The sequence below is a fragment of the Salinibacillus aidingensis genome (assembly GCF_055393355.1).
On record NZ_AP043759.1, the window covers coordinates 1257636 to 1313340 of the forward strand.

At 42.1% G+C, this 55705-nt stretch carries 68 protein-coding genes and 1 riboswitch (2 of these 69 only partly in view); of the genes, 52 read left to right on the top strand and 16 right to left on the bottom strand.

The window, feature by feature from the left end; genetic code table 11:
* From ACZ5OK_RS06830 to ACZ5OK_RS06875, 10 genes are all read left to right on the top strand, one after another.
* Nucleotides 1-598: the end of an acyclic terpene utilization AtuA family protein gene (locus ACZ5OK_RS06830; protein WP_343840383.1), read on the top strand. The gene continues 812 nt to the left of window position 1, outside the view; the window shows 598 of its 1410 coding nt (coding positions 813-1410); the start codon falls outside the window, past its left edge; its stop codon occupies nucleotides 596-598.
* 1 nt (nucleotide 599) lies between these two features.
* Nucleotides 600-935 (top strand): AtuA-related protein, encoded by a 336-nt coding sequence (locus tag ACZ5OK_RS06835; RefSeq protein ID WP_343841486.1) that lies wholly within the window; start codon nucleotides 600-602, stop codon nucleotides 933-935.
* A gap of 5 nt (nucleotides 936-940) precedes the next feature.
* On the top strand, nucleotides 941-2089 hold the full coding sequence (locus tag ACZ5OK_RS06840) for an acyl-CoA dehydrogenase family protein (protein ID WP_343840385.1): 1149 nt from the start codon (nucleotides 941-943) through the stop codon (nucleotides 2087-2089).
* A 20-nt stretch (nucleotides 2090-2109) separates the two neighbouring features.
* The gene (locus ACZ5OK_RS06845) at nucleotides 2110-3261 is read left to right on the top strand and encodes an acyl-CoA dehydrogenase family protein (RefSeq protein WP_343840387.1); all 1152 of its coding nucleotides are present in this window, start codon (nucleotides 2110-2112) and stop codon (nucleotides 3259-3261) included.
* 13 nt (nucleotides 3262-3274) lie between these two features.
* Nucleotides 3275-4813: an acyl-CoA carboxylase subunit beta gene (locus ACZ5OK_RS06850; protein ID WP_343840390.1), complete on the top strand. Its 1539-nt coding sequence runs from the start codon at nucleotides 3275-3277 to the stop codon at nucleotides 4811-4813.
* 38 nt (nucleotides 4814-4851) lie between these two features.
* Nucleotides 4852-6375: an acyl-CoA synthetase gene (locus tag ACZ5OK_RS06855; RefSeq protein WP_343840393.1), complete on the top strand. Its 1524-nt coding sequence runs from the start codon at nucleotides 4852-4854 to the stop codon at nucleotides 6373-6375.
* 22 nt (nucleotides 6376-6397) lie between these two features.
* Nucleotides 6398-6838, top strand: a complete 441-nt coding sequence (locus tag ACZ5OK_RS06860) for a MaoC/PaaZ C-terminal domain-containing protein (protein ID WP_343840394.1) — start codon at nucleotides 6398-6400, stop codon at nucleotides 6836-6838.
* A gap of 13 nt (nucleotides 6839-6851) precedes the next feature.
* A complete protein-coding gene (locus ACZ5OK_RS06865) occupies nucleotides 6852-8411 on the top strand; it encodes a class I adenylate-forming enzyme family protein (RefSeq protein WP_343840396.1) in 1560 nt (519 codons plus the stop codon).
* Between the two features lie 73 nt (nucleotides 8412-8484).
* Nucleotides 8485-9840, top strand: a complete 1356-nt coding sequence (locus ACZ5OK_RS06870; protein WP_343840399.1) for an acetyl-CoA carboxylase biotin carboxylase subunit — start codon at nucleotides 8485-8487, stop codon at nucleotides 9838-9840.
* A gap of 87 nt (nucleotides 9841-9927) precedes the next feature.
* Nucleotides 9928-10455: a hypothetical protein gene (locus ACZ5OK_RS06875; RefSeq protein WP_343840401.1), complete on the top strand. Its 528-nt coding sequence runs from the start codon at nucleotides 9928-9930 to the stop codon at nucleotides 10453-10455.
* A gap of 6 nt (nucleotides 10456-10461) precedes the next feature.
* Here the strand turns inward: ACZ5OK_RS06875 and ACZ5OK_RS06880 are convergent, their stop codons facing one another.
* Nucleotides 10462-10974 (bottom strand): MogA/MoaB family molybdenum cofactor biosynthesis protein, encoded by a 513-nt coding sequence (locus ACZ5OK_RS06880; protein ID WP_343840403.1) that lies wholly within the window; start codon nucleotides 10972-10974, stop codon nucleotides 10462-10464.
* A 212-nt stretch (nucleotides 10975-11186) separates the two neighbouring features.
* Here ACZ5OK_RS06880 and ACZ5OK_RS06885 point away from each other — a divergent pair, with 212 nt between their 5' ends.
* The 10 genes from ACZ5OK_RS06885 (at nucleotide 11187) to ACZ5OK_RS06930 (ending at nucleotide 23009) form a co-directional block, all read left to right on the top strand.
* Complete coding sequence (locus ACZ5OK_RS06885) at nucleotides 11187-12446, top strand: molybdopterin molybdotransferase MoeA (protein ID WP_343840406.1); 1260 nt, start codon at nucleotides 11187-11189, stop codon at nucleotides 12444-12446.
* A gap of 879 nt (nucleotides 12447-13325) precedes the next feature.
* Nucleotides 13326-14018: a DUF1538 domain-containing protein gene (locus tag ACZ5OK_RS06890; protein WP_343840409.1), complete on the top strand. Its 693-nt coding sequence runs from the start codon at nucleotides 13326-13328 to the stop codon at nucleotides 14016-14018.
* Nucleotides 14015-14755, top strand: coding sequence for a DUF1538 domain-containing protein (locus ACZ5OK_RS06895; protein WP_343840411.1), 741 nt, complete (start codon nucleotides 14015-14017; stop codon nucleotides 14753-14755). The genes ACZ5OK_RS06890 and ACZ5OK_RS06895 overlap by 4 nt, the downstream gene beginning before the upstream one ends.
* Nucleotides 14739-15479: a P-II family nitrogen regulator gene (locus tag ACZ5OK_RS06900; RefSeq protein ID WP_343840414.1), complete on the top strand. Its 741-nt coding sequence runs from the start codon at nucleotides 14739-14741 to the stop codon at nucleotides 15477-15479. The genes ACZ5OK_RS06895 and ACZ5OK_RS06900 overlap by 17 nt, the downstream gene beginning before the upstream one ends.
* Nucleotides 15480-15723: 244 nt before the next feature.
* Complete coding sequence (locus ACZ5OK_RS06905; protein ID WP_343840417.1) at nucleotides 15724-17211, top strand: MDR family MFS transporter; 1488 nt, start codon at nucleotides 15724-15726, stop codon at nucleotides 17209-17211.
* A 153-nt stretch (nucleotides 17212-17364) separates the two neighbouring features.
* Nucleotides 17365-17544: riboswitch (Lysine riboswitch) on the top strand.
* A gap of 107 nt (nucleotides 17545-17651) precedes the next feature.
* The gene (dapA, locus tag ACZ5OK_RS06910; RefSeq protein ID WP_343840420.1) at nucleotides 17652-18548 is read left to right on the top strand and encodes a 4-hydroxy-tetrahydrodipicolinate synthase; all 897 of its coding nucleotides are present in this window, start codon (nucleotides 17652-17654) and stop codon (nucleotides 18546-18548) included.
* A 442-nt stretch (nucleotides 18549-18990) separates the two neighbouring features.
* Nucleotides 18991-20475 (top strand): catalase, encoded by a 1485-nt coding sequence (locus ACZ5OK_RS06915; protein ID WP_343840422.1) that lies wholly within the window; start codon nucleotides 18991-18993, stop codon nucleotides 20473-20475.
* Between the two features lie 521 nt (nucleotides 20476-20996).
* Entirely contained in the window at nucleotides 20997-21296 is a 300-nt protein-coding gene (locus tag ACZ5OK_RS06920; RefSeq protein ID WP_343841488.1) for an HIT domain-containing protein, read from the top strand.
* Nucleotides 21297-21433: 137 nt separating this feature from the next.
* A complete protein-coding gene (locus tag ACZ5OK_RS06925; RefSeq protein WP_343840424.1) occupies nucleotides 21434-21982 on the top strand; it encodes a cysteine hydrolase family protein in 549 nt (182 codons plus the stop codon).
* 175 nt (nucleotides 21983-22157) lie between these two features.
* The gene (locus ACZ5OK_RS06930; protein WP_343840426.1) at nucleotides 22158-23009 is read left to right on the top strand and encodes an alpha/beta hydrolase; all 852 of its coding nucleotides are present in this window, start codon (nucleotides 22158-22160) and stop codon (nucleotides 23007-23009) included.
* A gap of 313 nt (nucleotides 23010-23322) precedes the next feature.
* Here ACZ5OK_RS06930 and ACZ5OK_RS06935 read toward each other — a convergent pair whose 3' ends face one another.
* Both ACZ5OK_RS06935 and ACZ5OK_RS06940 read right to left on the bottom strand, forming a co-directional pair.
* Nucleotides 23323-24522, bottom strand: coding sequence for a DUF819 family protein (locus ACZ5OK_RS06935; protein WP_343840428.1), 1200 nt, complete (start codon nucleotides 24520-24522; stop codon nucleotides 23323-23325).
* A 208-nt stretch (nucleotides 24523-24730) separates the two neighbouring features.
* Nucleotides 24731-25111 (bottom strand): hypothetical protein, encoded by a 381-nt coding sequence (locus tag ACZ5OK_RS06940; RefSeq protein WP_343840431.1) that lies wholly within the window; start codon nucleotides 25109-25111, stop codon nucleotides 24731-24733.
* 364 nt (nucleotides 25112-25475) lie between these two features.
* On the opposite strand from ACZ5OK_RS06940, the gene ACZ5OK_RS06945 reads away from it, so the two are divergent.
* From ACZ5OK_RS06945 to ACZ5OK_RS06965, 5 genes are all read left to right on the top strand, one after another.
* A complete protein-coding gene (locus ACZ5OK_RS06945; protein ID WP_343840434.1) occupies nucleotides 25476-26303 on the top strand; it encodes a patatin-like phospholipase family protein in 828 nt (275 codons plus the stop codon).
* Nucleotides 26304-26625: 322 nt separating this feature from the next.
* On the top strand, nucleotides 26626-27636 hold the full coding sequence (locus ACZ5OK_RS06950; protein WP_343840437.1) for an ABC transporter substrate-binding protein: 1011 nt from the start codon (nucleotides 26626-26628) through the stop codon (nucleotides 27634-27636).
* A 5-nt stretch (nucleotides 27637-27641) separates the two neighbouring features.
* Complete coding sequence (locus ACZ5OK_RS06955) at nucleotides 27642-29675, top strand: iron ABC transporter permease (RefSeq protein WP_343840440.1); 2034 nt, start codon at nucleotides 27642-27644, stop codon at nucleotides 29673-29675.
* A gap of 149 nt (nucleotides 29676-29824) precedes the next feature.
* Entirely contained in the window at nucleotides 29825-30364 is a 540-nt protein-coding gene (locus tag ACZ5OK_RS06960; RefSeq protein WP_464758619.1) for a sigma-70 family RNA polymerase sigma factor, read from the top strand.
* Nucleotides 30351-31607: a DUF4179 domain-containing protein gene (locus ACZ5OK_RS06965; RefSeq protein WP_343840446.1), complete on the top strand. Its 1257-nt coding sequence runs from the start codon at nucleotides 30351-30353 to the stop codon at nucleotides 31605-31607. Before ACZ5OK_RS06960 ends, ACZ5OK_RS06965 begins: the two co-directional genes overlap by 14 nt.
* Before the next feature lie 155 nt (nucleotides 31608-31762).
* On the opposite strand, the gene ACZ5OK_RS06970 is transcribed toward ACZ5OK_RS06965, so the two are convergent.
* Nucleotides 31763-32002, bottom strand: a complete 240-nt coding sequence (locus ACZ5OK_RS06970; protein WP_343840449.1) for a YetF domain-containing protein — start codon at nucleotides 32000-32002, stop codon at nucleotides 31763-31765.
* 165 nt (nucleotides 32003-32167) lie between these two features.
* Between ACZ5OK_RS06970 and ACZ5OK_RS06975 the strand changes: the two genes are divergently transcribed.
* Genes ACZ5OK_RS06975 through ACZ5OK_RS07000 form a run of 6 tightly spaced genes read left to right on the top strand, consistent with a single transcriptional unit; the run spans nucleotide 32168 to nucleotide 34739 of the window.
* Nucleotides 32168-32482, top strand: a complete 315-nt coding sequence (locus tag ACZ5OK_RS06975) for a hypothetical protein (RefSeq protein WP_343840453.1) — start codon at nucleotides 32168-32170, stop codon at nucleotides 32480-32482.
* Nucleotides 32483-32539: 57 nt separating this feature from the next.
* Nucleotides 32540-32815, top strand: coding sequence for a hypothetical protein (locus ACZ5OK_RS06980; protein WP_343840456.1), 276 nt, complete (start codon nucleotides 32540-32542; stop codon nucleotides 32813-32815).
* A 46-nt stretch (nucleotides 32816-32861) separates the two neighbouring features.
* A complete protein-coding gene (locus ACZ5OK_RS06985; RefSeq protein ID WP_343840459.1) occupies nucleotides 32862-33350 on the top strand; it encodes a GNAT family N-acetyltransferase in 489 nt (162 codons plus the stop codon).
* 28 nt (nucleotides 33351-33378) lie between these two features.
* Nucleotides 33379-34245, top strand: coding sequence for an aminoglycoside 6-adenylyltransferase (locus tag ACZ5OK_RS06990; protein ID WP_343840462.1), 867 nt, complete (start codon nucleotides 33379-33381; stop codon nucleotides 34243-34245).
* A gap of 43 nt (nucleotides 34246-34288) precedes the next feature.
* Nucleotides 34289-34546 carry a hypothetical protein gene (locus ACZ5OK_RS06995; protein WP_343840465.1) on the top strand — a complete coding sequence of 86 codons (258 nt, stop codon included), beginning with the start codon at nucleotides 34289-34291 and terminating at the stop codon, nucleotides 34544-34546.
* On the top strand, nucleotides 34524-34739 hold the full coding sequence (locus tag ACZ5OK_RS07000) for a hypothetical protein (RefSeq protein ID WP_343840468.1): 216 nt from the start codon (nucleotides 34524-34526) through the stop codon (nucleotides 34737-34739). The genes ACZ5OK_RS06995 and ACZ5OK_RS07000 overlap by 23 nt, the downstream gene beginning before the upstream one ends.
* 224 nt (nucleotides 34740-34963) lie before the next feature.
* Here the strand turns inward: ACZ5OK_RS07000 and ACZ5OK_RS07005 are convergent, their stop codons facing one another.
* Complete coding sequence (locus ACZ5OK_RS07005) at nucleotides 34964-35737, bottom strand: ArsR/SmtB family transcription factor (protein ID WP_343840471.1); 774 nt, start codon at nucleotides 35735-35737, stop codon at nucleotides 34964-34966.
* Nucleotides 35738-36182: 445 nt separating this feature from the next.
* On the opposite strand from ACZ5OK_RS07005, the gene ACZ5OK_RS07010 reads away from it, so the two are divergent.
* A complete protein-coding gene (locus ACZ5OK_RS07010; RefSeq protein WP_343840474.1) occupies nucleotides 36183-36581 on the top strand; it encodes a VOC family protein in 399 nt (132 codons plus the stop codon).
* Between the two features lie 63 nt (nucleotides 36582-36644).
* Here the strand turns inward: ACZ5OK_RS07010 and ACZ5OK_RS07015 are convergent, their stop codons facing one another.
* Nucleotides 36645-36917: a hypothetical protein gene (locus ACZ5OK_RS07015; RefSeq protein ID WP_343840477.1), complete on the bottom strand. Its 273-nt coding sequence runs from the start codon at nucleotides 36915-36917 to the stop codon at nucleotides 36645-36647.
* Nucleotides 36918-37115: 198 nt separating this feature from the next.
* Between ACZ5OK_RS07015 and ACZ5OK_RS07020 the strand changes: the two genes are divergently transcribed.
* Nucleotides 37116-37484 carry a VOC family protein gene (locus ACZ5OK_RS07020; protein ID WP_464758625.1) on the top strand — a complete coding sequence of 123 codons (369 nt, stop codon included), beginning with the start codon at nucleotides 37116-37118 and terminating at the stop codon, nucleotides 37482-37484.
* Between the two features lie 49 nt (nucleotides 37485-37533).
* On the opposite strand, the gene ACZ5OK_RS07025 is transcribed toward ACZ5OK_RS07020, so the two are convergent.
* Nucleotides 37534-37698: a hypothetical protein gene (locus ACZ5OK_RS07025; RefSeq protein ID WP_343840483.1), complete on the bottom strand. Its 165-nt coding sequence runs from the start codon at nucleotides 37696-37698 to the stop codon at nucleotides 37534-37536.
* Nucleotides 37699-38356: 658 nt separating this feature from the next.
* Here ACZ5OK_RS07025 and ACZ5OK_RS07030 point away from each other — a divergent pair.
* Together ACZ5OK_RS07030 and ACZ5OK_RS07035 are read left to right on the top strand one after the other, a co-directional pair.
* Nucleotides 38357-38794: a GNAT family N-acetyltransferase gene (locus ACZ5OK_RS07030; RefSeq protein WP_343840486.1), complete on the top strand. Its 438-nt coding sequence runs from the start codon at nucleotides 38357-38359 to the stop codon at nucleotides 38792-38794.
* Nucleotides 38795-39004: 210 nt separating this feature from the next.
* A complete protein-coding gene (locus ACZ5OK_RS07035) occupies nucleotides 39005-39286 on the top strand; it encodes a hypothetical protein (protein ID WP_343840488.1) in 282 nt (93 codons plus the stop codon).
* A 74-nt stretch (nucleotides 39287-39360) separates the two neighbouring features.
* Here the strand turns inward: ACZ5OK_RS07035 and msrA are convergent, their stop codons facing one another.
* Entirely contained in the window at nucleotides 39361-39888 is a 528-nt protein-coding gene (gene msrA, locus ACZ5OK_RS07040; RefSeq protein WP_343840490.1) for a peptide-methionine (S)-S-oxide reductase MsrA, read from the bottom strand.
* 158 nt (nucleotides 39889-40046) lie between these two features.
* Between msrA and ACZ5OK_RS07045 the strand changes: the two genes are divergently transcribed.
* The 7 genes from ACZ5OK_RS07045 to ACZ5OK_RS07075 all read left to right on the top strand — a co-directional run bounded on the left by ACZ5OK_RS07045 (nucleotide 40047) and on the right by ACZ5OK_RS07075 (nucleotide 44437).
* Entirely contained in the window at nucleotides 40047-40769 is a 723-nt protein-coding gene (locus tag ACZ5OK_RS07045; protein ID WP_343840493.1) for a ZIP family metal transporter, read from the top strand.
* 219 nt (nucleotides 40770-40988) lie between these two features.
* Nucleotides 40989-41171 carry a PspC domain-containing protein gene (locus ACZ5OK_RS07050; protein WP_343840495.1) on the top strand — a complete coding sequence of 61 codons (183 nt, stop codon included), beginning with the start codon at nucleotides 40989-40991 and terminating at the stop codon, nucleotides 41169-41171.
* Nucleotides 41172-41198: 27 nt separating this feature from the next.
* Nucleotides 41199-41954, top strand: coding sequence for a DUF4181 domain-containing protein (locus ACZ5OK_RS07055; protein ID WP_343840497.1), 756 nt, complete (start codon nucleotides 41199-41201; stop codon nucleotides 41952-41954).
* 170 nt (nucleotides 41955-42124) lie between these two features.
* On the top strand, nucleotides 42125-42850 hold the full coding sequence (locus ACZ5OK_RS07060; protein ID WP_343841492.1) for an MOSC domain-containing protein: 726 nt from the start codon (nucleotides 42125-42127) through the stop codon (nucleotides 42848-42850).
* A gap of 126 nt (nucleotides 42851-42976) precedes the next feature.
* Nucleotides 42977-43192, top strand: a complete 216-nt coding sequence (locus ACZ5OK_RS07065) for a hypothetical protein (RefSeq protein ID WP_343840499.1) — start codon at nucleotides 42977-42979, stop codon at nucleotides 43190-43192.
* A gap of 128 nt (nucleotides 43193-43320) precedes the next feature.
* Entirely contained in the window at nucleotides 43321-44238 is a 918-nt protein-coding gene (locus tag ACZ5OK_RS07070; protein WP_343840500.1) for an aldo/keto reductase, read from the top strand.
* A 25-nt stretch (nucleotides 44239-44263) separates the two neighbouring features.
* Nucleotides 44264-44437 (top strand): hypothetical protein, encoded by a 174-nt coding sequence (locus ACZ5OK_RS07075; RefSeq protein WP_343840503.1) that lies wholly within the window; start codon nucleotides 44264-44266, stop codon nucleotides 44435-44437.
* A 56-nt stretch (nucleotides 44438-44493) separates the two neighbouring features.
* Here ACZ5OK_RS07075 and ACZ5OK_RS07080 read toward each other — a convergent pair whose 3' ends face one another.
* The 6 genes from ACZ5OK_RS07080 to ACZ5OK_RS07105 form a co-directional block, all read right to left on the bottom strand.
* Nucleotides 44494-45363, bottom strand: a complete 870-nt coding sequence (locus ACZ5OK_RS07080; protein WP_343840506.1) for a coiled-coil domain-containing protein — start codon at nucleotides 45361-45363, stop codon at nucleotides 44494-44496.
* Between the two features lie 211 nt (nucleotides 45364-45574).
* The gene (locus ACZ5OK_RS07085) at nucleotides 45575-45787 is read right to left on the bottom strand and encodes a hypothetical protein (RefSeq protein WP_343840507.1); all 213 of its coding nucleotides are present in this window, start codon (nucleotides 45785-45787) and stop codon (nucleotides 45575-45577) included.
* A complete protein-coding gene (locus tag ACZ5OK_RS07090; protein ID WP_343840510.1) occupies nucleotides 45784-47073 on the bottom strand; it encodes a replicative DNA helicase in 1290 nt (429 codons plus the stop codon). The genes ACZ5OK_RS07085 and ACZ5OK_RS07090 overlap by 4 nt, the downstream gene beginning before the upstream one ends.
* 5 nt (nucleotides 47074-47078) lie before the next feature.
* The gene (locus ACZ5OK_RS07095) at nucleotides 47079-47969 is read right to left on the bottom strand and encodes a DUF4373 domain-containing protein (RefSeq protein ID WP_343840513.1); all 891 of its coding nucleotides are present in this window, start codon (nucleotides 47967-47969) and stop codon (nucleotides 47079-47081) included.
* Complete coding sequence (locus tag ACZ5OK_RS07100) at nucleotides 47941-48165, bottom strand: hypothetical protein (RefSeq protein WP_343840516.1); 225 nt, start codon at nucleotides 48163-48165, stop codon at nucleotides 47941-47943. Before ACZ5OK_RS07100 ends, ACZ5OK_RS07095 begins: the two co-directional genes overlap by 29 nt.
* A gap of 203 nt (nucleotides 48166-48368) precedes the next feature.
* A complete protein-coding gene (locus tag ACZ5OK_RS07105; RefSeq protein WP_162038774.1) occupies nucleotides 48369-48485 on the bottom strand; it encodes a YjcZ family sporulation protein in 117 nt (38 codons plus the stop codon).
* Nucleotides 48486-48656: 171 nt separating this feature from the next.
* On the opposite strand from ACZ5OK_RS07105, the gene ACZ5OK_RS07110 reads away from it, so the two are divergent.
* The 9 genes from ACZ5OK_RS07110 (at nucleotide 48657) to ACZ5OK_RS07150 (ending at nucleotide 53716) form a co-directional block, all read left to right on the top strand.
* Nucleotides 48657-49184 (top strand): D-glycero-alpha-D-manno-heptose-1,7-bisphosphate 7-phosphatase, encoded by a 528-nt coding sequence (locus ACZ5OK_RS07110; RefSeq protein ID WP_343840521.1) that lies wholly within the window; start codon nucleotides 48657-48659, stop codon nucleotides 49182-49184.
* An 85-nt stretch (nucleotides 49185-49269) separates the two neighbouring features.
* Nucleotides 49270-49473: a CDGSH iron-sulfur domain-containing protein gene (locus ACZ5OK_RS07115; RefSeq protein WP_343840525.1), complete on the top strand. Its 204-nt coding sequence runs from the start codon at nucleotides 49270-49272 to the stop codon at nucleotides 49471-49473.
* A 316-nt stretch (nucleotides 49474-49789) separates the two neighbouring features.
* Nucleotides 49790-50287 (top strand): GNAT family N-acetyltransferase, encoded by a 498-nt coding sequence (locus ACZ5OK_RS07120; RefSeq protein ID WP_343840528.1) that lies wholly within the window; start codon nucleotides 49790-49792, stop codon nucleotides 50285-50287.
* A gap of 376 nt (nucleotides 50288-50663) precedes the next feature.
* Nucleotides 50664-51422 (top strand): sporulation protein, encoded by a 759-nt coding sequence (locus ACZ5OK_RS07125; protein WP_343840531.1) that lies wholly within the window; start codon nucleotides 50664-50666, stop codon nucleotides 51420-51422.
* 51 nt (nucleotides 51423-51473) lie between these two features.
* Complete coding sequence (locus tag ACZ5OK_RS07130; RefSeq protein ID WP_343840533.1) at nucleotides 51474-51959, top strand: glutathione peroxidase; 486 nt, start codon at nucleotides 51474-51476, stop codon at nucleotides 51957-51959.
* Nucleotides 51960-51984: 25 nt separating this feature from the next.
* Complete coding sequence (locus ACZ5OK_RS07135) at nucleotides 51985-52371, top strand: hypothetical protein (RefSeq protein WP_343840536.1); 387 nt, start codon at nucleotides 51985-51987, stop codon at nucleotides 52369-52371.
* Nucleotides 52372-52739: 368 nt separating this feature from the next.
* Nucleotides 52740-52928, top strand: a complete 189-nt coding sequence (locus ACZ5OK_RS07140) for a hypothetical protein (RefSeq protein WP_343840539.1) — start codon at nucleotides 52740-52742, stop codon at nucleotides 52926-52928.
* Nucleotides 52929-52972: 44 nt separating this feature from the next.
* Nucleotides 52973-53491 carry a hypothetical protein gene (locus ACZ5OK_RS07145; RefSeq protein ID WP_343840542.1) on the top strand — a complete coding sequence of 173 codons (519 nt, stop codon included), beginning with the start codon at nucleotides 52973-52975 and terminating at the stop codon, nucleotides 53489-53491.
* A 24-nt stretch (nucleotides 53492-53515) separates the two neighbouring features.
* Nucleotides 53516-53716 carry a zinc ribbon domain-containing protein gene (locus tag ACZ5OK_RS07150; protein ID WP_343840545.1) on the top strand — a complete coding sequence of 67 codons (201 nt, stop codon included), beginning with the start codon at nucleotides 53516-53518 and terminating at the stop codon, nucleotides 53714-53716.
* An 87-nt stretch (nucleotides 53717-53803) separates the two neighbouring features.
* Here the strand turns inward: ACZ5OK_RS07150 and ACZ5OK_RS07155 are convergent, their stop codons facing one another.
* Nucleotides 53804-54202 carry a type II toxin-antitoxin system death-on-curing family toxin gene (locus ACZ5OK_RS07155; RefSeq protein ID WP_343840547.1) on the bottom strand — a complete coding sequence of 133 codons (399 nt, stop codon included), beginning with the start codon at nucleotides 54200-54202 and terminating at the stop codon, nucleotides 53804-53806.
* Entirely contained in the window at nucleotides 54202-54453 is a 252-nt protein-coding gene (locus ACZ5OK_RS07160) for an AbrB/MazE/SpoVT family DNA-binding domain-containing protein (RefSeq protein ID WP_343840549.1), read from the bottom strand. The genes ACZ5OK_RS07155 and ACZ5OK_RS07160 overlap by 1 nt, the downstream gene beginning before the upstream one ends.
* A 148-nt stretch (nucleotides 54454-54601) precedes the next feature.
* Here ACZ5OK_RS07160 and ACZ5OK_RS07165 point away from each other — a divergent pair, with 148 nt between their 5' ends.
* Nucleotides 54602-55705, top strand: partial view of an aminopeptidase gene (locus tag ACZ5OK_RS07165; RefSeq protein ID WP_343840552.1) — the 5' portion only. 150 nt of this gene lie beyond the right edge of the window; 1104 of the gene's 1254 nt are visible here — the first part of the coding sequence; its start codon is at nucleotides 54602-54604; the stop codon falls past the right edge of the window.

Here is a 55705-nt window from a genome sequence, read left to right on the forward strand (position 1 = left end):
GGACACCGTCAAAGAACAGATGCTTTATGAAATTCATGACCCCGCGAACTATATCACACCGGATGTGGTCGTTGATATTACAAATGTGCAACTCGAAAATACCGGTCCGAATAAGGTCAAAGTGACAGGCACCCGCGGGAAACCCCGTCCGGAAACCCTGAAAGTCGTCATGGGCTATGAAAATGGCTATACAGGTCAGGTGATGGTTGGATTTTCCTGGCCCGATCCTCTAAAAAAGGCGAGAAAAGTAGATGAAATCATCCGAAAGCAAATCAAGCAACGAGGGCTGGACTATGACGAGGTCAGAACGGATTTTGTCGGCTATAATTCCCTGCATGGACCGTTAGCTCATGAGTATGAAGAGGATTTAAATGAAATCTATTTACGCATGGCTGTTCGGGCGAAAACAAAAAAAGAGGCAGCAAAATTCAGCCGCTTATTCCCGCCATTAGCCCTGAATGGTCCTCCGACAATGAGTGGTTTTACCGGGAACACAGCACCACGGGCACTGATTGGAATGTGGTCAGCGTTAATACCCCGGGAGCTGGTTGAGGATCACATTCAGATAAAAAATGTGGAGGTGTCGGCCATTGGCTAGTGTGCAGTTAAAAGACGTAGCCCAGGCGCGGGCCGGAGATAAAGGGAACAAGGTGAATATTGGCCTGTTTGCACCTGATGAGGAGTGGTTTGAACGTTTTAAATCCCAGGTGACTCCTGAACGGGTAAAGGATCATTTCAAAGGGCTGGTAAAAGGGGATGTGGTCCGATATGAGCTTCCGAATATTCATGCCTTTAATTTTGTCTTAACAGAAGCGCTCGATGGTGGAGGTTCTTCTTCCATCAGGATGGATAATCTGGGGAAGTGCTTCGGCGCCAATTTGCTGCGAATGGAAATTAATGTAAGTAAAGAAGTGCGAAAAGAAGAAAAGAGGTGAAAGGAATGCCCTATGAACCTTATTTGACCGAAGAACATGATCAATTAAGGGCAACGATTCAGAAATTTGTGGAGAAGGAGATTTCCCCTTACGTCGATGAATGGGAAGCGGCCGGTGAATTTCCAAGAAATCTGTTTGAACGGATGGGAGAGCTGGGATTTTTAGGCTTTCATTATCCTGAATCTGTCGGAGGGCAGGGGGGCGATTATTTTACCAAGCTTGTCCTGGCAGAGGAATTAAATAAATGCGGCTGCGGCGGGGTACCGATGGCCATTGCGGTGCAGACGGATATGGCTACACCACCGATTTATAAGTTTGGCAATGCGGATCAGCATGAACGTTTTCTGACCCCTGCGATAAGAGGTGAAAAAATTGCCGCCATTGGCATTACGGAGACGAATAACGGTTCGGATGTACAGGGGATTCAGACGCGGGCGAGAAGAGATGGCGATGAATGGGTGATTAACGGAACGAAAACCTTTATTACCAATGGGACGAAAGCGGACTTTGTGATACTTGTTACCCGAACCTCGGATGAACCGGGCGCAGATGGAATCAGTCTGTTTCTGGTGGATACAGATACGCCTGGGTTTTCGGTTGGGAAAAAACTCGACAAAGTGGGGATGCGTTCCTCGGATACTGCTGAACTGATTTTTGATCAAGTCCGGGTTCCAAATGAAAATTTACTCGGGGAAGAAGGCAAGGGATTCTATCAAATTATGTGGCAGCTTCAGGGAGAACGGATGATAGGAGCTGCAGGTGCCATAGGCGGTGCTGATTTCGCTTATGAGCAGGCGCTGAACTATGCCCGAAATCGTATTGCTTTTGAACAGCCCATCAGCCGTTTTCAGGTGATCTCCCACTTGCTGGCGGAAATGAAAACGGAAATGGAAGTATGCCGTGAGCTCACCTATGCTACCGCTTACCGCTTCTCTAAGGGGGAGGTTCCGGCGAAAGAGATTTCCATGACGAAATTATCGGCGGTCCAGATGGCCCATTGGGTAGCGGATCGGGCTCTGCAAATCCATGGAGGACACGGGTACATGGCGGAGTATCCGATTGAGCGTAACTGGCGGGACAGCCGTCTGCCACGTATTGGCGGAGGGACAGACGAAATCATGAAAGAGATTATTGCCAAACAAATGGAAATTTAACATGGGAAGGGGGAAGGGCGATGGCGCATTGGATTTTTCAGGATGAACACCACATGTTCCGCAAAGCGGTGCGAAAATTTATTGAAAAGGAAATCATTCCGAATGTTGAAAAGTGGGAAAGAGAAGAGGAGGTTCCCAGGAGTCTGTATGAACGAATGGGAGAGTTAGGCTATTTGGGTATTAAATTTCCCGAAAAATACGGGGGAAGTGATTCAGATATCATTACGGAAGCCGTTCTGATTGAGGAAATGGCCAAATGCGGCTCCGGGGGTGTGGCAGCTGCCATTGGTGCTCATACAGGCATTGCAATGACAAACATTTGGAAGTATGGAAGTGAAGAGCAAAAGCAGAACTATCTTGTTCCAGGGATTAAAGGTGAAAAAATTTCCGCCTTAGCCATCACAGAGCCAAGTGGAGGATCGGACGTTTCTGCGATCAAAACGACAGCAAAGAAAAGCGGCAGCCACTATATTTTGAATGGCTCCAAAACGTTTATTACGAATGGGGTCAATGCGGACTATGTCATTGTCGCGGCGAAAACAAGAGAAGAGCCTGTTCATCGAAACATCAGCCTTTTTATCGTGGAAACGGACTGGGAAGGGTTCTCAGCAGGAAAGAAACTGAAAAAGCTGGGCTGGCATGCTTCAGATACAGGAGAATTATTTTTCGATGAGGTAAAAGTCCCGGAAGAAAATCTGATTGGCCGTGAACATGAAGGCTTTCTTTATATAATGGAAAACTTTCAATTTGAACGTCTCAGTATGGCCCTGGGCTGTGTGGGACTGGGTGAATTGGCGATTGAGACAGCGAAGAAATACAGTCAGGAGCGGATTCAGTTCAATCGTCCTTTATCAAAGTTTCAGGTACTGCGCCACAAGATGGTCGATATGGCTGTTGACCTTGAAAAGGCACGAAATATCACCTACCGTGCCCTGTATTTGTATAACAAAGGGGAGGATGTCGTTACAGAGGCGACCATGGCCAAGGTTTATGCGACCGAAATGATTCGCCGGGTAACGGACCAGGCCCTGCAAATTCATGGTGGAAACGGATATATGATGGAATATGACGTTCAGCGTTTCTGGCGTGACGCCCGTATTCAGTCGATTGGAGGCGGAACCACCCAGATCATGAATGAAATCCTGACGAAGCGTTTAGGAATTATCTCGTAAAAATGGAAAGGATGTGTGCCGTTTGGAAAGAGAGCGTAAAGTATTAGCGGAAAGAGAACGAATCCATAAAGGTGGAAAAAGCCACGATAAATTGGAGAAAGCGGGAAAACGGTTTGTGCGGGATCGTCTGAAGCTTTATTTTGATGAGGAAAAGCCTTTTTACGAAACCGGACTGTTTGCCCAGGTGCTGAATGAGAAGCTCCCGGCAGATGGGGTTGTAACCGGAACAGGGAAGATGGATGATCGAATCGTTTATTTTATGGCCAGTGATTTTACCGTGAAAGCGGGATCAATGGGGAAGTACCACAGTGAAAAAGTGCTGCGGATTCAGGAGGCTGCCATTCGCGGCAAGAGGCCTATTGTTTATATGATTGATTCTTCCGGTGGACGGATTGATGAAGCCGGTGGGTACCATGTTGAAAAATATTCAGGCGGGAAGATTTTCTATAATCATAGTATTCTATCAGGACGGGTGCCCCAGATTGCGGTGCTTTATGGTCCATGTTTTGCCGGAACAGCCTATATGCCTGTCTTTTCCGATTTCACCATTATGGTCGATAAAATGGCCGGAATGGCGATTGCCTCCCCAAGGATGGTTCAAATGGCGACGACGCAAAAGGTGGATATTGAGGAGCTGGGCGGGTCACATATGCACGCAACAAAGAGTGGATCGGCCGATTTTGTAGCAGAATCTGAAGAGCATGCTGCTGAAATCGTGAAAAAGCTGATGACCTATTTGCCGGATCATTTTGATGCTGAACTCCCGGAATTTCCTGCCGCGGATCCGAAACTGGACCCAAAGGACATCGACAATCTTATTCCCCAGGAGCCAAACCGGGCCTATGATGTCCATAAACTCATTGATTCCATAGTAGATGCGGATAGTTTCTTAGAGGTGAAAAAGGATTATGCAAAGGAACTGGTTACAGGCTTTGCCCGGCTGAATGGGAAAACAGTCGGTATTGTAGCTAATCAGCCGATGCATAAAGGGGGAGCCATTTTTCCGGAATCCTCTGATAAAGGAGCCAAATTTGTATGGACGTGTGATGCCTATAACATTCCGCTCTTATATCTTTGCGACACACCAGGCTTTATGGTGGGGACGAAGGTGGAACAGGAAGGCATTTTACGAAAGGGACGTAATTTTATCTTTGCCAGCTCCTGTGCTAATGTACCGAAACTGTGTGTGATCGTGCGGAAAGCCTATGGGGCAGGCATCTATGCCATGGCGGGCCCGGCCTATGAACCGGATACAACCATGGCTCTTCCGTCTGCTGAAATAGCCATCATGGGACCTGAAGCTGCGATCAATGCAGTCTATTACAATAAAATACAGGCGGTGGAGGATCCGAAAGAGCGGGCGGAATTAGTGAAAAAACTGCAGGAGGAATACCGGGAAGGCTATGATATTTTTAAGCTATCGGGTGAACTGGTTGTGGATGATTTAATAGTCCCAAGCGATTTACGTGAGGAGCTGATCAGCCGTTACGAAACCTTTGAAAATAAAGATTTTAAACTGCCTGAGAGGAAACACTCCACGATGTTGAGTTAATCCTCACTTGTTTTAAATATCTAAAGGAGGGTGATGTTTTGGAAACGACTGTTGGCAGCTGGATTACGAAGCATGCAAAGGCTGACCCTGATCGAATGGCCCTTATTTCACACGAAAAAAGGTTTACCTATGAGGAGTTTAATCATCGGGTGAACCGTCTGGGTCATGCTTTAATCTCACTTGGCGTCCGAAAGGGGGATCGGGTGGATGCACTTCTATTTAACACAAACGAAATTCTGGAGTCGATGTTTGCCTGTGCAAAAATAGGGGCCATATTTGTCCCGATCAATTTTCGCCTAAGTGTGGAGGAGGTTCATTATATTGTTCAGGATTCCCGGCCGAATCACTTTATTTATGATGAACGAATGAAGGCGCTGGTGGATCAATTGCGGGAGATGAAGTCCAGTATTTTAGAGTATGTTCACGTAGGCAATAATCCTCATGAGCTTGATTGGCGTTATGAACAGCTCATTGTCAATGCGCCACAGACAGAGCCTGTTATCAACGTATGGACAGAGGATATCCATATGATGATGTATACCTCAGGAACAACCGGTAAACCAAAAGGAGCGATGCTAAGCCACGGGAATACCCTGTGGAATGCGATTAACAGCATTCATGCCAGCCCTTTTGAGAAAAGTGATATTACCCTGTCCGCAGCACCTCTCTTTCATATCGGCGGCATGAGTGTTTTTACAACTCCTTTAATTTATAAGGGAGGAACCGTTATCCTGGATGACAGCTTTGATCCTGAGCGAACCCTGCAAAAAATACAGGAGGAAAACATCACAAGCCTCTTCTTAGTTCCTGCGATGTGGCAGGCGATCATGAATGTTGAGAACTTTGAAGACTACGATATATCATCCCTGCGCTTCTGTGTATCCGGGGGAGCTCCTTGTCCGATCACAGTGATTACCTTTTTCCAGGATAGGGGTATTCCTTTTTATGAAGGATTTGGACTTACGGAAACGGCTCCGTTTGTCTCGATTCTTGATGAAAAAAATACCTTGCGAAAAAATGGCTCTGTAGGCAAAGAACCGATGCACACCCGTGTCCGTATCGTAAACGACTATAACCAGGATGTGGAGACAGGGGAAGTAGGAGAGTTAATTGTTAAAGGTCCAAACGTTATGGCCGGCTACTGGAATAAACCAGAGGAGACAAGAAGGGTTCTGAAAAATGGCTGGTTTTATACAGGGGATTTGGCTAAATTTGATGAAGAAGGATTTATCTATATTGTGGACCGGAAAAAGGATATGATTATCACTGGAGGAGAAAATGTCTATCCCATTGAGGTTGAGCAGGCACTGTACCGTCATCCGAATATCCTGGAAACCGCGGTTGTCGGTTATCCTGATGAAGAGTGGGGAGAATCGGTTAAAGCTGTGATCGCACTGAAGAACAGTGAAGAAACATTAACACTGCAGGATATCCATGACTTTTTAGAAGGAAAAATTGCCCGGTTTAAAATGCCGAGAAAAATCGAAATGGTTGAGGAACTGCCAAGAAATGCAACAGGTAAAGTGTTAAAAACCAAACTGAGACAAAAAAGTCATTCCTGATTAGGAAGGGAGCGAGGAGCAAATGTACGATAAATATTTTGAATATTTTGAAAAAGGTGAAACGTGGAAGTCCAGAGCGAGGACCATAACGGAATCTGATCTCATCATGTTCAGTGCTTTGACCGGTGACTGGTATCCGCTTCATACCGACATAGAATACGCAAAAAAATCTCCTTTTAAACAGAGGATTGCCCACGGAATGCTGGTCCTTTCTATTGGAACAGGACTCACCAAAATGGAGCCTGAGATTATTGTGGCGAATTATGGGATTGATCAGCTGCGGTTCATTCAGCCTGTTTTTATTCATGACACCATCCATGTGGAATTAGAGGTTATGGATTTGAAAGATAAACAAAATGGTACCGGTGTTGTAACGGTGAAGCAGGCTACTTATAAACAAACCGGTGACCAGGTGATTACAGGGATTTCCAAGGCGTTAGTGAAAAAAGAATCGGAAAACTAAGGGAGGAATGAGGATGGAGAGTGTGGTAAGTCGAGTCGCTATTGGAGATATTATCCGGCGGAATGCAGGGAGGTTTCCGGATAAAAAGGCCATTATTGAGGGTGATAAGGAAATAACCTATCAGCAGCTGGATGAATTAACGAATCAGTTTGCCAACTATCTTCTTAATTCCGGGCATAAAAAAGGGGATAAGGTTCTGACGGTCTGCGGAAACCACTGGGAATATGTAGTGATTTCCAATGGGATTGCCAAAGCAGGTCTTATCTGGGTGCCTATCAACCCGGCTATATCTAAAGAGGAAAAGCAATATATTATGAATCTAATCGAACCCAAATTGATTATTGGTGATGCTGTCCTGATGGAGCCGGCTCTCGATGTATATCAAGAGTATTGCTCAACCTTTTTAGCCGTACGGGGAATTTTTGCCGGTGCCCAGCCATTTTTGCCTGCAATAGAAGATGAGGCGAAAAAAGAACCAGCTATAGAGATTCAGGATCGGGATACCGCTCAAATTATGTTTACCAGTGGTACGACCGGCAATCCAAAGGGGGTCATGATCAGTCATTTAGCCGTTTATATTGCCAGCCTGGGAAACATTATTGAAAGTAATTTTAATGAAGATGAAGTCGTCTTAACGATGATGCCCCTTTTCCATTGTGCCCAGCACACGTTTACGATGTCCACCCTTCATCGTGGGGCCACAACCGTCATTATCAGTGGCTTTGAACCGGAGCTGCTGATGAAAACGATACAGGATCATAAAATTTCGAATATGTTTGCACTGCCCATGATGTATCGAATGATTCTGGATCACCCGAAAAAAAGTGAATATGATTTGAGTTCATTAAGAAGGTGCACGTATGCGATGGCGCCTATGGATAAACGTTCCCTGGAGAGGTGCATCAATGAAATCTGCCCTCAGTTCGCTCTGGGTACAGGGCAGACCGAAATGTATCCATCAACCATGGTGTTCAGACCGGAAGAACAACTAAGAAGATTCGGCTCTTATTGGGGTACGTCTTCCCTGATTAATGATACGGCTGTTATGGATGATGAGGGCAATCTTTTACCTGAAGGCGAAGTCGGCGAAATTGTTCACAGAGGGCCGAACGTCATGAATGGCTATTACAAGAACGAAGAGGAAATGGAAAAAAGCCGGGCTTTCGGCTGGCATCATACAGGAGATTTGGGCTATTGGGATGAGGATCTGCAGCTGGTGTTTGTAGACCGGAAGAAAGACATCATTAAAACCGGCGGGGAAAATGTGCCATCGATTAAAGTGGAGAGTGTTTTACTGATGCATGAAGATATCGAAAATGCGGTTGCGGTCGGACTTCCGCATGAACATTGGTCCGAGGCTGTTACGGCATTTGTTGTAAGGAAGGAAGGAGCGGCCACCTCTTCCGATGATGTCATATCCTTCTGCAGGCAGCATTTAGGAGGCTTTCAGGTTCCAAAAGATGTTGTCTTTTTGGAGCAACTGCCGATGACATCAACAGGAAAAATTCAAAAACATATGCTCCGTCAGCAATATCAGAATCATTATCAAGTGACCAATGAACGATTTAAATGAAAGCGTTAACATATTGTGATAGAGTATAGAATAGAGATAGAAACAGTTAGTTCAGACAAAAGGAGGAACCGGTTTGTTTACGAAAATTTTAATCGCTAATCGTGGAGAAATTGCAGCCAGAGTCATTCGAACGTGTAAAAGAATGGGAATCCAAACCGTCGCCATTTATTCCGAGGCAGATGCAGACAGTCCACATGTGAAAATGGCGGATGAGTCGTATCTGGCTGGGGGCAATCAGGTCCAGGAAAGCTACTTAAATATGGACCGGATTTTTGAAATGATTCATGAAAGCGGCGCCGAGGCGGTACATCCCGGCTATGGATTGATGTCCGAAAATCCGGATTTTGCTAAACGGTGTCAGGAGGAGGGGATTGTTTTTATTGGCCCATCCCCTGATGTGATTGCCAGGATGGGAAGTAAAATTGAGGCGAGAAAAACGATGAAAGAGGCAGGTGTTCCCGTCGTACCCGGGATTCAATACCCGCTCGAGGATGGGGATGAGGCTGCCCGTGTGGCGAGTGAAATTGGCTACCCTGTTATGTTAAAGGCTTCTTCAGGTGGTGGCGGAATTGGTATGCAGCTTGCCCATAATGACGAAGAAGTGAAAAAAGCGTTCGAGGGAAATCAGAAGCGTGCGCAGACCTTCTTTGGAGACGGGGCAATGTATGTGGAAAAATCGATTCCGAACCCCCGTCATATAGAGATTCAGGTTTTAGCTGATCAGGCAGGAGAAACCGTTTATTTATGGGAACGGGAATGCTCCATTCAGCGACGGCATCAAAAGGTTGTCGAGGAGGCGCCTTCTCCATTTCTCGATGAAGCGACGAGAGAAAGGATGGGAATGGCGGCTGTCAAGGCGGCAAAATCTATTGGATATTGTAATGCCGGTACGATTGAGTTTTTAGTCGATGAGGATAAGAATTTTTATTTCCTGGAGATGAATACACGTCTTCAGGTGGAGCATCCGGTCACAGAAGAGATTACAGGCATTGATCTGGTGGAGGAGCAAATAAGGATTGCCAGTGGCGAGGCTCTAAGGCTTGAGCAGTCCGAGATAAAAAGGGAAGGGCATGCGATCGAGGTTAGAATTTATGCGGAGGATCCAAAGACCTTTTTCCCTTCCCCAGGGCAAATCACCCAACTGGACTATCCGGAAGGGGAACATATCCGTCATGAATTAGCCGTCCATTCTGAGTCCAAGGTTACTCCTTTTTATGATCCGATGATTGCAAAATTAATTGTAACAGGGCAGGATCGAAATGAAGGCATTGAAAGATTAGGAGATGTACTGGAGAACTATAAAGTAGAAGGAATTAAAACGAACATTCCGATGCTAAGGAAAGTGATTCAGCACCCAGCTTTTCAGGAAGGGAAAACAACCACAGATTTTGTCGAAAAATATTTGCAGGGAGAGCATGCGAAATCATAAAATTTGAAGATTTGATGTGACACTTACGGTTATAACGTCAGCATCTGATCTGGAGGTCCTGATCCAGGTCAGATGCTTTTTTATAGTATGGAAATTAAAAGAATAAAACAGGAATCTTCAGGAAAACGTAAGCGAAAAAAGGAGTACCATCTGCATATGCTTTCATGGATGATTCGTATAGGGCTGCTGGTGATTTCTTTTGTTTCATTGTTGTTTTATCCAGCAAAGGCCCTTCATAAATATTTTCCTGTCTCTTTATTTACGTCCGGCCTTGTTTTAATCATGTGCTCGCTCTCATTTCGATATAAGTTCTGGATGGTAAGTGGCAGTATTTTTAAGCGTCTGGCTAATGATTTAACCTTTGTGTTCGGCCCTTTTTTCGCCGGCACATTATGGACTTTCCATTTGACTTTTGGGAAGTTCTGGCGTTATGTGACCGTAAATGCCGCCCTGAGCATCGGGGTGTCCTTTCTGGTAAATCCGCTGCTTCAAAGATATAATGTATACAAATTTGTAAATTTTAACTCAGCCTATTTGTTTTTAACCTATATGGGCTATGCGCTCGTTATTTATCCTTATCAGCTGCTGATTAAGGATAGGAAGAAAAAGGCTTAGGCATTCCTATAACTGTTTTTCGATTTCATGCCGAACATGAGTGATTTCCGGCAGAATCAGGTCCTTCATCGCCAGCTTCACTGCACCTGATGAACCTGGCATGGAGAAGACGGCTGTGTTCTGATAGATTCCCCCAATCGCTCGGCTTAAAATGGCCGCGGAGCCAATGTCCTTCTGATAGCTCAGCATGCGGAAAAGCTCTCCAAAGCCTGGCATTTCCTTGTCCAGTAGATCCCGAACGGCTTCATAGGTTGTATCACGGGCTGAGATGCCTGTTCCTCCATTTAGCAGAAGGGTGTGGACATCCTCGCGTCTGGCTAAGTCCCGGATTGTGTCCTGGATGGAGGAGTAGTCATCCTTTAAAATCTGATAATCCACCCATTTATGCTGATTTTCCTCAAGTAAATCTTTTATGAGTTTCCCACTATTGTCCGTTTCTTCTGTTCTCGTATCTGAAACTGTAATAATCGCACATTGGACATTCTCAGGGGATGACTTGCGGTGATCGTGTACGCCCATTTCGTATTCCTCCTCATTTTCATTTTGTATACACAGTTTATCACGCATGAACTGGCCGTAATACCCCCACTGATGGAAGTTCCGCTTTTTTATACAAGGCTGTTCTTTAAAAGCATGGAGAATGATAAACTGGTTTAGGAAGACGTATAATGAAACAAAGGGATAGTGCTGAAGTAAAATTCTAGAATCTGCAGATAGAAAGGGAGAGTTTGATGAGCGATAATGAGCAATTTTCAAGATTTCGACGCAAGGCAGTGAAAGTAGAGGATGCCCTTGAATCGATTCTTTCTTACATACCAAAAGCGAAACATGAACAACTCCCGTTGGATCAGGCACTGGGATCCACACTTTCTGAGGATGTGAAGGCTCCTCATCCGATCCCCCATTTCCGTCGTTCAGGCTACGATGGCTATGCAGTCATTTCTCAAGACTTAAAGGACGCCTCGAAGGAACGACCGGTCTATTTAAAGCTGGTAGATGATATTCCTTGCGGGGAAGTGCCGGGTAAAAAGCTCGAAAGCGGCCAGACCGCAAGAATTATGACAGGTGCGATGGCTCCGGATGAGTCGGACAGTGTGATTATGCTGGAAGCGACAGAGCAGGAGGAGCGGGATGACGGAACCTATGTAAAATTCACCAAGCCGATTCCATCGGTAAAAAATATTACATCCATTGGTGAAGAAACGTCAGAAGGAGAGGTTCTTTTACGAGAAGGGACGACGATAAACCCCGGGGCAATGGCGGTATTATCCTCCTTAGGCTATGTACAGGTTCCCGTTTACAAAAAGCCAAAAATTGCGGTACTATCGACCGGTACAGAGCTCCTGGAGGTTGATGAGCCTCTAGAGCCGGGGAAGATCCGGAACAGCAATACGTACATGCTCGCCGGACAAATTCAGGCCAATGGCGGAGAGCCTGTACTAATTGGTAAGTTTCCTGATGAAGTAGGCCCGGCAAAGGCGAAAATTCAGTCCCTATTAGAGGATCCTGAAATAGACGTGATTGTGACTACAGGCGGTGTGTCCGTCGGGGATTACGATATTATGACCGATATTTTCTTGAATTGGGAAGGAAAAACCCTGTTTAACAAGGTTCAAATGAGACCGGGAAGTGTGACAACAGCCGGAGTCTTTAAGGATAAGCTTATGTTCGGACTCTCCGGCAATCCGGGAGCCTGTTATGTAGGATTTGAACTCTTTGTAAAACCGGCGATCGAACGTTTAAGCGGAAGAGAAGCAGGTCACGTAAAGAAAACGGCCTTTTTGGAGCAGGATTATACGAAGCTCAATGCCTTCCCCCGCTTTGTAAGAGGCTATTTTGATGAAAAGGACGGTCAGCTCTGGGCGCATCCGGTCGGCCTCGACATGTCCAGTGCGCTTCTGTCCATGAAGGATACGAATGCCCTGATCGTCATCCCTCCAACCAAAACAGGGTTAAAAGCCGGCGATCAAGTAGATGTAATTCCAGTATAAAAATGTAAAGAAAAGCGGAGGCGACCGTTCAGGCCAGACGGCATAAGCAGAATCTCCGGAGTGGCCGTACTTTGGCCATGGAGGGGATTCTGCTTATATCCGCTTGGGCCTGGGAGCCGCAGCTGGACAACGAAAAGCGGAGGCGACTGCTCAGGTCATGCGGGATAAGACGAAGACATGGAGTGGCATGGTTTTCGCCACGTATTGGCTTTGGCTTATATCCGCCTTGACCTAGGAGCCGTAGCTGGACAAAGAAAAGCGGAGGCGACCGTTTAGGCAAACGGACGCTTCCGCTTTTGTTCTGTACGAAAGCTTCTGAGCACTTAAATAGCGAATTTTCCGTCAAATCTGTTAATATAATAGTAACAGTGATTTTTCCTCTTTGGGTCTTCCTCAATTTTGATGAACACCCTTACTTTCCCATTTTTTATCACGCATGAAGTCCGTAATACCCCACTTCAGTTTTGAGGGTAACCCAACAAGACTAAAGTGGGGGAAAAACGGACAGTAAATTCCTGATAAGTTCAGCTAACCATCATGGGGGATGGAGATAACCCCCACTGATGGAAATTTCACTTTATATACACTTCATAAGTATGTTAAGGCCCGCTATGATTTTTCCATTCATTTAAGAAAGCTATCATTTTTTCATATCCGTATAGGTCTTGTCCGGGTACATAGACCGTTTTCTGTATTTATCACGTATTAACTGGCCGTAATACCCCCACTTCAAGTCTGGAGGGTACCCCAACAGGACTAAGTGGGGGATAAACGGCCAGTAAATCCCTGATAAGTTCAACGAACCATCAGTGGGGGATAGAGAAACCCCCCCACTGATGGAAGTTTCACTTTATCTACAAACGTGAAGGAAGGTTTTATATGGAGAATATTAAAGAAACCATTATGGAAGTGATTTATTCTGTACTGCCCATCACATTAGTGGTAACAGCCCTGCAGTTTACGATTATCTGGCTTCCCATGGAAACGTTTATCCAGTTTCTTGTTGGAGCGGTGATGGTCAGCATTGGACTTATTTTGTTTTTATTAGGAGTTAATGTAGGTTTGCAGCCTGTGGGGGAGATGATTGGTTCGGCTTTATCCAAAACGAGAAGTCTGTGGTTGATTCTCTTTTTTGCCTTCGTGCTGGGAGTGGTTGTTACAGTTGCCGAGCCTGATGTCCGGGTGTTAGCGACCCAGATTGATCAGGTGTCGAATGGAGAAATCCCTCAAAGCATTTTAATTATGTCTGTAGCCTTAGGTGTAGGGATATTTGTCGCCCTGGCGATGCTTAGAATCATTTTCTCTATTAAAATCGTTTACCTGCTTACGATTGGTTATGGACTTGTGTTTTTACTGGCTGCTTTTACACCCCCGATTTTCGTACCCATCTCCTTTGACTCAGGGGGAGTTACCACAGGTCCGTTAACGGTTCCCTTCATCCTTTCCTTAGGGTTAGGGGTAGCCTCGGTCCTGCGAGGGAAATCAGCCTCCAGAGATGGATTCGGACTGGTTGGCCTTGCTTCCATAGGTCCTATTCTGTCTGTCTTGATATTGGGGGTTATCTACGGATGAACATACACATCTTTCACGGGTTTGGTGATGTGCTTCGTGATGTCACCATGGCCCTTTCACCACTGCTCATCTTATTTTTATTCTTTCATTTTTTCTTTTTGAAATTACCGTTACGCAGACTCATAGATATCGGGGTAGGCTTTTTACTTTCCTATTTTGGCCTGGCCTTCTTTCTACAGGGGGTCCACATCGGTTTTCTTCCGATTGGTGAAATTATGGGGGAAAAACTGGGCACCTTCCCACACGAATGGGTGCTCGTGATCGTAGGATTTATTCTAGGGTTTTTCGCAGTATATGCTGAGCCTGCTGTTGCAGTCCTGAATCGGCAGGTGGAAAAGGTTTCAGCCGGATATATTCCGCAAAAGCTGTTATTGTATACACTCTCGATTGGCGTAGGGTTAGCTGTGGCTTTATCCATGCTTCGAATTATTTATGGAATTTCCCTATGGTATTTTATTCTTCCAGGTTATATAATAGCGTTAATCATGATAAACTACTCTTCAAAAGCCTTTACATTAATTGCTTTTGATTCGGGCGGTGTAGCCACCGGTCCGATGACAGCTACCTTTATTTTAGCAATGTTTGTAGGTATTGCCTCTGTTACAGAAGGGCGGGATCCCCTTCTTGATGGTTTCGGAATGGTCGCATTAGTTGCACTCGCTCCGATTCTATCTGTATTAACATTGGGGATTTTATTTGGTAGAAAGGAGAAGAGGCAGGATGGCGATCTTGAATAAGGGTCAAAAGGTAATCGTCACCATCGTGAAGAAGGATAGAGCCAAAAGAATCGTTCAGGCAGCGAAAAATGCCGGAGCCCAGGGCGGGACAACGCTTCTGGGGAATGGCATTAAAATGAATGAGAAAAGACGCGTTTTAGGGATACCTGTGGAGCGGGAGAGAGCGATTATTTTAACCCTCGTTCCAGATGATATATATGAAAGCGTTTTAACGGCAATTACAGAATCTGTGAACTTAAATCAGCCAAAACAGGGAATTGGCTTTGTTATCGATACGAAAAATGTTGCAGGTGTTTGCCATATGCTTGGCTTTGAGGCAGAGAAGGGAGCCTCAGAGGAAGAGGGGGTAAGGGATATGTCCGAAGATCAAAAGGTGCTCTATGATTTAATCGTCACTATTGTAAACAAAGGAGACTCCGATGAGGTTGTCGAAGCATCCAAATCAGCCGGAGCGGAAGGCGGTACAATCATTAATGGTCGGGGCACAGGCATTCATGAGAAGGCAAAGCTGTTTAATATTTTAATTGAACCGGAAAAAGAGGTTGTTTTAACCTTAATCAGCAGGGATAAAACCCAGGATGTACTGGAGGCCATTGAAGTAGAAGGAAAGCTGAATCAACCGGGCAAAGGAATCGCCTTTGTGATGGAAGTGGAGCGTACGGTGGGAATTAACCACATTTTAAATCGCATGGTTAATGAAGAATTCCGTGAAGTGAAAAGATAATCAAACCTTGAGATTGCTGAGTCCTGAAAACAGGGCTCAGCTTTTTTTAGGTCCTAGTGTAATCGGGAAATTTTTCTGTTGACAATCCAGTTTACAGTCGGTAATATACATATCGTGACTCTTCAGTCATACTTTTTGACTGGATGGTTTGTTCAATGTTTTAAAAGACTTTGGACGCGAATCTCACAAAATTTTTTAATGGAAGTGGAAATACAGGGATATATATGCTAAGGAGGGAAAGGTAATGACGGAACAGCAGCAGAAAATAAAAAAAGGACCGATGATTACCGTTATGCTCATTGGTGCCTTCTTTGCTTTACTTAATGAAACCTTGCTTGCAACTGCATTGCCAAAGATCATGAACGACTTTGGGATTACGGAAAATAAAGTGCAGTGGTTAACGACAGCCTTTTTATTGACCAATGGGGTGATGATTCCCATTTCTGCGTTTTTAATTGAACGCTTCAGCACAAGAAAAATCTTTTTAACAGCTATCAGTATCTTTACATTAGGGACGTTTGTCGCTTCGATTTCACATACGTTTCCCCTATTGCTGACGGCACGTGTCATACAGGCTATGGGGTCTGGTGTGATGCTTCCTCTGATGATGACGGTTGTACTTACCATCTTTCCTGCAGATAAAAGAGGGGCAGCGATGGGGACGGCAGGACTCGTCATTGCCTTTGCGCCAGCTATTGGGCCAACTTTATCAGGCTGGTTGCTGGCCCATTTCTCATGGCGGTCGCTGTTTTACGTCGTCTTGCCAATCGCTGTTTTAGCACTGGTGATTGCTTACTTTTATGTGCAGAATGTAACGAAATTGACTTATCCTAAAATTGATGTTTTATCGATTCTTTTATCCTCATTCGGATTTGGCGGTCTGTTATTTGGCTTCAGCAGTGCCGGTGAGGATGGCTGGACAGATCAGACCGTACTGACAAGTATTATTGGAGGGGCAGTGATTATCGGTTTGTTTATCTGGCGTCAGTTGAAAATGAAAACGCCCATGCTGGAGTTCAGGGTGTTTAAATTCAGCCGATTTACCATTGCGTTAATCATTACGATGGTTGTGATGATGTCCATGATTGGGGCAGAAACCATGCTGCCATTATATATGCAGAATACCCGCGGATTCAGTCCGCTTGAGTCTGGTTTAATGCTGCTGCCAGGAGCCATTGTGATGGGGATTATGTCTCCGATTGTAGGGTCTCTCTTTGATAAAATTGGAGCGAGAAAATTAGCCGTAACCGGACTGACGATTGTGGGAGTGACAACTTTAGTCTTTACCAATCTATCTATGGAAACGTCTTTCGTATTTCTGGCCACCATTTATGCCATTCGGATGTTTGGGTTATCCATGGCGATGATGCCAGTGATGACCAGTGGGTTGAATCAGCTGCCACAGGAGTGGAATGCTCACGGATCAGCAATGGCTAACACCATGCAGCAGGTGTCTGCTTCCATCGGTACAGCGATTCTAATGACAGTTATGACAACATCTGCGAAAAATTACGAGCCAAATATGGAAAGCCTTCAGGGATTAACACAGGCAGAAGCGCAGCAGCAAATCGCTGAACAGGCTTCCATCAACGGTTACAATATTGCCTTTATAGTGGCCACAGCACTATCCTTTGGCGGTATGCTTCTGTCATTCTTTTTGGAAAATAAGGCAGCAAAGGAAAAACAAGATCAGCAAGCAGCCACTTCAGCATCTGCTCAGACGGTAAATTAGAGTACTGAAAGCCTGATATCGGTATATATTCGAGGAATTTTAAGAGATTCGGAAAATTTCTTAAAAAAATGGGAAATTCTCTTGTTTATTTTAATTATTTCTGGTAAATTATACGTAATCAAAGGTATACATTCTTATTTTCAATATATTTGAAGTAAGGATAGAGGTGCAGTAACCATTAGTACTCATGTGGAGGGGAATGAGCTCTGAAGAAGCATGGGAAAAGGGGGAGCTGCCGAAGTGGATGGAGCCTCATTCTCCTGAAGCTGGTTCTGTTTTTGAATAAAATTCAGGACTGTCATATAGGAGACTATATGGAGGGCTATCTAATGCTTTAGAACGTAAAAGATATGTTCTATAAGCAACAGCGGGCTCTCTCGTTGTTGCTTTTTATTTTGGTCCTCCACACCTAAAAAAATTTATGAAAAGGGTGTGAAGCTATGAATTTCGGTCAAGTGCTAACAGCAATGGTCACACCATTTGATCAGAATGGTGAGCTTGATTTGGAGGCCGCGAGAGGATTAGTTCATTATTTAATTGCAAATGGTTCTGACGGTTTAGTCGTTGCCGGGACAACCGGTGAATCGCCAACTTTATCTCATGATGAAAAGCTTAGATTATTTCAGTTTGTTGTAGATGCTGTGGACGGAAGAGTACCCGTCATTGCAGGAACAGGTTCAAATAACACTCAGGCTTCCATCGATTTAACGAAAGAGGCAGAAGCTCTTGGAGTCGATGGGGCATTGCTTGTTACCCCTTATTACAACAAGCCTTCCCAGGAAGGAATGTATCAGCATTTCCGTGCGATTGCGGAACAGACCAATCTTCCTATCATGCTTTACAACATTCCTGGACGAAGCGTTGTAAATATGGAGGTTGAAACGATCAGCCGTCTGGCAAGGATCTCTAATATTTCTTCTATTAAAGAAGCAAGTGGGGATCTGGATCGTGTGTCTCAGATTATTACGGAGACACCTGATGATTTCACTGTATACAGCGGTGAGGACAGTCAGACTCTGCCTCACATGTCTGTGGGGGGAACGGGGATTGTGTCCGTTTCTTCCCATGTGATTGGCAATGAAATGCAGCAGATGATTAACCATTATAAAAATGGAGATACAGCCCATGCAGCGGCTATCCATCGTCATATTCTGCCGCTCATGAAAGAGATGTTTGCTGCACCAAGTCCTTCACCGGTGAAAGAGGCTTTAAACTGCATCGGTGTACCCGTAGGAAGCGTCCGTTTACCGCTTGTCCCATTAAATGATACGGAACGGGCTTCCCTTTATAAGGTATTGGCTAATCATCAGGTTGGTTCAGATGAAGCAGCAGGTTAATAAAGAGTGATCGAGAGAATAGGCACAGTCCTATTCTCTTTTTTTTGGCTCTAAAAACGATCATTGAAAAACATAAAACAAAGAATTACACGCAATCGATTTATTTTGTTACACTGAACTAAAAGGGAAATTTGATTCATTATTTAAAATTACTATAAATAAATATTGATTTTTATTTATTATTCATTATAATAATTAGTAGGCAAGCAAACATCTTATATTCATAGGATGAAAGGAGTGAATACACTCATATAAGGATGGATGGACGATTTCCTTAATTGCCTGCCGTTCTCACTTAGAAGGTTACATGTGAGAACATCAGGATGCATTTTTCTTTACATCCAATCTTGTTTTTTACTATTATTTAAGATGTCAGGTTTAATAAGGTTAGATAATAGTAGAATGATAGTTATTTATAATCAAATCTGTAGGAGGGTATTTCATGAGTGATAAGAAGAAAAAAATGACAACAGCCTTTGGAGCTCCAGTACCAAACGATGACAACTCCAAAACAGCTGGTAAGCGTGGTCCATTATTAATGGAAGACTACTGGTTCCTTGAAAAAATGGCGCATTTTGACAGAGAGGTTATTCCTGAGCGTCGTATGCACGCAAAAGGATCCGGAGCTTTTGGTACCTTCACTGTAACAAATGATATTACAAAATATACAAAAGCCGATCTTTTCTCAGAAGTTGGCAAAAAAACCGACATGTTTGTCCGTTTCTCCACGGTTGCAGGTGAGCGTGGTGCAGCTGATGCTGAGCGTGACATTCGTGGAACGGCTATTAAGTTCTATACAGAAGAAGGAAACTGGGACCTTGTTGGAAACAATACACCTGTTTTCTTTATGAGAGATCCTAAGAGATTCCCTGACTTAAACCACGTGGTTAAGCGTGATCCTAAAACAAACATGAAAAACCCACAGGCAAACTGGGATTTCTGGAGTTCACTTCCAGAAGCATTGCACCAGGTTACCGTTGTTATGAGTGACCGTGGTATTCCGGCCAGCTACCGTAACATGCATATGTTCGGAAGCCATACATACAGCATGATTAATGCTGAAAACGAGCGTGTATGGGTGAAATTCCACTTCAAAACACAGCAGGGTATTAAAAACCTGACGGATCAGGAAGCTGAAGAGCTCATTGGTAAAGACCGTGAAAGTCATCAACGAGATCTCTTTAATGCGATCGAAAATGGCGACTATCCAAAATGGACCCTGTACATCCAGGTCATGACTGAAGAGGAAGCACAAAAAGTACACTATAATCCATTTGACTTAACAAAAGTTTGGTATAAGGAAGACTTCCCTCTTATTGAAGTAGGAGAGGTAGAATTAAACCGTAACCCTGAAAACTACTTTGCAGATGTAGAACAAGCTGCCTTTGCACCTACAAATATTGTGCCTGGTATTGGCTTCTCACCAGATAAAATGCTGCAGGGCCGTCTGTTCTCATACGGAGATACGCAGCGTTATCGTCTGGGTGTAAACCATTGGCAAATTCCTGTTAACTATCCGAAGAATGCGAAAAACTTCCATCCATATCATCGCGATGGCGCAGGACGTGTGTTTAACACTTCTGAAGGCTCTGTATCCTACAGCCCTAACAGCTATGGTGAGTGGGAAGACAGCAAAGAGCATCAGGAGCCGGCACTTAATATTGATGGGCCAGCGGATTACCACAACTTCCGTGAAGACGATGACTTATACTATGAACAGCCAGGTAAACTCTTCCGTCTGATGAGTGCAGAAGAGCAGCAGCGCCTGTTCGAAAACACCGCTCGTGCGATGGACGGTACAACAAAAGAAATTCAATTACGTCATATCAACAACTGCTACAAAGCAGATCCTAAGTACGGTGAAGGTGTTGCCAACGCACTTGGTGTTTCCCTAAGTGAAGTTGAGGCAGCAGCCAGCAAAGAATAATGATTTTGATGAAAACTATCCAAGGTTTACCTTGGATAGTTTTTCGTATTATTTATCACGCATGAACTGGCCGTAATACCCCCACTTCAAGTCTTGAGGGTAAACCAAAAAGAATAAGTGGGGGATAAACGGCCAGTAAATTCCTGATAAGTTCAACTAACCATCAGTGGGGGATAGAGAAAACCCCCACTGATGGAAGTTTCCCTTTATGGAATTCCAGTTTCCAGTCAAAGAAGGCATAGAGAACAGAGATTTCATAGGAAGTAGTTCAATTTTGGAGTACACAATTGTAATTTGTACCCCTGATTGAACTGCTTTTTTTATGAAAATACAGCCTACAAAGGTAAGGCTTTTGTAATACAATTTATAAAGTTAATGAAGAGCGTCTTATGATAATCAACTCACATATGGTAAAATAAGGTAAATATGGTTATTCATCTATTCCGGCTAAAGAAGCAGGATTATTGAAAAAGAGAAAAGTAATAGTAGTTAAGAGAAAAAATATTAAAAGGGGAATATTTATGACTGCCGATTTTTATTGTGATGAAGTTTTAAGTGGTAAAACGCAAGTAGATACAGTAGTGGAGACGACTAATGTATTAGCATATTATCATACTCGTCCTTCTTACCCAGTACATATTGTGGCAATTCCTAAAAAACATATATCTTCATTGATTACATTGGAAGATAGTGATAATGAACTATTGTTAGAACTATTAGGAGTGATTAAACAGGTTGCAACTATGGTTACCGAAGAAAATGGGGCTTGTAGAGTTATTACAAATATAGGGGAATATCAGGATTCGAAACATCTCCATTGACGTTCGGTACGGAGCAGGGGAAAAGCCGGAGATAACTTCAAACGCTTACCTATTGCTAACTTTAGTAGAACAGGAAGTAATCAACTAACCTTCACAGAAATTTTACTTTTAATTAATACTAAATAGGCGGTGAATTTATGAAGGCATTACTCGTTATCGATGTTCAAAATGGATTAGTTAATAAGGGGAACTTTCAAGAAGAAATATCAAGGATAGAAAAAGTAATTGAGGATTTTAGAGAAAATAAAGAACCTGTACTTTTTATGAGACATCTAGATGATACAGAAAACAGCCCACTTTATAAAGGCTCTGCTGGGTCTGAACTACATAATTCAATTAAAAAATATGCTGACCATATTATTGAGAAACAGACACCAAATTCATTTCATAACACCGATTTAGAAGATATATTAAAAGACCTTGGGGTTACACATCTATTTATCACAGGTTTTAACACAGAGTATTGTTGTTTGTTTACAGCAATTACTGCTTTTGATAGAGGTTACAAAGTGACCTTTTTAGAAGACGCAACTGCAACGGTTAATACTGCTGAGACATATGAAATGAAAGGATTAGATATTAGAGACTTTGTAGGTTCCGTTTTGTATGTGTCCAATGTTATAGAAGTATTGGAATTTGAGGAATATGTTGAGGAATACAAACTTAACAAATCTGTTGAAGATTGATACGTCGGAAAATATAGTTTTGTGAATTATTGTACTTAAACAAACGGGTGCAAATATTGAATAAGAAGTTGTCGGTGGCAGCTCCTATTGTGTTAAAGGGCAGTTATGTTGAAGAAGGGTTATTGTCAATGATATTTGAGAAAACAGAGATTATTAGAAAAGGCGGGGAATTAACTTGGTTGAATTTAAAATAACAGAAAATAATCATACTTTTAATGGGTATCATTTGGGTAACCGAAACCTCCCAATTCTTGTTTGTCTTCATGGGATGACAGGTGACTTAAATAGCTTTTTGGGTCTTATTAATTTTCTTTCTAAAGACTTTCATCTCATTCTTTTAGATAGTCCCGGTCATGGGAAAACAGAACCATTCAAAAAGGAGGAAGATTATAGGTTTTCTTCGGTCGTAAAGAGGATTGATAAAGTATTAAACCGCATTGTTAATAAACCTTTTTATATAATGGGACATTCTTGGGGAGCAGACCTTGCACTAAGCTATGCAAAGAAGTTTCCAGATAAGGTAAAAGGAGTTGTTCTAATTGATGGAGGATATGTATTTCCTGAGCATGTGGATGGAATGACAGAAGAAAAGGCTCTTTTGGGATGGGAGGAGTATATAAAATCAAGTAGGTATAACTCTTGGAATGAAGTAGTAAAAACTTATCAGGATTACACGACAAAGGAATGGGGCAAAAGTCTGGATTCCATCATACACTCCAACTTTAAACAGGTCAGCGGGAAATACGTGTTAAAGGCTGATAGTTTTAGCATTTTAGCATCAATAAAAGCTTTTTTTAAGGAGCCTTGTTCAACTACATTTGGGAGCATTGAGTGTCCTGTATTATTGTTTTATGCAACGATTCCGGAGACAGACTCCTCCAGAAATAAGGGAATACAAAAAATACAAAAAAGTATTAAGGATGTAAAGATTGTAGGTATAAAAAATACGAAGCACAACATTCACTGGGACAACCCTAACGTAGTTGCTAAAGAATTGTTAATGTGGAGACAACAAAAGGAGACTTAGGATTTTATTCTTCAACTATCGGGTGCTTTAATTGAAGAAGAAAATCAAATATCACGTTTTAGTTTGTTATTAAACTGTTAAATATGGTTTGGATTGTATGCTAATTTATATGCTGTTTCTATTGTTATTAGCATTTTTCTCTCCCAAAACTGAACCCGTTAATCTGTAAATAAAGTTTTAATCGTTTGTAAGGTGATCACTTCGCAATAGAAAGGCAGCTTTAGTTAAAGAAAAATGAGCATCAAATTGCTATGCAACTCAATGCTCATTTTCCATACATTTTATATAGTTTTACTCCTGAAGTATCTGGGATTTATCCACCAATGACCATTTGCGCCAGTTTACCGGTTAACAGTGCCGCGTAGGTTCCGACCACATTACCGAGGATTCCCATTAACAGTCCGACAGGGGCAAGTGCAGGCTGGAATACAGACGCTACAATGGGCGCGGAGCTTGTTCCGCCGATATTTCCCTGTGATCCGACAGCTACGAAGAATAAAGGTGCTTTTAACAGTCGTGCAGCTGTGAAAATGGTAATGATGTGAATAGACAGCCACACAATTCCCATTAGAATAAATTCGGGAGACTCTTTAATATCAGCCAAATTGGCCTGGGCTCCCATACTTGTTAGGAAAAGAAAGATTCCGAGATACCCCACTTTACTTGCTCCGTAGTATTCAAGACGACGAACCTTTGTAAAGGATAGGGCGATACCAACAGCTGTAATAATGATAAAGGTCCAGGTGGAAACATTCATAATATCGCTTTTTGGAATAAAGTCCCACTTAGCCAGTACGCGAATCAGGTATGATCCGGCAAAACCAACTGCCATAATTCCAAACAATTGCGGGAGCTGAAGGGGCTTTGCATTCTTTTCAACATCCGTTGCAATCTCTTCGTTCACCTGCTTAATGGTGGAGTTATCCGCTTTATTCCATTTATTAAACCGATCCTGGAAGTTGGCAAGAGCAATCATAACCCCCATCCAGCTGATTCCAACCAGTGTATCGGTTAAAATAATCGGGCTTAAAATATCGTCTGGCGTACTGAAGGCTTCAAGCATGGCTCCCATGTTGGCTGATCCGCCAATCCAGCTTCCCGCTAGTGCACCAACACCTCTCCAGGCATCCTCTGGTAAAATTCCCTGGAACAAGCCAATCGCGATCGGTCCGCCGATGACAACCCCCAAGGTTCCGGCTAAGAAGACCAGGACGGCTTTTCCGCCGAGTTTAAAAGTAGCAGGAACATTCGTACTAATCATCAGCAGCAATAAACCTGCAGGAAGAATATAAGTGCCTAAGAAGTCATAAAGACCTGAGCTTTGCGGGATGATTCCGAATGTTGTGGAAAGCATCGGTAAAAAATACATCCAAATGACGGGTGGTGCATATTTAAAAAACTTTTGGACGCTCTTTTTCTTTACCGTTGATAGCATAAACATCAAACCCACAATGGCAATGAGATAAGCAAAAACCGCCATGGGTTCCTGTATCAATGGTTCTCCGTTATTCATGATGTTCACTCCTCTAGATGAAAAATATTGTTTTTTTGAATTGTGAAATAAATCACTTTTATAATGCAGAAGGTTAAATTTTAGCATATATGTTTTTAATTATGCAAAGGAATTTATCTCCAGTGCCAATCAAAGGGAGGGAAGAAGGTAAAAATAAGAGAACCCCGACTTAAAAAAAGCCGGGTTTTGTATGCACTGAAATGGAATGTCAGGAATGAGGAGGCAGGGAAAAGCTCATCTCAGATGGCAGAGCTATTATGTCATCTTTAGCACGAAAGGACTGATAGTGGGTAAGCGTCTCACCTCTCTGGCTGATGCGGCACGTAAGGATTTGCTCGTGCTTTTTTCCTTTCGTCTCTAAATAAATATCGAAATCATTCAGCTTTAAATAGCAATCATTGAAGGTCAGGTTTAAATATTCGTTCGGCTTCCTGACTGTTTCAGGATGATGGAGAATCATGACTGCTAAATCCCGAATGGTAATGTGCTCGGTTCCCTCGACCTTTTGCAGCGTCACCTTTATCGTTTCCGCCCATTTACCTGTTTTCTGTCTGACCTGTTTCCACAAACGATTCAGCATTTCATTCATAAACATGCCTCCCTTTTTAGCTTAGCTTTCTCACTTTTTATCACGTATTAACTGGCGATAATACCCCTACTTCAAGTTCTGAGGGTACCTCAACAAGACTAAGGGGGATGGAATGGAGAAAACCCCCACTGATGGAAGTTTCCCTTTATGGAACATGCAGTGTTAGGATGTGTTTCATTTTTATAATTTTGCATTGCTTCCTATTTCATTCAATGATGATTATGGTTATATTGTAGATAGGGTGTAAAATTCTCCGTAGTACGTTTGACGGGGAGTTGGGTGACAAAGCGTATCAGATGACCGATAGGTACGGAAAATAGCTCATGAATACGTTCATGCTACTGGCTGAAAGAGAGGGAGAGTCATGCAAATTGGCGTTGCTTTGTCCGGCGGGGCTGTCCCGAAATTTGCCTGCGTCGGCGTTATCAAAGCACTGGAGGAAATGGATATCGAGATCAGTCATATTGCCGGAACAAGTGCAGGCGGGATTGTAGCTGCTCTGTATGCCTATGGATATACACCGGATCAAATTGCTGATCAGCTCCAAAAGCTGAGTAAGTCCCATATTGATGTGGACTGGAAAGGGATTGGCCGACGTTTTCTTTTCTTCCGCCGAAATCTGGATGGAGGGGTGAAGGGGGAGAAATTGCAAAGGCTGGTTCACCAAATGACTGGAAACGATGATTTTTCTGCCTGTCAGATTCCCTGTGCCGTATCAGTGACGGATCTCAGAACCCAGAAAACGATGGCCATAAGCTCACAGAAGGTAAGGGACTATGAAACCATTCTGGACATGCCGATAGACGAAGCTGTACGGGCGAGCGCTTCCATTCCCGTGATGTATCAGCCGGTCCGATGGAAAGACTATATTTTCATCGATGGGGGTATGCTGAAAAACTGTCCGGTGGATATCGTTCAAGGGTTAGGCGCAGAGAAGGTGCTGGCGGTTGATCCTGTCTCGTCTTATTCACAGAAGGAAACGTTTGATGATCTGTCAACGATCTTAAGTCAGTCGATGAATATTCTGTTAGAGGCACAGATGAAGGAGGATCATAAAAAGGCAGAGCTGTGTTTAAAACCTGATCTGGGGGATACAGGTCTGTTTGACTTTAAGCGAATCGCGGAGTGCGTTGAAAAAGGGTACGCTTATACCAAAGAACGGAAGAACGATATTATGGCTGTATTGTCATGAATCATCCTTTTTGGCCACGATGATAGAATTTTTTCTGATAAGTTTTAGCTCTTCCTCAGGGCCCTGCAGTAGGTATTTCGCAAGCAGGGATCTGATGGTTTTCATGATGAATATCGTGAAAATGTTTCAAAATTGACAAAAAATCCGGGATGTCAGGTTGACTTTCATTTGGAATAAAATTATCATTGTCATTGAAAGGCTAATTGATAATCTTTTTCAATTAGTTTGAATATTCATACATGAATGCCATCGAATTTATTCATTCGTATTTGAAGAGAACGGAAATACAGACGGAAAATACATAACTGAGGAGGAGAATGAGATGAAAAAGCTCGTTATATTACTGCTGACAGGTCTGCTTGTACTCTTGGCGGCATGCGGAAATACGGAAGATACAGAGGATCATGCAAATTCCGATCAGAATAAAGAAGAGTCTGAATCAGCAAAGGAAGAGGCAACGGTTAAGATTAAAGATGTTTACGGTGAGAAAACCGTTGAGAAAAATCCTGAGCGAGTGGTTGTGCTTGAATGGGTTTATGCAGAGGATTTACTGGCCTTAGGTAAGCAGCCTGTGGGAATGGCTGATATTGAAGGCTACCATGACTGGGTAAACATTGAACCTGAATTGTCAGATGAGGTTAAGGATGTTGGAACACGCCAGGAGCCGAATCTTGAAGCGATTTCGCGTTTGAATCCGGACTTGATCATTACCGCCAGCTATCGTCATGACGCGATTATGGAGGACTTGGAATCGATTGCAACAACACTTGCATTCAACCCTTACCCTGAAGAGGGGCAAGGGGATCAATATCAGGAAATGCAGGATACGTTCAATAAGATTGCTAAGGTGATGGGCAAAGAGGATAAGGCCGAAGAGGTGCTGACCAGCATGGAGGATACCTTTAAAGAATCCGAACAGAAGCTCGCTGAAAATGGGTACGAGGATACACCATTTGTTTTAACACAAGCCTATAGCGGTCAAAACACTCCAACCATTCGTCTCTTTACCGAAAATGGAATGGCGACACAAATTATGGGAAAAATGGGGCTGCAAAATGCTTATGACGGAAGCGACTGGGAGCTGTACGGGTATAAACAGACAGACGTAGAGGCGCTCCAAAACTTCCAGAATGCTCATTTCTTCTACATTGTTCAGGAAGATGATAATGTATTTGAAAATCAATTAAGCGGAAATCCCGCTTGGGAAAATCTTGACTTTGTGAAAAATGACCGCCTCTATCAGCTGCCAGGGGATACGTGGACATTTGGAGGTCCTTTATCAGCTGAAACCTTTGCTAAGCAGATTACGAATGTGATGCTGGAAAAGAAGTGATGTAGATGAAGGGTACAAATAAGTGGATAAAAGCGGTTCTCACCTTTGGAGGGGGAGCCGCCCTTTTGTTTTTATTGATTTTTATACATATAAACCAGGGGAATGTACATATTCCCGTTTCAACCGTGCTTGAATCGATTTTTGCCCCAAAGGATCTGATCGAACACCATACGGTCCGCTATTTACGTATGCCTCGTGTTGTGATCGGCATTTTAGCCGGGGGAGCACTGGCTGTCTCAGGTGTCATTCTGCAGACGGTTACAAAGAACCCGCTCGCTTCAGCCAGTACGTTGGGGATTCATTCCGGAACGTACTTCGCTGTTGTGTTTGCCACGGTCTTTTTCCCGTCAGCTTTAGGGGCAAACGGCCTGTTTGTGGCGATGCTCGGTGGTCTGATTACCGCCTTTTTAGTCTATGCTCTGTCAGGTGCCGGTTCAACCGCAACGCCTGTAAAAATGGTGTTAGCGGGCATGGTCGTCAGTATCATGTTCTCCTCCTTTACGTCCGTGATTCAAATCTTTTATGAATATGAAACCAGTGGACTGTTTTTATGGGGATCGGGCTCGCTTGTGCAAAATAACTGGTCCGGGGTTCAGTTTGCCCTGCCATTGGTCATCATCAGTTTTATTATCCTGTTATTTATGTCCCAAAAGCTTGATATTTTGAGACTTGGTGAGGAAGTGTCCACTTCTCTTGGCCAAAATGTGAATCAGGTGAAATTATTTGCTTTACTGAATGCGGTCTTTTTAACGGCTGTAACGGTCAGTGTTGTAGGTCCGATTGGTTTTGTCGGTCTTATCGCCCCTCATCTAGTCAAGTTAATCGGATATCGTCATCACGGGCTACTGCTTCCGGCTGCTTTTTTGTGGGGAGCCAACGTATTAATCGGTGCAGACGTGCTGGCCCGTATTATGGATGATTCCTTCTCTGAGCTTCCGGTTGGTGCGGTGACCGCATTAATTGGGGCGCCGTGGTTAATCATTCTTGTTGTCCGGAATTTCCGGACAGGCTCAGGTGAAAAAGGGGCCATTTCAGCCGGTCGTGTACAGCTGCCCTTTTCTCCTAAGTGGTTGTTTCCATCGTTAATACTGGTTCTCATGCTGGCGATTTTTATCGGCATTTCGACCGGGAATTACGGAGTGGAGATAGGGGTTACCATAGATGCGATTACCGGAAACAGCAATGAATTTATGCGTAATTTAATTTTTGACTTGCGTCTGCCAAGAATACTCGTTGCCGCGGTCAGTGGCGCCGGCCTTGCCATTGCAGGTCTGGTTTTGCAGGGCATTCTGAGAAATCCGCTGGCTGATCCATCCGTCATCGGGATTACGTCAGGGGCAGGGGTTGGTGCCCTGATCGTTCTCTATGTCTTAAGTTTACCGGCGTTCTTTATTCCAATCGGAGCATTTATCGGTGCGATTCTTGCCTTCCTGCTGATTATGTTCTTTTCACTGAAATCCAATTTTCAGCCATCCGTTGTGGCCTTACTTGGAATTGGGGTATCGGCATTTGGTTCCTCGATTATTCAGATTTTAGTTGTGGAAGCAGATATGGGGGTTGCGGCTGCTTTAACCTGGCTGTCAGGAAGTACGTATGCTAAGGGGTGGACAGAGCTTGTTCAATATTTGATCATTCCTGTTCTCATCACTCTTCCGCTGTTATTCTTACACATGAAAAAGCTGGATGTCCTGTCTTTAGGGGATGAGGCTGCTTCAGGCCTGGGCTTAAAAGTCAAATCCACACGCTTTTTCATGGCGATGCTGGCAACGATTTTAGCAGCGGGCAGTGTAGCAACGGTCGGAACCATTGGATTTGTCGGGTTGATTGCACCCCATCTGTCCCGCATTTTAATTGGACCCAAGAATAAGCAGTTGTTGCCTTTAACGGCGATGACAGGGGCGATTTTCCTGACGATTGCTGATATATTAAGCCGCACCTTGCTCGTGCCAAAGGAAATCCCATCCGGAGTGCTCGTGGCTCTAATTGGTGCACCGTACTTTTTATGGCTCATGAAGCGGACGAATAAAGTACGGCGGTAACCGGGGGATTGTTCTTCCCTGTCATTCCAGTCATTGATGATAAGGAAGCAGAAACTCTTCAGGGGTTTCTGCTTTTTTCGTGGTAAATTCTCTATAAAAATGAACTTTTTGAGGCTTTCCATGCTCATATATACGAGAGAGGTGATAACTTGAAGGTAAGGCAGATGGTCAAGAAGGCAAAGAAGGGGGACAAAGAGTCACTCTTAAAACTCATCATGGATCAAAAGGAGGATTACTATAAAATCGCCTATTCATATATGGGAAATCAGCATGACGCACTTGATGCAATGGAAGATATGATTGTAAAACTTTATGAAAAAATTGATCAACTAAAGAAACATGACTCCTTCTATAGCTGGAGCAAAAAAATATTGGTTCATTGCTGTTATTCCATTTACAGAAGCAGAAGCAAAGTGGTTTTGGTTGATGAATGGCAGGACCAAATGAGCACTTCAGGTCATAGCCGTGAACACAACCAGGTCGATAAAAATATGGATATTCATCAATGGTTATCGATGATTAATCCCAGGCAGGCAGAGGCGATTAAACTTCGCTATTTTCAGGATTTGGATTACCAATCGATTGCGAACATGACAAATACATCCCTTGGCACAGTAAAATCCCGTATATTTAATGGTTTGAAAAAATTACATAAATTATCTGGAGGTGCCTTGAATGAAGAAAATTGAACGCATGTTAAATGAGGAAAAACAAAGAATTGACCATAAACAAGCACCACCTGAACTCGAGGAACGATTGAGAACGGCTTTATCCAATGAAGAAAAACATAGAAGCTTCCGAATTCCATTTATTTGGAAGACTGTTGCTGCCATCATGCTTGTTGTGATCCTGGCCGGGTATAACTATCAGGCATTAGCTTATTACGGGAAACGAATTACAGGTTTTGATGGAGTCGTGTCCGATACTTTGCAGGACTTAAATGAGGCTGGTTTGGGACAAGTAATCGATAAAGAGGTTCCTTTAAAGGAAGGAGTCACGATGAAAATCGATGGATTAATGTCTGATGAAAACAGGCTGATTCTCTACTATACTATGACTTCCGAAAAAGGAAACTTGGATGAGCCTGCCTACACCTTTCATCCGTCAAAAATAACCGGGTTGTTTACGGACGCTAAGTTTGAAAGTGGCGGAGGGCAAATGAACCAGGCAAACACTGAACTGAAGGGAACTTATACCTTTGAACCGCCATGTCCATTCGCGAAGGAGCTTACCCTTCACTTTAATCAGCTGAATAAGCAGGTGACCTTTGATTATGATCCATCAAAAGCGATGGAAGCAAGCATTAAACAGAACATCAATGAAGAGGTAACTGTAGACGCAGGGAAAATCCGCTTCGATACCATAACAGCAACTCCGACATTAACAACCATTAAAGGTACAACCGATGTGAATATCAACCAAATGATCCAGCCATTTGAAAACATCAGGTTAATGGCCAATGGTGAACCTGTTCAGCCAAAAGGCGGAGGATACAGTCATTCCTTTGGCAGGACAAATTTTGAATTAGAGTATGATGCACTGCCAAAGAACCTGGATAATCTCGAGCTTAAAGTGGAGAAGTTCCCAGGTTCTGAAATGGTCAATGAGAAATTCCCGCTAAAAAGGGGAGAAACGCTGAATGTTTCAGGTTATGACATCGTGATTAAAGATGTATCAGTGACCAATAAACAAACCAAACTCACGGTTGTTACAGACGAATCTGTCAAGCTTAAGAATGTTTCCATTGGGGATCAGTCACATCAGACGCCCCTTACAGAAACGGTGAACCAGAAGCTGAACAAGGAGAAGGATCATCTATCCGTAGAACGTACCCTTATATTCGATTCCCCAGCCTCCGCGGATTATCTTTATATAGAAAGTATGGAATTTATGAAGCCCTATAATAAAGGAATTCAGATTGTGGGAAATTGACAGGACGGGATAAGCTTCAAAACCTTCCACGACTAGTGCAGAATAGGTGGCAGGTTTTGAAGATTTTCTTTGTTTTTTATACTTACATGCAGTTCATTCAAATCGTTAATAGCCGCATAAAAGACCTCGTTTATATCACCAATATTTTTCCTTTTTTACTCCTCATAAAGCCATGATTCATTTAAATTCCTGGAATACAGGACCTTTTCATAAATCTCACCATCAATCACGATGGGTACATCCATTCCCTTACTGTAAGCATTCGGCTGTGGCAGAATATGTTCCGCTCGTGCCGCTTCCTTTTCAGGATACTGTTTAACAGATAAATACCCATTTGCTTCAATGATGGCCATTTCAACATCCTGCACATTAAAGATTTGCTGTTCTCGTAACATTTGTAATCATTTTAATATGACACAGATATTTAATAATTATTTACATGTAATAAAACGTGGTGACTATCATTCACAAAATCCTTTAGATAACTAAGAAACTTTTGGATGTTTTAAAACGTAGAACCATTTTAAAGACATCTAAAATAAAGAGGGAGGGGGCAAAACATGAAAAAAGTTGCGATTCATTCTTTTATATGGGCGGTCATGATCGCCGCTATTGTGTGGGGAGCAAGTTTGATCTTTGCTTTTTCATATGGTGAGTGGAGCTTTCTTATTGGACTGGGGTTATCGGTTGTCCTTTACTTTTTTAATAGTAGTGGTGGCGTATTATCAAAAATGGCTGCTTACGAGGCAAGTGAAACAGGCTGGAAAATTCAGAAAGACAGCAACGAACTGAAAGCGAACGTTGGTCCTTTATTCTTTGGCTCTGTATTGTATACGCTTATCAGCTTCATAGCGACGATCATCTTATATTTTTAACGATACTGAAACTGTAATGGAATTGTATTTATCAATGAGAAGGAGGAATAGGAAATCATGGAGTATGCCATTATCACTCTGCTTACTCTAATCATTTTATTTTTACTTATAAAAGTCAGTCGGCTGGAACGTCGTTTAAAAGGTCTGCAGGATACATTGCGCCAACAAACCCACCAGGGAAAATTTGACGAAAATCCGGTTGAGGAGGAATTGTATCGCCTCATTCGAGAAGGAAAAGATGTGAAAGCGGTGAAGAAGGCGAGAGAAGCATTTGGATTTTCCTTAATTGAAGGGAAGAGGTATATTGATCAGTTAAAGGCAGATAGATATTAAGGTTATCCTTAAATTAAAATAATCCCCGTTTAAGGGAGGTGGGGAAGTGCGGATTCGTCAAGCATTGGTGAGTGATGCGCTGGATATTGCAAAAGTACAGGTGAACAGCTGGAAGACAACTTATAAGGGGATTGTACCTTCTTCGTACTTAAATCAAATGACCTTTGAACGTCGCCAGCCTAAATGGGAGGAACTGATCCGTAAAACTCCTGTATTTGTGGCTGAAAATAAAAGTGGTGAGATTGTAGGCTTTGCTAATGGCGGAAATGAGCGAACAGGCACGTATCCCGGCTATCCAGGAGAGCTGTATGCCATTTATTTGTTACAGGAATATCAACGGATGGGAGTAGGACAGGAATTATGGAAGAACGTTGTTGATGTTCTCCGTCAAAATGGAATGGATGCGTTGCTTGTATGGGTGTTAAAGGATAATCCCTCCCGCTTCTTTTACGAAAGCCTAGGGGCTGAAGAGATCGACCAAAAAGAAATCGAAATCGGGGGTAAAAGACTTATAGAAGTGGCTTATGGCTGGTAGAGTGAAAAAATTCAGGGAGGGGAATCTAGTGAATGAGCAATCTTATGAAAGGATCCTCAGAAACTTTTTAAACTTTGCAGAGGAAAATGAAAATATTCGAGCTGTTGTGATGGTTGGATCAAGGGCCAGAAGCCATAAGACCGCTGATCAATGGTCTGACATGGATCTGGTGATAGTAGCGCAGAATCCTGACCTGCTGCTCTATCAAGAATCATGGCTTGGAAAAGTCGGAAAGTCGTATATTACTTTTTTGGAACAGACAGCTGTCGGGGATGGAACAGAGCGGAGAGTATTATTTGAAGACGGAGTGGATGTTGATTTTTCTATTATTCCTTTATCGGTCCTTCAAAACTTAATCCATAGTGATGAAGTGAAGGCTGTGTTTAGAAAAGGTTATAAAGTCCTGCTGGATAAGGATCAGTTGACATCGTTCTTAGAGGAAAACACTAAAGCCGTCCAAAAATCAATGGTTCCGCTCCAAGAAAAGGATTTACGCCAGCTGATCCATGACTTCTTGTATCATGCGGTTTTAGCTGCAAAGAAACTCCGGCGAGGGGAACTGCTGGAAGGGAAATCAATCAGTGACTCTTATATGAAGCATCAATTGGTTCAGCTCATTCGGGTTCAAACCCAAATCAAAAGAGGGGGGGATGCTGAAACCTGGCATGGCTATCGATTTTTTGAAGAATGGGCGGATTCATCGGTACTTCAACGATTTCAGGACTTGTATGCCAGATATGATCAGCAGGAAATATGGATAGCGCTTAAGAAGACGATGATGGTGTTCGGTGAAATTGCCAGGGAGGTTTGTGCTTCGATGGATGTTTCCTATCCGTTTGTGGCTGAACGTTATGCAAATCAACTTGTGAGTCGTCTGCATCGGGGTATACAATAAAGTTAGATAAGGAGATAAAACCATAACTACAGAAAAAGAAAAAATGCTAAACGGAAACGATTATTATGCAGATGATCCGGAATTAATAAAAGAACGATTGATGCCCCGCGGAATGCTGTGGTGGGTGGGAATCCTGCCAGGGTCATCAAAAATATGGAGAGTGGTCAATCAGGATCCAGGTGCAGAACTAATGCGGATGCTCTCCTCATTCAGTCTTTCATACTCTGCTGCTGACAGGGAAATACTAACGTTTAAGCAGAGGACAAGGAGGGTCAATCATGGGCAGGAAAAACCGTTTTGAAAAGGATATGGAAAATGTAAAAGCAGAAACAGACAGTTCAGCTGTATTAAACGATGTTGTGGATTCAGAATTTGAACAGTATCCCGGCCACCATGAAAAATTAACCGAAGACGATTCCCTTACACCTTATCAGGAAATTGTCCAAAATAACACAGACGGGAAGACATGGAGTACAAAGGATGATCAAGTGTGATAGCAACGGGACAGCCTACGTGTGAACTGTCCCGTTACATAGGCTTGCCTTCATTATGAATCGTGCTTCTTTAGTCTTCCATAAAGTGAAACTTCCATCAGTGGGGGTTTTCTCCATCCCCCACTGATGGTTAGTTGAACTGATCATGAATTTACTGGCCGTTTATCCCCGACTTCGTCTTGTTGGGGTACCTTCAAGACTTGAAGTGGGGGTATTACGGCCAGTTAATGTGTGAAAAACTGTTTAAAATTATGAAGTAGCCCGTTCCATCCTTCTCGGTAATCCTTTTCCCATGCAGGGTCTATCATTCCGTAAACAGTGTGGTCCAGCTGTAAAATTGTCTCATTTGCAGCCGTTTCTCTTAATTTAAACTTATAATAGCTGTTTACTGCTCCTGTTATTCCTAATGGTCCTTGAAAATGCAGTTCTTCATTCGGTTTGATGATCATGATCGTTGCCCATAGCGCCTGCTTTCCATCCGCGGATTTTTCCATAAACCTCCCTCCAATTTCGTTCTCCACAAAAAGCTCCGAATCATCAAATAAACGAATGGACCACCATTGATCAATATCCTCCGTCAATGCTTTAAATAGGTTTGTTTTACTGCCCTGAATGCTTATCTCCTGTGAAATTTGAAAGGAATCTTTCTCCCTCAGATTTGGCATACTGGAAACACGCTCCTTTTCCTCAAAAAAGTTTTTTACATTCATCAATGAATCGGCATCTTCAGCCTGAAATCGGTTCATCCACCTCCTGTAAACTTCCTGCAGAGGAACAGCATGAAAATAATTGATTTTTTCCCGCCCTTTTTTTCTTGTGAGGACAAGCTGGGAGGCTTCCAGTATATTCAAATGTTTCATTACGGCATATCTGGATACGTCAAAATGGTCACAAATTTCACCTGTTGTTAAAGGATGATGGGATAATACATCAATAATGGTTCTTCTGATGGGATGGGCAAGGGCCTGAAATACATCATTAAGGTTATCGTTTTCCATACAATTCCTCCTAATATGTTACCGATTCGTAACATATATATTATGTGATTAAAAAGTATCATAAATAAACGGATAAGTAAAGAAAATATTTTAATAATTTGAAAATTGAAAGGAAATCATGAAGTTTTAGCGAATCTTTATCACGTATTAACTGGCTGTAATACCCCCACTTCAAGTTTTGAGGCTAACCTAACAAGACTAAGTGGGGGATAAACGGCCAGTAAAAACCTGATAAGTTCAACTAACAAGAAAAGCGGAGGCGACCGTTTAGGCCCGACGGCATAAGCAGAATATCCGGAGTGGCCGAACTTTGGCCATGGAGGGTATTCTGCTTATGACCGCTTGGGCCTGGGAGCCGCAGCTGGACAAATCAGTGGTGGATGGAGAAAACCCCCACTGATGGAAGTTTCACTTTATTGTTAATCGTGATGAAAGGGGCGTTCGTATGTTTTTTGAGATGACGATTCAAATGAGGGTGGATGATTTCCTCAAGGGCCGGTTATGGTATATAAAGCTGCTTCAACGGCAACCAGATTTTGAGCCTCATGAGGGGATTGCTGAGTGGGAGATCGTACCTGGAAGCTGGTTACAACTGGCAGAAGGAACACCTGGTAAAGACAGTGGTCCTTTACGATTAGGAGTCGAGGACATCGAAACAGAACGACATAGACTGGTAAGCGAGCTCGATGTGGATGAGTTTTCCATATATACGAGGGATGAGGTTCCCGTTCACTGGGCTACATTTTTGGACCCTTGGGGGAATCGGTTAGGGTTATTTGAATATAAAAATAAACTTGAAGAGAAGGATAGGATTCAAACTGTATTAGGCAGGCGAAAGGTTTAAAAAGAGGAATAATAACGCTTGGATTGGTTAATCCAAGCGCTTAGGTAGTATGGAAGTTTCACTTTATACGTCGTCACTATGCTGTTCGACTTCCTGAATGTGCTGACGTGTATCATGGAGCTGCTCAAATGCCTGCTGGAATTGGGGATTTTCGGTTGCTTCCGTGCCTGATTGATCCTGAGCATTTTGCAGCTCCTGTTCCGCTTGTCTGAGCACCTGTTTTGCCTGTTCGACAAGCTGGGGGTCCGTTCCCTGAGACAGGCGCACAGCCTCCTGTGCTTTATCAATTTGCTGACTGGCCTGTTGCAATTTTTGATGTAAATGTTCCTGTGACATACTTTTATCCTCCATTATTGAATCATTTCGATACATAGTGTTTGTTATTTTGATACGATTATGTGTTTTTCTATATAGAGAAAGACAAAAAATGGTTTGATATTACTAATTTCATTTAATATCGCAGGGAATTTTTGGGATAGATAGAACTTATATAGAGTGAAACTTTACCTTAAAAGTAGAAAGGGGATCTTATATTTGGCAAGCCCAATCAAAAACAAAGTGCGCGCAGTGTTTATTCCGGTAAGTAATGTAAAAAAAGCAAAGGAATGGTACTCGAAAATGCTGGGGATTGAAAATGGAGAGGTTTATTTTGATCATATATTCGCAGCTGAGATGGATGGGGCAGGAATGATATTGGATACGATGCCGATGTGGCGTAAGGAAAATGAAGACCTTCCAACCTACAATGTACCAGCTGTTCAGTTTGGCACGAATGATATAAAGGCGTCCTTTCAATTTATGAAAGAGAATGGTGTTGAGCTCGTGACTGATATTCAGCATGATCATTTTTTTGTATTTAAAGATCCGGATGGAAATATGTTGATGGTGTGTGAAGATAAATGAGGAATAAGGAATAATCAAGGACTACATGACTATTCCCGTGAATTTGGTGTTATGAATGATGATCCGCGTTTTCAGCCTTTTCTTCTTTTGTTTTCTCCTGCAAATACTGTCCCAGGGCTGAACGCTCTATGCCATTTTTGACAGCCGTTTCAATGATTAAATATAAAATGCTTAAAAACACAATGGTCATGGTAATGTAGAGTAAAATGCCCATGTTTATCCTCCCTTGATTCATTCAAATACTATCTTACCATTGTATCGGAAAAATTTGAATTAATTTTTATCACGCATTACTGTCCGTATTACCCCCCACTTCAAGTCTTGAAAGTAACTCAACAAGAATAAGTGGGGGATATACGACCAGTAAATTTCTGATAAGTTCAACTAACCATCAGTGGGGGATGGAAAACCTCCACTGATGGAAGTTTCACCTTATTCTGTATTTTGGTTCAGCTGTTCCGAGGCCTTCCTCCCACGACGAATAGGACGTTATAGTGTCGGTGTGAGCACAGGACGTTCCGCTTTTAACCGACCAGGAGTCTCCGCTAAAACAGCGATTCACTCCGTTCTAACATTGGATACTATTGAGTTATGACCAGATTTCAATATACTTACATAAGAAAATCCCATTTAGTGGAGGCAGAACACGTAGACTCCTATGGGAACAGCCCGTGGTGAAGGCCCCGCAGGAAGCGTTTTTTGCTTCCGAGGAGACTGAGGCCGGGCCCATGGAAAGCGAAGTGTTCTGCCGGAACGTATGCATACACTCATCATGAATCAGAACAAATAAGTGTTATTTAAACGATATTGTCCTTTAAAAAGCAACAAATCGCTACAAAACGAGCCAATAAATAAAACTGGAGGATGAATAGATGAACTCAATCTCAATAAAAGAACTCACATCCCGGGAGGAAATTTTGGAAGCCTATCCGGTTATGCAGCAACTACGAACACACCTGACTGAAGAAGCGTATCTTGATCTCGTGATGGAAGCGCAGGAAAAGGATCAGTATAAACTGGCGGTATTATTAGATGGTGATAAAATCGTTGCTGTGACCGGTTTTAAGCCGATGATTACTCTCTATTACGGCAGATTCGTATGGGTGTGTGATCTCGTTACAGACGAAGCGGTACGTTCAAAGGGCTACGGAGAAAAACTATTAAGCTATGTGGAGTACTGGGCGAAAAAGCATGATTATGAGAGAATCGCTCTTTCTTCCGGACTACAACGAAAAGACGCCCATCGATTTTATGAGGAGAAAATGGACTATCATAAAGCAAGCTATGTCTTTAAGAAGGACGATCTTTAAATGGATGAAGGGGAGGTAGTAGTGAATTGGGGTTATATTCTAATCAGCGCCGTCTGGATTGCCTATTTTTTCAGAACCAGACGTGTAAAGGCGACGTTCGTACACTAGTTAAGATATGGATTTTAAGAAAAATTCAATCGAAATATCTTCTAAAACAGGAAATGGTGCATAAGATAATTTCGCAAAAGTTTTTTTAGGGGGGGAATTTGAGTGCAATTTATAGTCAACTTTGTCGGTTACTGTGTCTCAAAGAGAAAGAGTCTGGTTTATCGCACAACAAATCATCAGGACTATGTAAAAGTAATCGATCAATTAAATACAGCAGATGTCAGCTATAAGCAGGAAGTGACTGGCATGGTTTCATCGGTCCCGGGAGGTTCCTATGTTAACCTGGGTAATGATTATAGAATCTACGTAAACAATGAGAATAAGGGAAAAGCCCTTCGAGTGATCCATCGAATGGAGGATCAGAACATCCTTCAGGCCAGGTGATCCTAGATAAAAAGCAGTCTGATTCGGCTAGATATCAGACTGCTTACTTTTCCGTAGAATTCAAATGTGATTCGTTATTCTTTCCAATGTTCAGCTATAAACTCATCCCGACCTGACTTTGCCCGGTCTTCCGTGTAATAGTCAGGGTTTTTCTTGTAAAAATCCTGATGCTCCTCTTCCGCTTCATAAAAAGCCTGTGCGGGTAAAATCTCCGTAACGATCGGATCCTTAAATTTTCCGCTGGCTGCTAACTCCGCTTTTGTACGTTCGGCCAATTCTTTTTGGATTTCATTATGATAAAAAATAGCGGTACGATACTGGCTCCCCCGGTCATGAAACTGGCCGTCAGGATCTGTAGGATCAATTTGCTGCCAGTACAGTTCCAATAATTTTTCATAAGGAAAAAGCTTAGGATCATAGGTGATTTGCACGGATTCATAGTGACCGGTTTCACCTGTTTTCACCTGTTCATAAGAAGGATTCTCCACATGTCCGCCGGTATACCCGGAAACAATGCCGTGAATCCCCTCCCATTGATCAAACGGCTTAACCATACACCAGAAACAACCGCCGGCAAATGTCGCTTTTTGTAATTCACTCATAGTCATCATACTTTCTTTTTAAGGTGTAAAAATTATATCACTATCCTGCAAAAATCTTCAACGAATTTTCATCATTCGAAAAAAGGGAATGGATGTATGTTCCCTTCAAGTGCATGGAATCCTAAGAAGTACCAATATTATTAAAAGGAGATAAGTAAATGCTACAGGCATTGTTATGGGGTGGACTAGCTGGTTCAGCCCTTTTTATTGGGGGAATCATCGGTCTCTACTTTAACATAAAAAAGACCATGATTGCTTATGTTATGGCCTTTGGATCGGGGGTTTTAATCGGAGCTTCTTCGTTTGAAATGCTCTATCCATCAGCAGAAGACGAAGGGCTGGTACCAACAACGATCGGGTTTATTTCCGGTGCGTTATTTTTCACCATTATTAATCTTTTTCTCGATAAAAAAGGAGCGAATGAACGAAAACGATCACGGCAAAATCCTGAGGGGCATTCCGGTCTGGCGATTTTTATTGGAACCTTAATTGATTCCCTGCCTGAAGCTGTGGTCATCGGGATCAGCATGATTGATACAAAAGTGAGTATGGTTCTTGTGTCTGCCATTTTCATCAGTAATTTACCAGAAGGATTGTCCAGTACGATTGGGTTGAAGGAAAGCCAGTATTCCAAAGCTAAAATTTTGATTCTCTGGACGACCGTTTTTATCATAACAGGCCTGTGTTCTTTAGGGGGATATGTACTCTTAGATGATGTTTCCGGCCATGTGATCGCCATCATTAATACGTTTGCAGCAGGTGGAATTGTAGCCATGGTCAGCTCTACAATGATGCCTGAAGCCTATGAGGATGGTGGAGCCATAGTCGGGATGATTACATCTGTGGGATTGATTATTTCCTTGGTTTTATCGGTACTGTAAACAGGAGCAGGGATAAATTTAATGAAGATGACGCGAATCTCCGCGTCATTTTTTACTGCAATCTTAAGTTCGATTATGGTAAAATTATACAAGTAAAGTTTACGGAATATTATAAAAGATGATTCATCTTGAAACTTAGTGAACAGATAAGACGTAATGAGATTAGAAACTGAAAAGTAAAATGACACCAATACAAGAAGCGCAAGGAGGGAGAAGAACGTGACATTCAACCTTAAAAAGTCGGCAACAGATAAATCCATAGCCGGAGTCTGCGGAGGAATCGCATCGTTTTTCGGTATATCTTCTCTGCTTGTTCGGGTACTGTTTATTTTTATTCCTGTTAATCTGCTTATTTACATCATTCTGGCCAACCTCATGGACGAAACCCCATCTTCATTGTAGTTCATTTTTTTAATAAGGAGCGTTTGTATGTATATGACTTTTTTGATGGGGGTCGCTATAGCCTATACTTTGGCTTACCTGTTTTTACGGAAAAAATTCGACTTACCTAAAAAGCCGTACAAGGAGGAACCACCCTGGCCGGAATTTCCCGAAGCCTTTTTCATTATTTTTGTGGCAGTGCTGATGTTCATTCTGTCAGGTTTTGTCTGGGAATGGGATGACGGGCTGGAAGGGACCTATGGCCTGCTGTTATTAAGCGGATTATTTGGATTTCGGGCATTCTCGCAATGGAAACATAATAGGGCACAAAAATTTCACATCCTTAACTTTTTAAATAGCGGAATGGCCCTTTTGATCTTTTTTGGCTTTATCTTCATTTCCTATGCGAGAGATATTGAGTACACCTATGAGGCTATATATTTTACAGAGCAGGGGAGAGATCCTGAAGTCATTGAAATTGACTTTAGGGGAGAAAAGCAAAGGAATCTACTGTTCGGATATACTTTAGAAGGTCAATGGAACATTAATGATCATGAATTTTTCCTTTATTCAGGTCGAGATGAGTTTAGAGAAACCCCTTTTGTGGACCGATTCAATGGATCCAATCGACATTACAGACTGCATGAATTTAATGGTATTCGAAAAGGCGAGCTATGGATATCGAGGGATTTACAAACCTTTGCAGGATCCTTCCAAGATTCAGAAGAACGAGTCAGATTTGCGTTTCCCGCCGATAGCGTTCATGAAGCCGAGCAATTATTTGAGACGTTACCTGAAGAATAGATACATGCAGAATACAGCTGAAGGACAGAATTGGGTATAATGAACAGATCCATTCATAATAACTACAGAACCCTTTGCATTTTGTGTTAAAGTAAAAGATAAGGGTAAAGAAAATTGTGTTTTTATATGATTTGGAAGGGTATGACAAAAGGGGTAGGGGAGTGAATGAATTGTTCATCGGTCATATAAAAGAAATCGTTCGACATCCGGTAAAATCGTTTCGCGGGGAGCGTGTACAGAAAACAAAAATCATGGATTATGGGTTATACGGAGACCGCAGTCATGCTTATGCAGACGCAGATACAGGAAAATTTCTGACCATAACCCAGCTACAGGAAATGGTACAATATCAGGCCCGATTTGCGGGAGAACCCTCCATGGAACAATATCCTGATGTAGAGGTCATCACACCTGAAGGGAAGGTTTATCATTGGGATGATGAGGATCTCATAAAAGAATTGGAGCACCTATCAAACCGAACCATTACGACCAGAGAATATCGCCCGACACATGTGCCAATTGGACCTATTGCTGTGGAAAATATTTTGCTTGCGACAGATGCTTCTTTAGAGAAACTGGAGGATTTGTGGGGCAAGGATCAGGTGGATTCAAGGCGATTTCGTCCCAATTTAATACTTTCGTTAAATGAAAAGATTCCTTTTGTGGAAGATGATTGGATTGGACGTCGGATGAAAATTGGAAATGAAACGGAAATTGAATTCGTCGGACATTGTAAAAGGTGTATGATTATTACAGTTGATCCTGATCATGCTGGGCGGGATGCAAGTCTGCATAAAACACTTATAAAAGAAAGGAACAATAATTTTGGCGTATATGCTTCTGTCAAAAGAACAGGTGACATTTACGCCGGTGATGAAGTTCATCTTCTTGACTGATATCTTCACTCATAACCGGACCAGATACCAAATAAAAGTCTCACAGACGGAACAGCCAGTAAGAGCTACAATAATTCAAACAGAATGGAGGAACAAATATTGTACAAATCTGACTCACGATTACCCATGAAAAAATTGACGGATCATCCGGCTGCACTGATGTTTGCAGGAATTGCTTTTATACTATTAGGGGCAGAAGGGATGGTTCAGCTCTTTCATAGTACATATGGATTCGACATTTTCATGGGAATCGCACTTGGAGTAATTGGACTTTTCGCAGGCTTTTTCCTGATGAAACGTTCATTAAGCCTGAAAAATCAAAAAGAAGAGGAGCAGCGTTAGCCTGGGGAGGGCTAACGTCATTAGCCCATTAGGAAAGTTGCTTCAACCATAGATTTAATTAATCTGAATCCTTTGATTTGCCAGATCCATTTCCGGTAGAATAAAACTGAATAGAAAGGGTGTGTCTTATGAAAAAGTTAAAATTAGGGACTAGTGATTTAAACGTTTCCAACATTTCGTTAGGTTGCATGCGTATGGGAAAGTTGTCAAAAGATCAAGCAGCAAAGGTTATTAACAGTGCTCTAGATGCTGGTATTGATTTTTTTGACCATGCGGATATTTATGCTGATGGCAAATCAGAGGAGATTTTTTCTGATGCTATAGGTATGAACTCTTCTGTACGGGAGAACATTGTGCTACAGACAAAAACGGGTATACGTAAAGGATATTTTGATTTTTCCAAAGAACATATTGTAGGATCGGTTGAAGAAAGCTTAAAGCGTTTAAAAACAGATTATATTGATGTATTGCTATTGCATCGTCCAGACACATTGGTAGAACCAGAAGAGGTTGCAGAAGCCTTCCATGAGCTAAAGAAAAGTGGAAAAGTGAATCATTTTGGTGTAAGCAATCACAATCCTCTGCAAATTGAGCTGTTGAAAAAATATGTAGAGCAGGATTTGATTGTGAATCAGCTTCAGTTAAGTGTTATGCATACCGGAATGATTGATAAAGGCTTGTACGTGAACATGAAGCATGAAAATGGATTGGACAGGGATGGAAGTCTTCTGGATTACAGTCGCTTACATAATATGACCATCCAGGCCTGGTCTCCGTTTCAATATGGATTTTTTGAAGGAGTCTTTGTGGATCATGATCAATTTCCAGAGTTAAATGAAAAACTTAAGGAAGTTGGCGATAAGTATGGAATCAATAAATCTGCAACGGCCATTGCCTGGATCTTACGTCACCCGGCCAGGATTCAACCGATTCTGGGCTCGATGAATCCAGAGCGCATCACGAATATTGCCAAGGCATCTGAGGTGGTTATGACAAGGGAAGAATGGTATGAAATTTACCGTGCAGCAGGGAATGAACTGCCATAAGTAAACATGGTGGGGGGAGTCATAGATGAAAATTTTGAGGGCTTTAGTATTTGTGTGCACCATAGGTCTGTTCTTATATGCCGTAATAGGAACGTTGATCTGGGATTATGACGTTCCTCTTTATGGATATGGAGCACTGCTAATGGTCTCGGTTACTTCTGTTGTACTGGAAAAACAGGTGCAGATGAGTAAGGGTTAAGGGATGCGATATCGAGGGCTGTCCGCTTTACTTTTTATAAGGATGATGAACATTCCCTACTTTTCAGGATAGCCCTCGTTTAATATCGCTTCATGTCTGATGGATCTTTCCGAAAGGGTTCGAACGATTTTGTGCTGTACCGATAGATACTCCTCCAGATTTTGATAAGTTTCCGGAATCGCACCGATTTTCCGTTCAATTCTAATCAGTCCATCCCCAAATTGAGCCAGTTGTTTTTCAAATTGCTCTTGTTTCTCAGCAAATTGATGTTGTTCTTTGCTTAATTGATCAAGCTTTATGGCAAACTGATCTTGTCGTTCATCAAACTGATCCAATCGTTTCCCAAATTGATCAAGCTTTACGGCAAACTGATCCTGTCGTTCATCAAACTGATCCAATCGTTTCCCAAATTGATCAAGCTTTACGGCAAACTGATCTTGTCGTTCATCAAACTGATCCAATCGTTTTCCAAATTGATCAAGCTTTACGGCAAACTGATCTTGTCGTTCATCAAACTGATCCAATCGTTTTCCAAATTGATCAAGTTTTACGGCAAACTGATCCTGTCGCTTATCAAACTGATCCAATCGTTTTCCAAATTGATCAAGCTTTACGGCAAACTGATCTTGTCGTTCATCAAACTGATCCAATCGTTTCCCAAATTGATCAAGCTTTTCCGCAAACTGATCCTGTCGCTCATCAGACTTATCGAGTCTCACTGCGAATTGATCCAGTTTTTCGGAAAAATGCTTCTGGTTCTCCTCCAATTTTATTTGTCTGACCGTTAAATCAGATACCTTTTCTGATAGTTTGGCTTGTTCAGTTTCCAGACGTGCCTGTCCTTCCGATAGTTTATCGAAAGACTGCTGTAGTCGATCCTGTCCATTCTTAAGGTTAAGTAATAATTGCTTGGCTTCCTGGTCCACGACTTCACCTCCTTTTGGCAGTATATCCTTCTTTTGTGAATCTGTTAAATACAGACTTTTCCTTTTTTAGCTATGGAACGAATGAAGAATTTGCGAAATGGCTGGTGGGAATTTGTATTTTTAAGAGGTTGGATTTTATACACCTTAATTATATCAAACTTTTTCACGACCTAAATATCTTTTACAAATTTGTCCTGGTATTTCTATATTTCTATGCCTTCTTTTTACATTCCAGATATTCCTTGTAAGCGATTAGCCTTGCATTCATTTTGGATTTATGATGATCCTGAAGGTAGGGTTGCAGGCTGTTTACGTCATCCAGGAGAGTTAACAGCTTTCGTTCGTTGACCAGATAGTCGATTAAAAGTGTAAGGGAGGGGTAATCCTCCACAAAGGATTCATAATAGAGCTCTTTGATTTTCATCGTTTCACCTCATCAAAAAATGTATTGGTTTCCTTTTCAAAGGTCAGGGGAATGGTTCCGGTTGCACCGTTGCGATTTTTGGCAATAATCACTTCCGTCCGCTGATCGTTATCCTGATTCTGGTAATAGCCATCCCGATAAAGAAAGGTAACGACATCGGCAATCTGTTCAATGGAGCCGGATTCCCTTAAATCACTCATATTGGGGCGTTTATCCAGTCGCTTTTCAACACCCCGATTCAGTTGGGCCAAAACGATGACCGGTATTTTTAAGTCCTTGGCCATCTGTTTTAAGTCCTGCACAATATCTGTTACATCTTTATGGGTGTTCTGCGAAGGGCTCGGATGTTTCAGAAGCGTTAAAAAATCAATGGCCACGATATGCTTTTGCTCGGGATAATCCTTCATATTTTTCCGGACAGCCGCGCGAATATCAGGGACCGTATACTCCTCGCGAATGTCAAATTTCAGCCGTTCAAGCTCTCCGACTGTATGGCTGTATTTTTCCCAATCTTGATCCTGAAACACTTTGTTTGGATTTCGAAGTTTCATTAAATTAATGCGGCCTTCAATGGCGATCAGACGGTCAATAATCTGATCACTGGCCATTTCTATAGAGAAGAGGGTGGCAAAATAAGGTGTTTGTTTGGCGGCATAAAGAAGACTGTTTAAAACAAAGGCTGTTTTCCCCATGGAGGGGCGGCCGCCGACAATGATCAAATCAGCAGGCTGCCATCCATCCGTAAAGGCGTTAATCTCCTTAAACCCGGTATGAACACCGCTTAGACCGACTGTTGGACTGTTGTGATGATTAATCACCCGTTGTTTCAGCTGGTCATGAAAGGAAAGCTGCTTTTTTACGGTGGAGGCTTCGAGTTTACTCAGCTGGCTGATCATCGTTTCTAAATGAATCATATCGTGGCTGTGGTGGCATTCATTCAGAAACTGATTGGCAATATCCTGAGCCTTAAAAATCGCATGAAAGCTGCGAATCCCATCCTGATATCTGGAGAAGGCTTTAAGGGAGGGGACCGATTGATAGAGCTCCCTTAGTCGGTCCTTACCGCCAAACTGACTGACTTTAGTATCCTTCTGCTGGGAGAGGGAAATAATATCCGTATCGTTTCCCCGATTGTGTAAGTCCAGCATATTCTGGAATAAAGCGCGATTTTTTTCATGAATAAAATGAGCAGGTAGGAGGTTTACTTCCTCTATTAACTCAGGCTCCTGAAGAATAGACCCTAAGAGGAAGCATTCGTTATCATACTGAAATTGAAGATTGGCCATCGTTATCATTCCTTAAATAAAAAAGTATTTGGACTTGGTTGCTGATGATAAGGCATTGGAGTTGAGGGTTCCGAATTCTGTTCTCTTGCTGCTTTTATTTTGATGATCAGCTGATCGAATTTTTTACGAAGCTTGTCCATCGATAAAATATTGGATTTCCAGAATGAATCCGCTTGACTCCAGCGGATGAGCCATTCAATCTGTTCATACGTTCGCCGGTCCTGTTCATGCATCAGCCGGCAATCCTGGGCCCATTTTTCAATGTTGGGTTTCTTTACATGGGGATTGTTCTGTTTCATAAGGTCAAAGAGTAAGGTCGCCATTTCTAAATCCCTGGGGTTATACTTCGTGGGCGGAGATGTTTGTGTTTCTTTATTTTGCTTTTCTTTTCTTTGGGATTTTTGGCTGTCGGAATGCTGGCGTTCGACGGGGTTTTTGTTTACATTGACTTCCTTTCCGTCTTGATCAACCAGGTAAATCGCCGTTTTTGAATGCCCTAAAATGGATTCGAGATCCTCGAGTAAAAAGTAATGTTTACAAATGCGCACTTCTTTGCGACGTTTGACGGCTTCCAAGTAACGCTTCTGGATGCCATGACTAGTAAGCACACCGTATTTTTCATAGAGGGTCTTGTTAAACAGGCCTTCGTTTAAGCAATCTGAAACAATCTGCTGCACCTTTTCCTGATTCATATGGATCCGTTTGGAGAAGAGCAGTTCTTCCCGCTCGGACCACGCATACACATAGCCTTCCTTATAGATTTTCATCAGAAGCTTAATCATGACCCCAAACCCTTCAATGCCATGCCTGGCCTCAATCAGGGCTACTTTATCATCCTGATCAATATCAACATCTAATGGGAAATAATCAATCCCTGCTTTCAGTGGTCGAACCAATGGACGTCAACTCCTTTTCGATTTTGGATTTGGAACATTCGCGGCAATAGGCAAATGACTGGTGAATCAGCATTAACTCGCAGTCGGGAAAGGCTTTTGGTAACCAGCACTTGACTTCCTGAAAAAACTTCTTCGTATTCTCGTTTCGAATCATCATAAGTTCATAGGGAAGGGGGACTTTCACCCAATGCTTCAAACAATCACTCCTTTTTTGGTCAAATAGCTTTTCTGTGACTATAATCGTTCAGTCTGTGTTTTTCGTGTCTATCAAAATCAGAAAAGAGGTGCGTTTTTGTTAACAGAAACGGCTGACATAAAAAAAGCCCCACTTAGGGAAGTGGGGATGGGTTGATGGGTTACGGTAAAACAGGTTATGGCTGACTCAAAAAGGTTTACACATTAATAACCGCCAGAGAAACCGCCGTAGTTCGTGCCGACAATAATCAGCAGAATAAACAGTACGACGATCAGCACAAACATGCTATTCTGGCCTCCGTATCCGCCGCCGTATCCCATACGTTCACCTCCTTTTTCTTTTGTTAGTATTCTATGAAGACGTACCGAAAACTAGCATGATACCTATCTTGTTTCTATGAAAAATAGATTGATGAACGAGTTATGGCTATCATAAATTTAAGCGCAATGGCTATACTGCCTGGTAAAAGGATTCGTTAAAGAGGTGATGGAATGCATGCTGGAATGTTTTTGGACCGTGATGGAGTGATCAATGAAGTATTAAGTGAACGGGTAAAATTTGTGAACCAGCCTGAAGATTTTTACCTTCTTGAAGGAGCAGGTGAAGCGATTCGTATATTGAACGAAAAAGGGTATAAGGTGTTTGTCGTGACTAATCAGGGCGGGATTGGTCTTGGGTATATGGAGGAGGAAAATTTGCATGCGATCCATGAGAAAATGAGAGAGGACTTAGCAGCGTATGAAGCAAGGGTGGAGGAAATTGCCTATTGTCCCCATAAACCCCATGACCAATGCGCCTGCCGTAAGCCAAAGCCGAAAATGATTGAGGATCTCGCAGAAGCGTATGACATTGATTTATCCAGGAGCTATATGGTCGGGGACCGAAAGCCTGATATAGAAGCAGGCCAGGCAGCAGGAACAAAAACCGTATATGTTGGCCGTCGGAAAAAAGAAGCCCAGGCAGATTTATACTATGACGATTTGCTTTCCTTTGCCCGGGACTGTCCCCACGTGCTTTAAAGCGCTAAAGTGAACATAAATATTTTAAATTTTCGCTTTTTTATATTATGATAAAGGGGATGATCAATAAAGGGGAGGCGATTTTGTGAGTGAAAAGGTAACGATTAAGGTTAATGATAACGGATCTTACCGCATCAAAGGGGATGTAGAACTGGTGGATGCTGAAGGAAATGTATTTGAAACGAAATCAAGCTTTTCTCTGTGCCGCTGCGGTCATTCCGCCAACAAGCCATTTTGTGATGGTACACATAAGAAAATCGGCTTTGACAGTGAGCCAAGAGCGAAATAAGCTATGAATGGCATAAGGAAATCGAGTGTGTAACCGACAGGGCTCGCACTCGATTTCTCTTCCGCCTCATGCAGATATCAAAGGACTAATCAGCACCATAAGAATCACTTCTCGTCAAAGAACAGGAGATGGATTCACTCATCCACGCGAGTTATTTCCTGAACTTTCTTCCCATGAATCTGTTGGTACTCCACAAATTTTGAAACCTGCTCCTCCTACATTTCGTATACTGCATAAAAGCCCATATTTCAGAACCTGTCATCGTAAGAATCCAATCTGCGAATCATTAAAATTCGGCAAAAGATGAGGTGTGAACATGGAAATATCCATTCAAAAACCGAAGCCTGAACATGCGGAGGCCATTGCCTCTATATGTGCTAAGGGATGGCGCCAGACGGTTGAAGGGACATTAAGTGCGGAATATCAGCGTAAAAATATTGAATACTGGTACAATACAGATCGTGTCACGAAAGACATTCAAAATGGCGCTTATACTTATATTGCATCAGCAGGGAATAACGTGGCAGGAGTCATTGGCGGTGCCCCCACTGGACCTGAAGAAGGGGAGATTTTTGTTCTTTATGTAGATGAGCATTATCGCTATCAAGGGATTGGAAGGAAGCTGCTTAAAGCTTTGACAGATGACCAGCTGAAAGAAGGAGTGAAAAGGCAATGGGTGTCTGTCCAGGAGGATAATCAGTACGGCCTTCCTTTTTACCAAGCACGGGGATTTGTGTTTGACAGAAAAAGGGTGACACAAACAGAAACGGGAGAAGAGCAGGTTTCCTTAAGGTTTTCGAGATCGATTGGTTAAAGCGGTTCGTTTACCACTGAATCCTGAGGTACTTATAAATCACCTGAGAAGTCTTAATTCAAGGCTACCGCTAAAGACAGGTGATGATACATACTGAAAGGGGTGTGTTCGTTGCAGGACCCAGTCGGGAATTGTCAAAACTGTGGTGAAATGGTTTACTGTAAGGATGGGTTTTTAGACGGGGTTCATGAAGGAGGAAACCTGTTCTGTAACCCTTGTTATTCACAGCAGGAAAACTCCTCAGATGACTCAGACCGTTAAAGCTTTAAAAATCGGGTAAAGGAAGTTTGCAGAAAGAGATCAAATAAGAACGATAGCCGAACGAAAACATTTTAAGAACATAAAACCAAATTTTTTGTTGTTTAGGGGGAAAAGTATGTTAAAAAAATGGCTGGCGAGTGTAGGAATTGGAAGCGCAAAGGTGGACACACTGCTTGATAATGACCATCTTACGGCAGGAGAGACTTTCTCGGGCAAGGTGGTTATTGAGGGAGGAAATACCGATCAGCAGGTGAACCAGATCCGTTTGTTTGTCATGACCGAGGCGGTTCAGGAAAAGGATGATCGGAAGGTTTATAAGGATGTCATTCTGGCCTCTTTTTCGATTGATCAGTCTTTTACAGTTAAAGAAGGTGAAAGAAAAGAGATTTCATTTGAGGATACACTGCCTGTACATACGCCGCCAACATTGGGCCGGACCAAGGTTTGGGTGCAGACAGGCCTTGATGTTCCGAATGCGATTGACCCCAATGACCGGGACTATATAACGGTGGAGCCTCATCCGTTTATGAGAACCGCACTGGATGCCTTAACCAATGAGCTCGGCTTCCATTTGCGTAAGGTTGAAATGGAATTCTCCAGACGTCATGAATATATTCAGGAGTTTGAGTTTTATCCAGGCGGTGAATTCCGCGGAGATCTCGATGAACTGGAAGCGATGTTCTTTATGGGCCCCAATCAGCTGGAGATTATTCTGCAGGTAGATCGACGTGCCAAAGGACTTGGAGGGCTGTTTGCTGAAGCACTGGATATGGATGAGAGCTTTGTGAGGGTGACCTTGACCGAAGCAGAAATTAATGAAGGAGTTCCTGCTGTTGCCGAAAAGTTCCGTCAGACGATTCGACAATTTCGCTAACAGCTGTTTTGTTCGTTAGGTTTCATGATGGAAAAAGGAGGTGCTGCATTCATGGCTGCAAATGTATACGACTTTACAGCTAATCTTTCAAATGGAGAGGAAGTTTCTCTGGATAAATATAAAGGGCATGTACTGCTGATTGTCAATACGGCAAGCAAATGCGGGTTTACACCACAGTTTGAAGGCCTGCAAAGCTTATATGAACGTTTTAAGGATAAAAAGTTCACGGTTCTTGGTTTTCCTTGTGCCCAGTTTGCCAATCAGGAATTTGCCGAGCAGGAGGACATTATGGAATTCTGTCAAATGAATTATGGTGTGGATTTTCCGATTTTTCAAAGGATTGATGTAAAAGGAGACCAGGCCCATCCGCTGTTTCAATTTCTTACGAGTGCAAAACGGGGATTTTTAACAGAGAATATTAAGTGGAATTTCACCAAATTTCTGATCAATCGTGATGGTGAGGTTGTTAAGCGTTATGCGCCCAGTACAAAGCCTGAAAAAATTGCAGAAGATATCGAAGTGGAACTGCAAAAGTAATCTGGAATGAAAAGGTGGTGTTTCCATGAGTAAGACATCAACCATCTCTGGTATCATTGCGCTGCTCCTCTTAACGATTTTAATCGTACTGGACTTCTTTCCGCAATGGGCGTTTGCTGAAGGCATGGGAGACACCATGTTTTGGATACTGCTGATTGCTATGGCCATCTCAATCGTCATATCAGGCCGCAATCAGAAAGGTCATCATTTTAAAGAATCGCTTTTTATTTTTATCTATCTTATCGCGCTTATTCTTTTATTAACTGCGCTGGGCGGCGATTCTGTACGGGGATTTTCACCCGACCAGACGGGGTTTTGGGTGATTATTTTTATTAAATCATTGAGGTCTATACTCAGTGGAAGAGAAAAAGCGCTCTTAAACATGCTGAGAAATAGGAACGCTCAGATATAGTTAACAGATACGGTTTTCGAGTACAACCTTCGAACTAAGATACCAAAATAGCAGACTAAATCGCATAAGGTTTGGTCTGTACTTAATGCTTGTTATCTCAATGTTTACAGGTTTTTAAAATAAAAATGAACATACGAAATCGCAACCCAAATAGTATAGTGAAGAAATATGTTGTCAATGTGCTATTTCCTTTGTGAATTTGGATGTTATTTGCATTTCAGAAAATGGTTTATTTTAATATAATCACAGAAATTGTGAAGATATGTACTTAAACTATCTGGCAGTATGGTTGAACAAATTTACCAAGAAGGGACTAATCTTTTTTCTGTTAAAATTAAGGTATGTACTATTGAAAAGGGTGTGATTTCGTGAAAAAACATAATAAAATGGGCAGAGTATTATTTTTTATTGGAACGTTTTTAAGTGCATTTGGTATAGCATTTGAAATTATTAAAGATGCACCAGAGCCTTTTTCCGCATTTTCAATGCCTTTAATTATAATTGGGGTAATTTTATTGATTGCTTCAAACTTTTATAAGGGAAGTAAAGATAAATAATTAAATCTAAATAAGGGTGCGATTGTTGAAGGGAGGGATAAAATGTGCCAAAAGGATTAAAAATTATGTTATTTTGGTCGCTTGTATTCCCCACAATAATTACTATTCTTCGCATCATAACAGATTATGTTTTAGGCAAGGAGATTGAATTGTTTTCATATACAGCTGTTTTCTTAGGTATAGGTGCTGGAGGGTTAATTTTTGTTGGACCGCTAATGTATTTTGTATCAAAATCCAAAGAGAAAAAAATTAACAGTCTTGCGGTGCTAGGGGAGGAGATACATTTGCCGAATAAACAGAGAAGTATAGGGTTAGTTTCCTTTATTAGTCTGATTATTGGTATTATTTCTAGTGTTATTTATATATTAACGGGAAATTCATTTATTAATGATAGCCTAACAATGTTATTTAGCTTTGTTTTCTTGATACTGTCTTTTGTTTTATCCTTGTTTAGTAAAAAAGACAAATTCGGAAGGATTTCATTATATATTTTTCCAGTGTTGTTGGTTATTTATTTACTATTCTTTGGGGTTATGTCTGTATTTTGGAAACAACCGGAGTGACTTCAAGATTGGAGAGATTAACAAATGGAAGAAAAAAAATGTCCTAAATGTAATAACAGTCAAATAGAGAAAGGGGTTATTAGAGCAGGAAATGGTGCCGTAGTTCATATGTTTCCCTATAATAATCTAAGAAGTCAATCATCACCAATATCCTCATATTACTGCTCGAACTGTGGGTATGTGTTAGGTTTATATGTTGAAAATCCTGAAAACCTTAAAAAATAAATATCTAAGCTAACGGGTGCGTATCTGTAATATTTTTTCGCATAATTAAGAACAAAAATCCATTCTCAAATTGAAGAGAGAATGGATCTATAGTTTTTCGGTATGGTTCTTGATTGTTGAAACCATTTCCCCAAACTTGTATCTATGATTTACAACATCAACTGTAAAGTTTTGTTCTTCTTCAATGCCCATCGTCCAACGAAGATAGTTTATTTTCAAAAAGACAATTAAGGAAGCAAGGGCTGTTCGCTTATTCGCATTGTGGAAGGCATGGTTCTTAGCTATCGATTCAAAAAGTGCGGCTGCTTTTTCATAAACAGTTGGATAAGCATCACTGCCAAACACGGATTGCTTCGGTCGATTAATAGCTGAATCAAGTAGGCTTGGATCTTTGACTCCTAAAGATTCACCTGGTGAGTATAGACGAATTTGTACGGTATTTATAGCAATCACTTGGTTTGTGGTAAGATAAATGACGTCATCCATTATCGGTTCACTAACCCTTTAAACGCTTTATCATGCTCATTAATGACATCATTTAATATATCCATGAATTCTGCATCAATGCCTTCAGGAAGTGTCATCTGCTCTTTTTTTCTTAAAACAATCTTTCCATCTTTAACTTCAACTTGAACATCATCACCGTGTGTTAATCCGACTTGTTTAAGTAACTCATTAGGAAGGGTGATTCCAAAACTATTTCCAACCTTTGTAACTTTTCTTTCAAATTGTTCCAAAAAATCACATCCTTATTATAATTGTTATAACGATTATAACATATAAAAAGGAGATAGAATAAACTGTTAGTATGTTAATATTGAGCAGTTTAAGTTGGTCAGGGTTCTGTAGTAAAATTATACAAGAACATCACAGGGGAGATATTAAATGATTAAAGGAATATATGAATGTATAAGTGAAGCACAGTTAAAAAAGTATGCAGAACTTGCTGTACGAGTTGGTGTAAATCTGCAAAGAAATCAATTATTGATTATTCATAGTGATATACAAAATGCTGCGTTCGCACGTCTAATCCAAACGGTAGCCTACGAGGCAGGAGCTTCAAATGTATTTATAGATTGGACAGATGAACAGTCTGCCAAAGAATTTTACTTAAATGCTGCAGATAGTGTCATCGATCACTTTCCTGATTGGCAGGCGGCCCGTTTTAAGGAGTGGGACGATGCAGGTGCTGCTTACATCCATATTGTTTCTGAAAACTTAGATGTCTTTAAGGAGGTTCCTACAGAAAGAATAAGTCGTTTCCAAAAAGCTTCTCGTACCAAATTGAGGGATTATTATGCAAAAATTAGATCCCACGAGGTACGCTGGTGTCTTCTGGCTGTCCCGAACGTTGTATGGGCAACGAAAGTATTTCCCAACCTAAGTAAAGAAAGCGCTTTACAATCATTATGGAAATTCATTTTAAAAGGATCACGGGCAGATGGGAAAAATCCTATAAAAGATTGGGAGAGTCACAATAGAGCCTTCGAGTCTCGAAAACAAATCCTAAACGAGAGCCAATTTGAAGCCCTGCATTTTAAAAATAGCAGTGGAACCGATTTATTAGTTGGTCTACCTAAAAATCATCTCTATATCGGTGGGGGTGTCATAGATAAAAATGGAGTATCTTTCTTTCCGAACATTCCTACGGAGGAAATATTTACAGCTCCCCATAAAAATAAGGTGAATGGCAAATTGGCAGGTACGAAACCCCTTATCTATGGGGGAAGTGTCATCGATGAATTTTATTTAATTTTTAAAGATGGACGGATTACCGACTATTATGCCGCAAAGGGACAAGAAGTGTTACAAAATCTCATTGAAACAGACGAAGGTTCATCATTTTTAGGTGAAATTGCCTTGGTTTCGAATAAATCTCCTCTTGCTCAGACAGATACTCTTTTTTACAATACCTTGTTTGATGAAAATACGTCCTGTCACATTGGAATCGGAAATGCATCGCCCTCCAATATACAAAATGGCATGGAC

Coding starts and splice junctions, on each gene's coding strand:
- ACZ5OK_RS07110 (WP_343840521.1), top strand. CDS start 48,657: ATGCATGCTGGAATGTTTTTGGACCGTGATGGAGTGATCAATGAAGTA.
- ACZ5OK_RS07135 (WP_343840536.1), top strand. CDS start 51,985: ATGAGTAAGACATCAACCATCTCTGGTATCATTGCGCTGCTCCTCTTA.
- ACZ5OK_RS06885 (WP_343840406.1), top strand. CDS start 11,187: ATGAGCGATAATGAGCAATTTTCAAGATTTCGACGCAAGGCAGTGAAA.
- ACZ5OK_RS06950 (WP_343840437.1), top strand. CDS start 26,626: ATGAAAAAGCTCGTTATATTACTGCTGACAGGTCTGCTTGTACTCTTG.
- ACZ5OK_RS06905 (WP_343840417.1), top strand. CDS start 15,724: ATGACGGAACAGCAGCAGAAAATAAAAAAAGGACCGATGATTACCGTT.
- ACZ5OK_RS06920 (WP_343841488.1), top strand. CDS start 20,997: ATGACTGCCGATTTTTATTGTGATGAAGTTTTAAGTGGTAAAACGCAA.
- ACZ5OK_RS07085 (WP_343840507.1), bottom strand. CDS start 45,787: ATGAAAATCAAAGAGCTCTATTATGAATCCTTTGTGGAGGATTACCCC.
- ACZ5OK_RS07155 (WP_343840547.1), bottom strand. CDS start 54,202: ATGGATGACGTCATTTATCTTACCACAAACCAAGTGATTGCTATAAAT.
- ACZ5OK_RS06975 (WP_343840453.1), top strand. CDS start 32,168: ATGAAAAAAGTTGCGATTCATTCTTTTATATGGGCGGTCATGATCGCC.
- ACZ5OK_RS07070 (WP_343840500.1), top strand. CDS start 43,321: ATGAAAAAGTTAAAATTAGGGACTAGTGATTTAAACGTTTCCAACATT.
- ACZ5OK_RS07090 (WP_343840510.1), bottom strand. CDS start 47,073: ATGGCCAATCTTCAATTTCAGTATGATAACGAATGCTTCCTCTTAGGG.
- ACZ5OK_RS06880 (WP_343840403.1), bottom strand. CDS start 10,974: ATGGGCGTACACGATCACCGCAAGTCATCCCCTGAGAATGTCCAATGT.
- ACZ5OK_RS06840 (WP_343840385.1), top strand. CDS start 941: ATGCCCTATGAACCTTATTTGACCGAAGAACATGATCAATTAAGGGCA.
- ACZ5OK_RS07005 (WP_343840471.1), bottom strand. CDS start 35,737: ATGGAAAACGATAACCTTAATGATGTATTTCAGGCCCTTGCCCATCCC.
- ACZ5OK_RS06935 (WP_343840428.1), bottom strand. CDS start 24,522: ATGAATAACGGAGAACCATTGATACAGGAACCCATGGCGGTTTTTGCT.
- ACZ5OK_RS07075 (WP_343840503.1), top strand. CDS start 44,264: ATGAAAATTTTGAGGGCTTTAGTATTTGTGTGCACCATAGGTCTGTTC.
- ACZ5OK_RS07045 (WP_343840493.1), top strand. CDS start 40,047: ATGCTACAGGCATTGTTATGGGGTGGACTAGCTGGTTCAGCCCTTTTT.
- ACZ5OK_RS07065 (WP_343840499.1), top strand. CDS start 42,977: ATGAAAAAATTGACGGATCATCCGGCTGCACTGATGTTTGCAGGAATT.
- ACZ5OK_RS06955 (WP_343840440.1), top strand. CDS start 27,642: ATGAAGGGTACAAATAAGTGGATAAAAGCGGTTCTCACCTTTGGAGGG.
- ACZ5OK_RS06995 (WP_343840465.1), top strand. CDS start 34,289: ATGCTAAACGGAAACGATTATTATGCAGATGATCCGGAATTAATAAAA.
- ACZ5OK_RS06895 (WP_343840411.1), top strand. CDS start 14,015: ATGAACATACACATCTTTCACGGGTTTGGTGATGTGCTTCGTGATGTC.
- ACZ5OK_RS06890 (WP_343840409.1), top strand. CDS start 13,326: ATGGAGAATATTAAAGAAACCATTATGGAAGTGATTTATTCTGTACTG.
- msrA (WP_343840490.1), bottom strand. CDS start 39,888: ATGAGTGAATTACAAAAAGCGACATTTGCCGGCGGTTGTTTCTGGTGT.
- ACZ5OK_RS06940 (WP_343840431.1), bottom strand. CDS start 25,111: ATGAATGAAATGCTGAATCGTTTGTGGAAACAGGTCAGACAGAAAACA.
- ACZ5OK_RS06945 (WP_343840434.1), top strand. CDS start 25,476: ATGCAAATTGGCGTTGCTTTGTCCGGCGGGGCTGTCCCGAAATTTGCC.
- ACZ5OK_RS07150 (WP_343840545.1), top strand. CDS start 53,516: ATGGAAGAAAAAAAATGTCCTAAATGTAATAACAGTCAAATAGAGAAA.
- ACZ5OK_RS07105 (WP_162038774.1), bottom strand. CDS start 48,485: ATGGGATACGGCGGCGGATACGGAGGCCAGAATAGCATGTTTGTGCTG.
- ACZ5OK_RS07130 (WP_343840533.1), top strand. CDS start 51,474: ATGGCTGCAAATGTATACGACTTTACAGCTAATCTTTCAAATGGAGAG.
- ACZ5OK_RS07055 (WP_343840497.1), top strand. CDS start 41,199: ATGTATATGACTTTTTTGATGGGGGTCGCTATAGCCTATACTTTGGCT.
- ACZ5OK_RS06865 (WP_343840396.1), top strand. CDS start 6,852: ATGGAGAGTGTGGTAAGTCGAGTCGCTATTGGAGATATTATCCGGCGG.
- ACZ5OK_RS07010 (WP_343840474.1), top strand. CDS start 36,183: ATGTTTTTTGAGATGACGATTCAAATGAGGGTGGATGATTTCCTCAAG.
- ACZ5OK_RS07025 (WP_343840483.1), bottom strand. CDS start 37,698: ATGGGCATTTTACTCTACATTACCATGACCATTGTGTTTTTAAGCATT.
- ACZ5OK_RS06845 (WP_343840387.1), top strand. CDS start 2,110: ATGGCGCATTGGATTTTTCAGGATGAACACCACATGTTCCGCAAAGCG.
- ACZ5OK_RS06915 (WP_343840422.1), top strand. CDS start 18,991: ATGAGTGATAAGAAGAAAAAAATGACAACAGCCTTTGGAGCTCCAGTA.
- ACZ5OK_RS06925 (WP_343840424.1), top strand. CDS start 21,434: ATGAAGGCATTACTCGTTATCGATGTTCAAAATGGATTAGTTAATAAG.
- ACZ5OK_RS07000 (WP_343840468.1), top strand. CDS start 34,524: ATGGGCAGGAAAAACCGTTTTGAAAAGGATATGGAAAATGTAAAAGCA.
- ACZ5OK_RS06875 (WP_343840401.1), top strand. CDS start 9,928: ATGGAAATTAAAAGAATAAAACAGGAATCTTCAGGAAAACGTAAGCGA.
- dapA (WP_343840420.1), top strand. CDS start 17,652: ATGAATTTCGGTCAAGTGCTAACAGCAATGGTCACACCATTTGATCAG.
- ACZ5OK_RS06970 (WP_343840449.1), bottom strand. CDS start 32,002: ATGTTACGAGAACAGCAAATCTTTAATGTGCAGGATGTTGAAATGGCC.
- ACZ5OK_RS06900 (WP_343840414.1), top strand. CDS start 14,739: ATGGCGATCTTGAATAAGGGTCAAAAGGTAATCGTCACCATCGTGAAG.
- ACZ5OK_RS06980 (WP_343840456.1), top strand. CDS start 32,540: ATGGAGTATGCCATTATCACTCTGCTTACTCTAATCATTTTATTTTTA.
- ACZ5OK_RS07125 (WP_343840531.1), top strand. CDS start 50,664: ATGTTAAAAAAATGGCTGGCGAGTGTAGGAATTGGAAGCGCAAAGGTG.
- ACZ5OK_RS06860 (WP_343840394.1), top strand. CDS start 6,398: ATGTACGATAAATATTTTGAATATTTTGAAAAAGGTGAAACGTGGAAG.
- ACZ5OK_RS07015 (WP_343840477.1), bottom strand. CDS start 36,917: ATGTCACAGGAACATTTACATCAAAAATTGCAACAGGCCAGTCAGCAA.
- ACZ5OK_RS06965 (WP_343840446.1), top strand. CDS start 30,351: ATGAAGAAAATTGAACGCATGTTAAATGAGGAAAAACAAAGAATTGAC.
- ACZ5OK_RS07120 (WP_343840528.1), top strand. CDS start 49,790: ATGGAAATATCCATTCAAAAACCGAAGCCTGAACATGCGGAGGCCATT.
- ACZ5OK_RS07030 (WP_343840486.1), top strand. CDS start 38,357: ATGAACTCAATCTCAATAAAAGAACTCACATCCCGGGAGGAAATTTTG.